Origin of the sequence: Aquabacterium sp., assembly GCF_049317225.1 — a bacterium.
Classification (GTDB): domain Bacteria; phylum Pseudomonadota; class Gammaproteobacteria; order Burkholderiales; family Burkholderiaceae_C; genus Aquabacterium.
Map to the genome: position 1 here is coordinate 1 of NZ_JBMOIR010000011.1, position 57,671 is coordinate 57,671.

General features: G+C 62.5%; 51 protein-coding genes (1 of these 51 running past the window's edge). 23 read left to right on the plus strand and 28 right to left on the minus strand.

Annotation, left to right across the window (positions count from 1 at the left end):
• Positions 1-1,683, minus strand: a 1,683-nt coding sequence (gene dsbD, locus ACOYNB_RS08925) for a protein-disulfide reductase DsbD (protein ID WP_422838743.1), incomplete at its 3' end; no start/stop codon positions are given.
• On the opposite strand from dsbD, the gene cysK reads away from it, so the two are divergent.
• From cysK to ACOYNB_RS08940, 3 genes are read left to right on the plus strand one after another with little or no spacing between them, the layout of a single operon-like run.
• Positions 1,639-2,556, plus strand: a complete 918-nt coding sequence (cysK, locus tag ACOYNB_RS08930; RefSeq protein WP_422838744.1) for a cysteine synthase A — start codon at positions 1,639-1,641, stop codon at positions 2,554-2,556. The two genes, dsbD and cysK, sit on opposite strands and share 45 nt — an antisense overlap.
• A gap of 21 nt (positions 2,557-2,577) precedes the next feature.
• Entirely contained in the window at positions 2,578-3,372 is a 795-nt protein-coding gene (locus ACOYNB_RS08935) for an ion channel (protein WP_422838745.1), read from the plus strand.
• Complete coding sequence (locus ACOYNB_RS08940) at positions 3,369-4,070, plus strand: TetR/AcrR family transcriptional regulator (RefSeq protein WP_422838746.1); 702 nt, start codon at positions 3,369-3,371, stop codon at positions 4,068-4,070. The genes ACOYNB_RS08935 and ACOYNB_RS08940 overlap by 4 nt, the downstream gene beginning before the upstream one ends.
• A 17-nt stretch (positions 4,071-4,087) precedes the next feature.
• Here the strand turns inward: ACOYNB_RS08940 and pyrC are convergent, their stop codons facing one another.
• On the minus strand, positions 4,088-5,128 hold the full coding sequence (pyrC, locus tag ACOYNB_RS08945; protein WP_422838747.1) for a dihydroorotase: 1,041 nt from the start codon (positions 5,126-5,128) through the stop codon (positions 4,088-4,090).
• Positions 5,129-5,236: 108 nt separating this feature from the next.
• Here pyrC and ACOYNB_RS08950 point away from each other — a divergent pair, with 108 nt between their 5' ends.
• Together ACOYNB_RS08950 and ACOYNB_RS08955 are read left to right on the plus strand one after the other, a co-directional pair.
• Positions 5,237-6,070 carry a prohibitin family protein gene (locus ACOYNB_RS08950; RefSeq protein WP_422838748.1) on the plus strand — a complete coding sequence of 278 codons (834 nt, stop codon included), beginning with the start codon at positions 5,237-5,239 and terminating at the stop codon, positions 6,068-6,070.
• A gap of 3 nt (positions 6,071-6,073) precedes the next feature.
• On the plus strand, positions 6,074-6,835 hold the full coding sequence (locus ACOYNB_RS08955; RefSeq protein ID WP_422838749.1) for a glycosyltransferase family 25 protein: 762 nt from the start codon (positions 6,074-6,076) through the stop codon (positions 6,833-6,835).
• Between the two features lie 17 nt (positions 6,836-6,852).
• Here the strand turns inward: ACOYNB_RS08955 and ACOYNB_RS08960 are convergent, their stop codons facing one another.
• Positions 6,853-8,679 (minus strand): ABCB family ABC transporter ATP-binding protein/permease, encoded by a 1,827-nt coding sequence (locus ACOYNB_RS08960; RefSeq protein ID WP_422838750.1) that lies wholly within the window; start codon positions 8,677-8,679, stop codon positions 6,853-6,855.
• A 62-nt stretch (positions 8,680-8,741) separates the two neighbouring features.
• Here ACOYNB_RS08960 and ACOYNB_RS08965 point away from each other — a divergent pair, with 62 nt between their 5' ends.
• The 4 genes from ACOYNB_RS08965 to ACOYNB_RS08980 are packed head-to-tail and all read left to right on the plus strand — an operon-like array spanning position 8,742 to position 11,771.
• The gene (locus ACOYNB_RS08965) at positions 8,742-9,197 is read left to right on the plus strand and encodes an acyl-CoA thioesterase (protein WP_422838751.1); all 456 of its coding nucleotides are present in this window, start codon (positions 8,742-8,744) and stop codon (positions 9,195-9,197) included.
• A 38-nt stretch (positions 9,198-9,235) separates the two neighbouring features.
• Entirely contained in the window at positions 9,236-9,688 is a 453-nt protein-coding gene (locus tag ACOYNB_RS08970) for a glycine zipper 2TM domain-containing protein (RefSeq protein ID WP_422838752.1), read from the plus strand.
• Positions 9,689-9,746: 58 nt separating this feature from the next.
• On the plus strand, positions 9,747-10,481 hold the full coding sequence (locus ACOYNB_RS08975) for a 2OG-Fe dioxygenase family protein (RefSeq protein ID WP_422838753.1): 735 nt from the start codon (positions 9,747-9,749) through the stop codon (positions 10,479-10,481).
• A gap of 24 nt (positions 10,482-10,505) precedes the next feature.
• Positions 10,506-11,771 (plus strand): EAL domain-containing protein, encoded by a 1,266-nt coding sequence (locus ACOYNB_RS08980; RefSeq protein WP_422838754.1) that lies wholly within the window; start codon positions 10,506-10,508, stop codon positions 11,769-11,771.
• Between the two features lie 27 nt (positions 11,772-11,798).
• Here the strand turns inward: ACOYNB_RS08980 and ACOYNB_RS08985 are convergent, their stop codons facing one another.
• From ACOYNB_RS08985 to ACOYNB_RS09010, 6 genes are all read right to left on the minus strand, one after another.
• A complete protein-coding gene (locus tag ACOYNB_RS08985; RefSeq protein WP_422838755.1) occupies positions 11,799-12,572 on the minus strand; it encodes an enoyl-CoA hydratase in 774 nt (257 codons plus the stop codon).
• Positions 12,565-13,446 (minus strand): alpha/beta fold hydrolase, encoded by an 882-nt coding sequence (locus tag ACOYNB_RS08990; protein ID WP_422838756.1) that lies wholly within the window; start codon positions 13,444-13,446, stop codon positions 12,565-12,567. Before ACOYNB_RS08990 ends, ACOYNB_RS08985 begins: the two co-directional genes overlap by 8 nt.
• Before the next feature lie 65 nt (positions 13,447-13,511).
• Positions 13,512-14,735: an acetyl-CoA C-acyltransferase gene (locus ACOYNB_RS08995; protein ID WP_422838757.1), complete on the minus strand. Its 1,224-nt coding sequence runs from the start codon at positions 14,733-14,735 to the stop codon at positions 13,512-13,514.
• An 18-nt stretch (positions 14,736-14,753) separates the two neighbouring features.
• Positions 14,754-17,153 carry a 3-hydroxyacyl-CoA dehydrogenase/enoyl-CoA hydratase family protein gene (locus tag ACOYNB_RS09000; RefSeq protein ID WP_422838758.1) on the minus strand — a complete coding sequence of 800 codons (2,400 nt, stop codon included), beginning with the start codon at positions 17,151-17,153 and terminating at the stop codon, positions 14,754-14,756.
• Between the two features lie 81 nt (positions 17,154-17,234).
• Complete coding sequence (locus ACOYNB_RS09005; protein WP_422838759.1) at positions 17,235-19,025, minus strand: acyl-CoA dehydrogenase C-terminal domain-containing protein; 1,791 nt, start codon at positions 19,023-19,025, stop codon at positions 17,235-17,237.
• A gap of 48 nt (positions 19,026-19,073) precedes the next feature.
• Positions 19,074-19,811, minus strand: a complete 738-nt coding sequence (locus ACOYNB_RS09010) for a TetR/AcrR family transcriptional regulator (RefSeq protein ID WP_422838760.1) — start codon at positions 19,809-19,811, stop codon at positions 19,074-19,076.
• 244 nt (positions 19,812-20,055) lie between these two features.
• Here ACOYNB_RS09010 and ACOYNB_RS09015 point away from each other — a divergent pair, with 244 nt between their 5' ends.
• Complete coding sequence (locus ACOYNB_RS09015) at positions 20,056-20,616, plus strand: HNH endonuclease (protein WP_422838761.1); 561 nt, start codon at positions 20,056-20,058, stop codon at positions 20,614-20,616.
• 6 nt (positions 20,617-20,622) lie between these two features.
• Here the strand turns inward: ACOYNB_RS09015 and ACOYNB_RS09020 are convergent, their stop codons facing one another.
• Positions 20,623-22,161 (minus strand): alkaline phosphatase D family protein, encoded by a 1,539-nt coding sequence (locus ACOYNB_RS09020; RefSeq protein ID WP_422838762.1) that lies wholly within the window; start codon positions 22,159-22,161, stop codon positions 20,623-20,625.
• A 167-nt stretch (positions 22,162-22,328) separates the two neighbouring features.
• On the opposite strand from ACOYNB_RS09020, the gene ACOYNB_RS09025 reads away from it, so the two are divergent.
• From ACOYNB_RS09025 to ACOYNB_RS09040, 4 genes are all read left to right on the plus strand, one after another.
• Positions 22,329-23,075 carry a PhaM family polyhydroxyalkanoate granule multifunctional regulatory protein gene (locus ACOYNB_RS09025; RefSeq protein ID WP_422838763.1) on the plus strand — a complete coding sequence of 249 codons (747 nt, stop codon included), beginning with the start codon at positions 22,329-22,331 and terminating at the stop codon, positions 23,073-23,075.
• A 17-nt stretch (positions 23,076-23,092) separates the two neighbouring features.
• A complete protein-coding gene (locus ACOYNB_RS09030; protein ID WP_422838764.1) occupies positions 23,093-24,379 on the plus strand; it encodes an FIST signal transduction protein in 1,287 nt (428 codons plus the stop codon).
• A 171-nt stretch (positions 24,380-24,550) separates the two neighbouring features.
• A complete protein-coding gene (locus tag ACOYNB_RS09035; protein ID WP_422838765.1) occupies positions 24,551-25,861 on the plus strand; it encodes a pectin acetylesterase-family hydrolase in 1,311 nt (436 codons plus the stop codon).
• Between the two features lie 247 nt (positions 25,862-26,108).
• Positions 26,109-27,929 (plus strand): acyl-CoA dehydrogenase C-terminal domain-containing protein, encoded by a 1,821-nt coding sequence (locus ACOYNB_RS09040; RefSeq protein ID WP_422838766.1) that lies wholly within the window; start codon positions 26,109-26,111, stop codon positions 27,927-27,929.
• A gap of 43 nt (positions 27,930-27,972) precedes the next feature.
• Here ACOYNB_RS09040 and ACOYNB_RS09045 read toward each other — a convergent pair whose 3' ends face one another.
• Positions 27,973-28,959, minus strand: coding sequence for an alpha/beta hydrolase (locus ACOYNB_RS09045; RefSeq protein ID WP_422838767.1), 987 nt, complete (start codon positions 28,957-28,959; stop codon positions 27,973-27,975).
• A gap of 52 nt (positions 28,960-29,011) precedes the next feature.
• On the minus strand, positions 29,012-29,854 hold the full coding sequence (locus ACOYNB_RS09050; RefSeq protein WP_422838768.1) for an SDR family NAD(P)-dependent oxidoreductase: 843 nt from the start codon (positions 29,852-29,854) through the stop codon (positions 29,012-29,014).
• Positions 29,855-30,121: 267 nt separating this feature from the next.
• Between ACOYNB_RS09050 and ACOYNB_RS09055 the strand changes: the two genes are divergently transcribed.
• Together ACOYNB_RS09055 and ACOYNB_RS09060 are read left to right on the plus strand one after the other, a co-directional pair.
• Positions 30,122-30,748: a TetR/AcrR family transcriptional regulator gene (locus ACOYNB_RS09055; RefSeq protein ID WP_422838769.1), complete on the plus strand. Its 627-nt coding sequence runs from the start codon at positions 30,122-30,124 to the stop codon at positions 30,746-30,748.
• A gap of 114 nt (positions 30,749-30,862) precedes the next feature.
• A complete protein-coding gene (locus ACOYNB_RS09060; protein WP_422838770.1) occupies positions 30,863-32,026 on the plus strand; it encodes a D-alanyl-D-alanine carboxypeptidase family protein in 1,164 nt (387 codons plus the stop codon).
• An 84-nt stretch (positions 32,027-32,110) separates the two neighbouring features.
• Here the strand turns inward: ACOYNB_RS09060 and lipA are convergent, their stop codons facing one another.
• The 4 genes from lipA to ACOYNB_RS09080 all read right to left on the minus strand — a co-directional run bounded on the left by lipA (position 32,111) and on the right by ACOYNB_RS09080 (position 36,311).
• Positions 32,111-33,115, minus strand: coding sequence for a lipoyl synthase (gene lipA / locus ACOYNB_RS09065; RefSeq protein ID WP_422838771.1), 1,005 nt, complete (start codon positions 33,113-33,115; stop codon positions 32,111-32,113).
• 104 nt (positions 33,116-33,219) lie between these two features.
• Entirely contained in the window at positions 33,220-33,912 is a 693-nt protein-coding gene (lipB, locus tag ACOYNB_RS09070) for a lipoyl(octanoyl) transferase LipB (protein ID WP_422838814.1), read from the minus strand.
• A gap of 22 nt (positions 33,913-33,934) precedes the next feature.
• The gene (gene dprA, locus ACOYNB_RS09075; RefSeq protein WP_422838772.1) at positions 33,935-35,080 is read right to left on the minus strand and encodes a DNA-processing protein DprA; all 1,146 of its coding nucleotides are present in this window, start codon (positions 35,078-35,080) and stop codon (positions 33,935-33,937) included.
• A gap of 112 nt (positions 35,081-35,192) precedes the next feature.
• A complete protein-coding gene (locus ACOYNB_RS09080) occupies positions 35,193-36,311 on the minus strand; it encodes a LysM peptidoglycan-binding domain-containing protein (RefSeq protein ID WP_422838815.1) in 1,119 nt (372 codons plus the stop codon).
• A 305-nt stretch (positions 36,312-36,616) separates the two neighbouring features.
• On the opposite strand from ACOYNB_RS09080, the gene def reads away from it, so the two are divergent.
• The 4 genes from def to ACOYNB_RS09100 all read left to right on the plus strand — a co-directional run bounded on the left by def (position 36,617) and on the right by ACOYNB_RS09100 (position 42,388).
• Entirely contained in the window at positions 36,617-37,120 is a 504-nt protein-coding gene (gene def, locus ACOYNB_RS09085) for a peptide deformylase (RefSeq protein WP_422838773.1), read from the plus strand.
• A gap of 15 nt (positions 37,121-37,135) precedes the next feature.
• Positions 37,136-38,089, plus strand: coding sequence for a methionyl-tRNA formyltransferase (gene fmt, locus ACOYNB_RS09090; protein ID WP_422838816.1), 954 nt, complete (start codon positions 37,136-37,138; stop codon positions 38,087-38,089).
• Positions 38,090-38,170: 81 nt separating this feature from the next.
• Positions 38,171-39,019, plus strand: a complete 849-nt coding sequence (gene htpX / locus ACOYNB_RS09095; RefSeq protein WP_422838774.1) for a zinc metalloprotease HtpX — start codon at positions 38,171-38,173, stop codon at positions 39,017-39,019.
• Positions 39,020-39,166: 147 nt separating this feature from the next.
• A complete protein-coding gene (locus tag ACOYNB_RS09100; protein ID WP_422838775.1) occupies positions 39,167-42,388 on the plus strand; it encodes a bifunctional diguanylate cyclase/phosphodiesterase in 3,222 nt (1,073 codons plus the stop codon).
• Here ACOYNB_RS09100 and ACOYNB_RS09105 read toward each other — a convergent pair.
• From ACOYNB_RS09105 to ACOYNB_RS09150, 10 genes are all read right to left on the minus strand, one after another.
• Positions 42,385-44,691, minus strand: coding sequence for a DUF1631 family protein (locus ACOYNB_RS09105; protein ID WP_422838776.1), 2,307 nt, complete (start codon positions 44,689-44,691; stop codon positions 42,385-42,387). The genes ACOYNB_RS09100 and ACOYNB_RS09105 overlap by 4 nt on opposite strands.
• Positions 44,692-44,720: 29 nt before the next feature.
• Positions 44,721-45,743 carry a protein translocase subunit SecF gene (gene secF, locus ACOYNB_RS09110; protein WP_422838777.1) on the minus strand — a complete coding sequence of 341 codons (1,023 nt, stop codon included), beginning with the start codon at positions 45,741-45,743 and terminating at the stop codon, positions 44,721-44,723.
• 21 nt (positions 45,744-45,764) lie between these two features.
• The gene (gene secD, locus ACOYNB_RS09115; protein WP_422838778.1) at positions 45,765-47,627 is read right to left on the minus strand and encodes a protein translocase subunit SecD; all 1,863 of its coding nucleotides are present in this window, start codon (positions 47,625-47,627) and stop codon (positions 45,765-45,767) included.
• Between the two features lie 27 nt (positions 47,628-47,654).
• Entirely contained in the window at positions 47,655-47,978 is a 324-nt protein-coding gene (gene yajC, locus ACOYNB_RS09120; protein ID WP_374258940.1) for a preprotein translocase subunit YajC, read from the minus strand.
• Positions 47,979-48,073: 95 nt separating this feature from the next.
• Entirely contained in the window at positions 48,074-48,367 is a 294-nt protein-coding gene (locus tag ACOYNB_RS09125) for an HP0495 family protein (protein WP_374258939.1), read from the minus strand.
• Between the two features lie 14 nt (positions 48,368-48,381).
• Positions 48,382-49,620: a D-alanyl-D-alanine carboxypeptidase family protein gene (locus tag ACOYNB_RS09130; RefSeq protein ID WP_422838779.1), complete on the minus strand. Its 1,239-nt coding sequence runs from the start codon at positions 49,618-49,620 to the stop codon at positions 48,382-48,384.
• Positions 49,621-49,688: 68 nt separating this feature from the next.
• Positions 49,689-50,345 carry an alpha/beta hydrolase gene (locus ACOYNB_RS09135; protein ID WP_422838780.1) on the minus strand — a complete coding sequence of 219 codons (657 nt, stop codon included), beginning with the start codon at positions 50,343-50,345 and terminating at the stop codon, positions 49,689-49,691.
• Between the two features lie 8 nt (positions 50,346-50,353).
• Positions 50,354-50,680 (minus strand): (2Fe-2S) ferredoxin domain-containing protein, encoded by a 327-nt coding sequence (locus ACOYNB_RS09140; RefSeq protein ID WP_422838781.1) that lies wholly within the window; start codon positions 50,678-50,680, stop codon positions 50,354-50,356.
• Positions 50,681-50,689: 9 nt separating this feature from the next.
• The gene (locus tag ACOYNB_RS09145; protein WP_422838782.1) at positions 50,690-51,844 is read right to left on the minus strand and encodes a VanZ family protein; all 1,155 of its coding nucleotides are present in this window, start codon (positions 51,842-51,844) and stop codon (positions 50,690-50,692) included.
• A 9-nt stretch (positions 51,845-51,853) separates the two neighbouring features.
• Positions 51,854-52,300 (minus strand): CopD family protein, encoded by a 447-nt coding sequence (locus ACOYNB_RS09150; protein ID WP_374259076.1) that lies wholly within the window; start codon positions 52,298-52,300, stop codon positions 51,854-51,856.
• Between the two features lie 301 nt (positions 52,301-52,601).
• Here ACOYNB_RS09150 and hemB point away from each other — a divergent pair, with 301 nt between their 5' ends.
• Both hemB and ACOYNB_RS09160 read left to right on the plus strand, forming a co-directional pair.
• The gene (gene hemB, locus ACOYNB_RS09155; RefSeq protein ID WP_422838783.1) at positions 52,602-53,606 is read left to right on the plus strand and encodes a porphobilinogen synthase; all 1,005 of its coding nucleotides are present in this window, start codon (positions 52,602-52,604) and stop codon (positions 53,604-53,606) included.
• A 32-nt stretch (positions 53,607-53,638) separates the two neighbouring features.
• Positions 53,639-54,889 (plus strand): magnesium transporter CorA family protein, encoded by a 1,251-nt coding sequence (locus ACOYNB_RS09160; RefSeq protein WP_422838784.1) that lies wholly within the window; start codon positions 53,639-53,641, stop codon positions 54,887-54,889.
• Here the strand turns inward: ACOYNB_RS09160 and ACOYNB_RS09165 are convergent.
• Together ACOYNB_RS09165 and tsaB are read right to left on the minus strand one after the other, a co-directional pair.
• Positions 54,886-55,737: a uracil-DNA glycosylase gene (locus ACOYNB_RS09165; protein WP_422838785.1), complete on the minus strand. Its 852-nt coding sequence runs from the start codon at positions 55,735-55,737 to the stop codon at positions 54,886-54,888. The genes ACOYNB_RS09160 and ACOYNB_RS09165 overlap by 4 nt on opposite strands.
• The gene (tsaB, locus tag ACOYNB_RS09170; RefSeq protein WP_422838786.1) at positions 55,724-56,950 is read right to left on the minus strand and encodes a tRNA (adenosine(37)-N6)-threonylcarbamoyltransferase complex dimerization subunit type 1 TsaB; all 1,227 of its coding nucleotides are present in this window, start codon (positions 56,948-56,950) and stop codon (positions 55,724-55,726) included. The genes ACOYNB_RS09165 and tsaB overlap by 14 nt, the downstream gene beginning before the upstream one ends.
• Positions 56,951-56,992: 42 nt before the next feature.
• On the opposite strand from tsaB, the gene dacB reads away from it, so the two are divergent.
• Positions 56,993-57,671 carry the 5' portion of a D-alanyl-D-alanine carboxypeptidase/D-alanyl-D-alanine endopeptidase gene (gene dacB / locus ACOYNB_RS09175; RefSeq protein WP_422838787.1) on the plus strand. The gene runs 854 nt beyond the window's last position, so 679 of the gene's 1,533 nt are visible here — the first part of the coding sequence; the start codon lies at positions 56,993-56,995; its stop codon lies beyond the right edge, outside the window.

Consider the following 57,671-nt stretch of genomic DNA (forward strand, 5'->3'; position numbering starts at 1 on the left):
CGGCGGCCCAAACAACTGGAAGCGTTGCAACAAGGCCCGATCGTCCGCGCTGTTGAGCGTGACATCGGCCTGGAGCAGCACCACGGGCCGGAGTCGGTCTTGCACCAGCGGATCGGTGAAGGTGTCGTGCTCCATTTCCAGGCACGAGGTACACCAGTCCGCATAGAAGTCCAGCATGACCGTCTGGCCGGCGGCCTTGGCTTGCGCCAGCGCCGCATCCAGTTCGGCCACGGAACGCACCCGCTGGAACGGCAGCACGCTTTGATGCGTGGCAGACAAGACGCTGCGGCCCAGCCACTGCGTCTGGACATAGGGCCAGGCAGGGCGACTGACCCACGCGGCCATGACGAGCATCAGGACACCAAACAGTGCCTTCACGGCTTTCATCCATGGCCCTGTGCGGGGCAACAGGCTGCCCGCAGACAAACCGACCAGCAACAAGGGCACGCTCATGCCCCAAGCCATGGCATACAGCGCCGCCGCGCCCAGGCCCACATCGCGGGTTTGACTGATGTAGAGCAAAGCGCCAGCCAGCGGGGCCGACACGCAAGGACTCACGATCAGGGCCGACACCACACCCATGGCAAAGACGCTGACAAACCGACCGCCCGGCAAGTGACTGGATCCGGCCCCCAACCAGCTTTGCACCGCCGCTGGCAGTTGCAACTCATAGAGCCCGAACATGGACAGCGCCAGCACGATCATCAACGCGGCAAATGCCAACACCACCCAAGGGTGCTGCAAATACGCCGACAGCCCCTGGCCCAGCAGCCCCGCTGCCACGCCCAGCGCGGTGTAGACCAGCGCCATGCCCTGTGAATAGCTCAGCGCCAGCGCAAAACCACGGGCACGCCCCACCTGATCACGCTGCCCCACGATGATGGACGACAGGATGGGCACCATCGGCAACACGCACGGCGTCAAGGACAACAGCAGCCCTGCCAGCAGAAACACGGGCACGACCACCCACAGCTTGCCGGATGCCAAGGCCTGCCGAATGCGATCACCGCCCTGCGCCTCGGCGCCGACATCCGTCGGTGCCGTCACCACCGATGAGGTCTCAAAAGGTTGAACCCCGGCGACGCTGCCGTCGGCATCCAGCGTAACTTTGAACTGACGCTGCTGCGGCGGGTAGCAAATCCCGGCATCGGCACAGCCTTGGTAGCCCACCGTCAGCCGACCTTCGCCCTTGGCCCCATCGGGCAAGGTAGCTCCGCCCCCGACATCGGCGTGGTAGACCTCCAGCACACGATCAAAGTTGGGGTCGTGCTTGGATTGCCCCGGCGGCAGGTCCCAAGCCAGGGTCATGGGCTCCGCGCCCGCCGCCTGCCACTGCAGCTTCATCTGTTCGCGGTACAGGTAAACGCCCGGCGCCAAACGGAAATCCACATGCACTGCTCTCGGACCAGCAACATCCACATTCAGACGAAAAGCTTGGTCTACCGGCAAAAAAGTCTGCGCCAGCGCAGATTGGCCCAGCAAAAGAACAGGCAATATCGATATGAGGATAAAGAAGAAGGCCCGGCGCCAGCGCGCGGGGGTTGCACTGGAATAATTCATGGACCCTATTCTGACGCGCTCAACGAACCCAGCTGTTCGCGTGAGGTCTTTCTTCTGCCATCCAACGGAGCTCAGCTCATGAAAGCCCAAAACATTCTCGAAACCATTGGCCGCACCCCTCATGTGCGCATGAACCGACTGTTCGGCGCAGGTGCCGAGGTCTGGATCAAAGCCGAACGCGCCAACCCCGGTGGCTCGGTCAAAGACCGCATTGCGCTGGCCATGGTCGAAGAAGCCGAGCGCAACGGCGCACTGAAGCCCGGCGGCACCATCATCGAACCCACCTCGGGCAACACTGGCATCGGTCTGGCCATGGTAGCCGCCGTGAAGGGCTACAAGCTGATTTTGGTCATGCCTGACAGCATGTCCATCGAACGCCGTCGCCTGATGCTGGCCTACGGCGCCCAATTCGACCTGACCCCACGCGAAAAGGGCATGAAGGGCTCGATCGCCCGCGCCCAGGAGTTGGCAGCGACCATTCCTGACGCATGGATCCCGCAGCAGTTCGAGAACCCGGCCAACGTGGCCGTGCACGAACGCACCACCGCGCAAGAAATCCTCGCCGATTTCCCCGAAGGCCTGGATGTGCTGATCACTGGTGTGGGCACCGGTGGACACCTCACGGGTTGCGCCAAGGTGCTCAAGGAAAAGTGGCCCAACCTCAAGGTCTTTGCCGTCGAACCCAAGGCTTCGCCCGTGATTTCGGGCGGCCAACCCTCGCCACACCCGATTCAAGGCATCGGCGCAGGCTTCATTCCCGCCAACCTTGACACGAAACTGCTGGATGGCGTGATTCAGGTTGATGCCGAAGACGCCCGAGAATATGGGCGCCGTGCTGCGCGCGAGGAAGGCTTCCTGGTTGGCATTTCCTCGGGTGCGACCTTGGCTGCGATTGCACAGAAACTGCCTGAACTGCCCGCCGGTTCGCGCGTCCTGGGCTTCTGTTACGACACCGGCGAGCGTTATCTGTCTGTCGACGGCTATCTGCCCGCCTGATTTACCGCTGAATCTGGAGTCATGTCAGTCTATTACCGGCGCTTTTATCGTTCCCCCTGGGCGATGCTGGCGGCGCTTGTCGCCAGTGTGCCGGCTTTCTATGACTCCATGATGCCCACGCAGGCCACCTGGGCAACGTGGATGTATGTGGTCAGCGGCGTCATCGTGCTGTGGACGGCCTGGCAAGAGCGCCTGCACGCCAAGCGCGCCCAGTCCGATGACGCAGACACCTACACCTGGGGTGCCCGCCCGGTGGAAGAGCGGCTGGACTGGTTTCTGGGCGCCTCGCTGCTGCTGAGTGCGGTCTTACCGCAGAGCAATGAGTCCCGACTGGCGCTGGCTTGGCGCCTGGCCATCGCCGTGCTCATGCTGTATCGACTGGTGATGATCAGTCTGCCTCTGTTCACCCGAACCGGTCTGGCCCGCTTGCTGGCCATGGGCGGCGCAGTGCTCGCTCTGTGCGGCATTGGTTTTTACTGGCTGGACCCCGAAGTCCAAACCTTGAATGAAGGTCTGTGGCTGGCGTTTTCCACTGCGGCCACCGTAGGATATGGGGATGTGGTCCCCAGCACCACGGCCTCTCGCATTTTTGCTGTGTTCGTGGTGCTGCTGGGTTACGGCCTGCTGTCACTGGTGACAGCGAGCATTGCCGCCATGTTTGTGGGCAACCAGGAGCGCAAAGTCGAACGCGAGATCTTGCGTGACATGCACAAACAGCTTCACACTGTGCGTGAGGAAATTGCCGAGTTGCGAGCCGAACTGAAGAAGTCTGCCTCGCAGCATCAGGATTCGGATCCTCCGCCACCCCACACATGAAGTCAGACAAGCCTGCTTCCCCCCGCCGATCGACCGTCACCCGCCCCTACGGCGGCGTGACGGCAGCAGACCGACGCAAGGAGCGGCGCGACAGACTCATGGCTGCAGGCCTGACGGTCTTTGGTGCCAACGGCTTTCATCGCAGCACAGTGCGAGACGTCTGCGCCGAGGCCGGGCTGACAGAGCGCTACTTTTACGAGTCGTTCAAAACCCTGCTGGATTTGTTCAATGCGGTCTACATGGATCTGTGGACACGACTGAACCAACAAATCCAGGTGGCCAGGGATCAGGTCCCCCCCCATCTTCCTCGCCTGGCACAAACGGAAGCGGCGGTCACGGTCTGGCTGAACTTCCTGAACGAGGACCGGCGCCGGGCTCGCATCCTCTTGTGGGATGCCTTCATCCTGCACGACATGGAACGCCCGACCGAGACTCCGACCGACACCGACCGGGACTTCTCCAAGCGCCTGTATCTGTTGATCACGACGCTGTTTCCGGAGTTCCCAGCACTTGGCGTCTCCCCCGAAAGCCTGGCGGCCGGGGTGATGGGCGCCCTGATCTACATGTCCAAGCAATGGGTGCAAAGCGGCTACGCCATGCCGCATGAAGAGGCCCACAGGCAGATCATGCTGGTGCTGAAGGCCACGCAGGCGCTGTACCAGCAGTTGCAAGCCGAGGCACAGCTCGGCCGCCCCTGATTCTGCGGCCAGGCGCCTTAACGCAGACGCCAGTGCAGCGTCTCGCCACCACGCAGTGGCTTGATCTCGGCCTCACCGAACGGCAGGCTTTCCGGCACAACCCAGTCATCACGCACCAGGGTGATGGTGTCGGTGTTGCGTGGTAGGTTGTAGAAGTCCGGACCATAGAAGCTGGAGAAGGCCTCCAGCTTGTCGAGGGCGCCCACGGCCTCAAATGCTTCCGCGTACAACTCCATCGCGCATGGCGCGGTGTAGCACCCGGCACAACCCGATGCATGCTCCTTCAGGTGCGAGGCATGGGGCGCGCTGTCGGTGCCCAGGAAAAACTTGGGACTGCCGCTGGTGGCCGCCTGCACCAGCGCAACGCGATGCTCTTCGCGCTTGAGAATGGGCAGGCAGTAATAGTGCGGGCGGATGCCACCGGTGAAGATGGCGTTGCGGTTGTACAGCAAGTGCTGCGGCGTGATCGTGGCACCGACGAAACGATCGGCTTCGGTAACGTACTGAGCGGCTTCCTTGGTCGTGATGTGCTCGAACACGATCTTCAGTTCAGGAAAGTCCTTGCGCAGCGGAATCAGCTTGTCATCGATGAAGGCTTTTTCGCGGTCGAACACGTCGATGTCGCTGTCGGTCACTTCGCCGTGCACACAGAACACCAGGCCTTCGCGCTGCATGGCTTCCAGCACTTTGTAGGTTTTGCGCAGATCGGTCACACCCGCATCACTGTTGGTCGTGGCACCGGCTGGGTACAGCTTGAACGCGACCACGCCGGCCTCTTTGGCGCGCGCCACTTCGTCTGCTGGGGTGTTGTCGGTGAGGTACAGCACCATCAGGGGCTCGAAGTTCACACCGGCCGGCACCACGGCGCGGATGCGGTCACGGTAGGCAGCGGCCTGCTCGGCCGTGGTCACGGGCGGACGCAGATTGGGCATGACGATGGCGCGACCGAATTGACGCGCTGTTGCCGGCACCACGGCGGCCATGGCCGCCCCATCGCGCACATGCAAATGCCAGTCATCAGGGCGGGTGAGGGTCAAAGTGGTGGGAGGTGTCGTCATGGCAACGGCCGCAAAAGTCATCGGTAAGGGCTCGATTTTCGCATCTCTGATTCACAATGTGATGCAGGACCAAGCCCCCAACCTCCCTTCATTGCACGAGGCCTTGTCATGGCAGACCTGAATCCCAGTTCCGCGGGCCGCACCTTGGTGCGCACCCTGTTCATTGGTGGCGCTGTTTTGTTGGGCCTGTGGTCCTTGAGCCCGGTCGTCGTCATCTCGGCGGGAGAGCGCGGCGTCAAAACCACCTTCGGCAAGCCCGACGAGCAGGTGTACGACCCGGGCATCCACTTCCGCGTGCCACTGGCCCAATCGATGCACGTGATGGATGTGCGCCTGCAAAAGGGCGAAGGAGAAGGTGACGCCGCGTCCAAAGACCTGCAGTCCGTTCACACCCGCATCGCCATCAACTACCACCTGGACGCCAAGGAAGTGGTCAATGTGTTTCGCAACATCGGACCCAGCACCGAGATCGCGGCCGACCGCATCATCATTCCTGCGGCCCAAGAAGCCGTGAAGGCCGTCACCGCCCGCTTCACGGCCGAAGAGCTGGTGTCGCGCCGCACCGAAGTGCGTGATGCCATTGGCAGTCTGCTGCGCGAAAAAATGCAACGCCACGGACTCGTCCTGGACGAGTTTGCCATCGTGAATTTTGCCTTTTCACGCTCGTTCAGCGAGGCGATTGAAGCCAAGGTCAAGGCCGAGCAGGAAAAGCTCAAGGCCGAACGTGATCTGCAACGCATCGAAGTCGAGGCAAAGCAGAAAGTGGCCAGCGCCAAGGCCGAAGCCGACGCCCTGGCCCTGCAGCGCCAACAAATCACGTCCGACCTGTTGGCCCTGCGCCGCATTGAAAACGAGCGCGAGGCCATCCGCAAATGGGATGGCAAACTGCCCAGCGTAACGAGTGGTGCGGTGCCATTCATCAACGTCAACGACAAGAATTGAGGCATGTCTGCGCCAACGATTTTTCTGATCAACCTGGACCGATCGACAGACCGACTGGCACAAGCAGCCGCAGTCCTGGATGGTCTGGGCTTGAAATGGGAGCGCGTGCCGGGCATTGAAGGCGCCAAGCTGGATCCGGCATGGCTGAAACAGACCAATCCGTCCCCTGCGCCCGACAACGAGTGGTTCCGCGCGCTGACCCCCGGCGAGATTGGCTGCTTTCTCAGCCACCTCAAGTGCTGGCAACTGATTCACGAGCGACAACTGGATTGCGCCCTGATTCTGGAAGACGACTTCGCGCCGAAAGACATCGTATCGACAGAAACGCTGTCACTGCTGGCCCGAACTGCCGGTCAATGGGATCTGCTCAAGCTGAGCCGCCTGGGCAAAAACGCGCCTTTGGTGTCTCGCCTGTCTGATCAGGTCGAGCTGTGTCGATGGGGCCAGGGGCCTGTCGACGGCACCGCCTACATGGTGTCCCGCCAAGGTGCGGCCAAGCTGGTTCCGCACCGCGAACACATCTATCGCCCAGTGGACTTCGACTTCAAGCACCACTGGGAACGCGACCTGACCTTGATGGCGGCGCGCCCGGACTTTTTCCGCCAACGCAGCCACGAAGAAGCAGCCTCGGTCATTGGCGGACGCACCGACTACCGGCGCTACCCGTTTGCGCAGAAGGTGGCCGTGTACCTGCGCAAATGGCGCTACCACCTGCACTTCTGGCTGGCCGACGCCCTCGGCATCGGCCGCAAGCGCGTGCGGTGACGCCCCCCGGGGCGGGGTTACACGCCGTCCTGATGCCCCGACTGCTGCAAGCGCCACATGTCGGCATAGCGCCCGTTGGCGGCCAGCAGTTGCGGGTGGGTGCCGCGCTCGATGATGCGACCGGCGTCCATCACCAGAATCTCGTGCGCATGCACGATGGTGGAGAGCCGATGTGCGATCACCAGCACCGTCTTGCCTTGGGCTACCGCCGCGAGTTCGGCCTGGATGGCCCGCTCATTGGCCGAATCCAGCGCCGATGTCGCCTCATCGAACACCAGCACCGGCGGGTTCTTGAGCAGCGTACGCGCAATGGCCACGCGCTGCTTTTCGCCACCCGACAATTTCAGCCCCCGCTCGCCCACCATCGTGTCGTACCCCTTGGGCGTGCCAGCGATGAAGTCGTGGATGCGAGCGGCCTGCGCCGCGGCCACCACCTCGTCCTGCGTGGCCTGAGGGCGCCCGTAGGCGATGTTGTAAGCCACCGTGTCGTTGAACAGGACCGTGTCTTGCGGCACGATGCCAATACTGCGCCGCAAACTGTCCTGAGTCAGCCCGCGGAGATCATGTCCGTTGACCGTGATGCGTCCGCCCTGAACGTCGTAGAAGCGGTACAGCAAGCGCGCCAGCGTGGACTTGCCTGATCCGGACGGCCCCACCACCGCCACGGTCTGGCCAGCAGGGATCTCGAAACTCACGTCGTGCAAGATCGGACGAGCCGGATCGTACGCAAACTGCACCTGGTCAAACCGCACACTGGGTGGCCCCTTGATCAGCAAGGGCTTGGCATCCGGCGCATCCGCCACCTCGCGCTCACGCTCGATCAAGGTGAACATCTTGTCCAGATCCGTCAGGGACTGCTTGATCTCACGGTAAATCACGCCCAGAAAGTTCAAGGGGATGTACAGCTGGATCATGAAGGCGTTGACCATGACCAGATCACCCACGGTCATGCGGCCCTCCACCACCCCTTGTGTGGCCCGCCACAGCATCGCAATCAACCCCACAGCAATGATCATTTGCTGACCGGTGTTCAGCATGGACAGTGATCGCTGGCTACGCAGGGCGGCCACCCGCAGTCGCTCCAGCGCCTCGTCGTAACGCTGCGTCTCAAACGCTTCGTTGTTGAAATACTTGACGGTCTCGTAATTGAGCAAAGCATCGATGGCACGGGTGTGCGCCTTCGAATCCATCTCGTTCATTTCACGCCGAAATCGCGTGCGCCACTGCGTCACCGTCACGGTGAACGCGATGTAGACCACCAGCGCCGCCAGCGTGATCCAGGCAAAGAGCACGTCAAACTTGGTGGCCAGCAGCGTGAGCACCAGGGCCACTTCAATCAGCGTCGGGATGATGCTGTAGAGCGAGTACGAGATGAGCGAATGCACGGCGCGGGTGCCCCGCTCGATGTCCCGCGTCATGCCCCCCGTCTGGCGCTCCAGGTGAAAGCGCAGGCTCAGCGCATGCAAGTGCGAAAACACCTGAAGCGAGATGCTGCGCGCGGCCCCTTCGGTCGCCTTGGCAAAAACGAGCTCGCGCAACTCGGTGAACAACGACGTGGACAGTCGCAGCAGACCATAGGCCACCAGCAGCCCCACCGGCACCACCAGCAAGGCCGCCGCGCGATCGGGATGCGGCGCCAGCCGGTCAACCAGCTCTTTGAGCAAAACCGGCACGCCCACATTGGCCAGCTTGGCCCCCACCATGAAGGCCAGCGCCAGAATCACCCGACCTTTGTAGGCCCACAGGTAGGGCCACAGCCGCGCCAGGGTGTCACGGTCGGAACGGCGAACGTCCGAGGAGGAACTTGGGTTTTCCGCAGTGGGGGCGTGGGCAAATCGGCGCATTCTGAAACAATCGACAGGTCGCTCTCCAAATCCGGAGGGCCTGATTGTCAATCTGTTTGCCCATGACCGTCACACCCAAAACCAATATCCTGCTGTGCCCGCCTGACCTCCATCCCGAAATGGAGTTGCTCATGCGCGTGATCCCCATGCCCCAGGATGCCAACGGCAATGGCGACATTTTTGGCGGCTGGATCATGTCGCAGGTTGACCTCGCCGGCTCCATCCTGCCCGGCATCATCTCGCGGGGACGGATCGCCACGGTGTCGGTCAACCAGTTCACTTTCAAACACGCCGTGTCAGTGGGTGACGTGGTGTCGTTGTACGGGCGCGTCGAGAAAATCGGTCGTACGTCGGTGACCGTGCACATGGAAGTTTGGGCTGAACGCAACCCCCGCCAGCCCCAGTTGTTCAAGGTGACGGAGGCCAACATCACGTATGTGGCCATTGACGATGAAGGCAAGCCCCGTTTGGTCAAGCCCGAGACACAGACGGATACAAACACCACATCGAGTTCGTGACAGACTGAGCGTTTGTTGTACTTCATTCACCCAGTCCCATGAACGCTCTCGCCCGCTCCACGCTGTCTCGCGGCTTCACGTGCCTGGCCTTGGCCATCGCGTCGTTGTCCCTCAGTCACCCTGCAGCAGCGAGCAGCACCAAGCCCAGCAATGCCGCCACGGCCGTGAAGCTGGGGACAGTGCAAAGCGTGCAGGCTGTCCAGGTCAAAGGTGAGGGCAGCGGGGCTGGTGTGGTCGCGGGTGCCGTGCTGGGCGGACTGGTCGGCAACCAGATGGGCAAAGGCACCGGCAACGCCCTGCTGACCGTCGGTGGGGCCGTCGCGGGCGGCTATGCCGGCAACGAAGTTGAAAAGAACGTCAAGAAGCACACCGTTTACAAAACCCGCGTCAAACTGGACGACGGTACGGCGCAAGAGTTTTCAGTGGGGCAACAGTACGCGATTGGCGCCCGTGTCCAGGTCACTGGCAAAAAGCTGACACTCGCGCCGTGATCGCGGCGTGAACTCCCCGTACAGCACCCGGGCGTTCAACTCTGTGCGACCATCGGGCATGGACCACTTGACGCCGATCGAACCTGAAGCCGCTCCGAGCCTGCTGAAGCAACAAGGCTGGGCTCTGATGGATGCCCCGCACCTGCTGAACTGGTTGAACGCATCGCCCGAACAGGCTGATGCCTTGCACGCCAGCTGGTCTGACCTGCCGCCCGATCAGCATTTGCGGGATGGTGGTCATTACCGCTTTCGTCGCCACGGCAGTTTTGTGCTGGACAACGCCAACGGTCAGCTGACCCAGGTGCCCCACCGCGCGCACTGGCAGCCCGTGACCTACAACGCTTTGCATGGCGGCTTCGAGCGCTGGTTCGAGCCCATTGCCAGCCACGTCACGGACAGCCCGCTGTGGCGCGCCCTGTTGAGCCAGATCGGCCACCTGCTGGCGCAAGCCAAACCCACAGCCCAGTGGTTCATCGAAGCACACCAGTTCCGGGTCGATACCACGGGAGGCATCGGGCGCCCCACGCCCGAGGGCGCGCACCGGGACGGCGTCGACTACGTGGCCGTCCTGATGCTGGAGCGACATGGCATCAAGGGCGGTGAGACACGGGTCTTCGAGGCCAACGGCCCCCAAGGCGTCCGCTTCACCTTGACCCAGCCCTGGAGCACCATGCTGCTGGACGACGAGCGCGTGATTCACGAATCCACCCCCATTCAACCGTTGGAAACCCACGGCTGGCGCGATACATTGGTGCTCACGTTCCGCCAAAACGGTTTCCAGCAACAGAGCTAAGCCTGCGCACGCGACTTCTGCCCCATGTTCACCACGCTTGAATACCTGCTGAGCCAGCTCGACACCACGGGTCCGACCACGACGGGCCAGTTTGGTGGCTATCGCCTCAACAGTCACTTTCAGCCGATCTACAGCCTGTCGCACATGCGACTCATCGGGCATGAAGCACTGATGCGCGCGCAAAACACGGAGAGTCAGGCCGTCTCGCCGTTGGCCGTGTTCGAATCGTGTCCCGACGAGGATGCCCAGACCCGCTGCGACCAGATCAGCAGCATGGTCCACCTGAGCAACTATCAGCGCCAGGATCGTTCGGGCGAATGGCTGTTCGTCAACCTCAGTCCGGCCAGTTTCATGCGGCTGGCGACCGAGCAGCGCACCTCCTCCATCGACCGCATCGTCAACCAGTTTGGCGTCCCCACCGAGTCCCTGGTGCTGGAAGTGCTGGAAGCACAGACGACCGACACTGCTGCCTTTGAGCAAGCAGTTCGCCACTGCCGACAGGCTGGGGCCTTGATCGCGATCGACGACTTCGGCGCCGGGCACTCGAACTTTGATCGCGTCTGGCGACTGCAACCCGACATCGTGAAGCTGGATCGCAGCTTGGTCGCGCGCGGCGCGCGTGAACCACGCATTCAGCGCGTGATTGCGCAAATGGCCTCGCTGCTGCACGAGTGCGGCTCAATGGTGCTGATGGAAGGCATTGAGACCGAGGACGAAGCCTTGTTGGCCCTCGATTGCGATGCCGATTTGGTGCAAGGGTATTACTACGGACGCCCTCAGCCTGCGCTGATGCCCAAACGGCACGCCCCAGATAGCCTGCTGAAAGGATTGCAGGACCTGTCCGCACACCGGGAGCGGCAACGACAGGCCAACCACGAGCGCACCGCGCCGTATACCAAAGCCATCTGGCACGCAGGCGTCATGCTGGGTGCGAGCCGATCGCTGGAACAAGCGTGCCGGAGTTTTCTGTCCCTGCCCAACGCCGAGGCCTGCTACGTTCTGGATGCCAAGGGCTATCAAATCGGAACCAGCTTGTGGTCGACATCAGCACAAGCACCCGACACGCAAAACGCCACCAATCCCCTGCTGGATGGGCAAGGCGCATGCTGGGCCCGTCGGCACTATTTCCGCCGCGCCATGGAGCATGTGAGCCAGCCGCAAATCACGCGGCCCTATCGCTCCATGTTGGGCAGCCACCAGTGCGTGACGGCCTCCATGGCTTACCGCTGCCAAGATGAACAAGGCAACACGGTCTGGCGCGTGATCTGTGGCGACATCCGCTGGGATTGACGACACCGACCACGCTCGGCCTCAGCCTCAGAACTTCGAGAAGTCGGGCTTGCGCTTTTCCATCACGGCCGTGATGGCTTCCTTGGCAGCGGGGCCGGACAGCAGTTGCACGAACTCGCGAATTTCAGCCAGCATCAGGTCCTGCATGCCGGGCTGCGACTTGCGCATCAGCGCCTTGGTCACACGCAGCGACGACGCTGGCTTGGCGGCCAGCTTGGCAGCCTGCGCCTGGGCATACGCATTGGCATCACCAGGCGGCAGAATGCGGCTGACGATGCCCATGTCCAGCGCCTCTTCGGCATAGAAGGCCTCGCCCAACAGCAGCTTCTCGGCGGCGCGCTGATACCCCACGGCCTGAGGCAGCATCACGCTGGAGCCGCCCTCCGCACACACGCCCAGATTCACGAATGGCAAGCTGAACGCAGCGTTGTCACCCGCATAGACGAGGTCACAATGCAGCAGCATCGTGGCACCGATGCCCACAGCGGGACCGCAGACGGCGGCCACGATGGGCTTGGGGAAGGCATGCAGCGCTTGCAGGAACTGCACCACCGGCGCCGTTTCCAGCGCATTCGGATTGGGAGGGTTCTTCAGGAAGTCGGCCAGGTCATTGCCGGCCGAGAAGATTTCCACCGCGCCTTGCAGCACGGCCACGCGGACGCTGTCATCCTCGGCCGATTCGCGCAGGGCGGTGGCCAGGGTTTGGTACATCGTGGTGGTGATGGCGTTTTTCTTGTCCACACGGTTGAACGTGAGGGTCAGAACACCGTTTTCACGGTGCACGAGAATGTCGTCAGACATGCATGTCTCCTTGTTGAGGATTCGCGCTCAGCCCCAGCCATGGGAGACTGTGAGCCCAGCCGCGCGGACCAATCCGCGTGTGGAAGAAATCAAAATGTCCCACCGATGCGGCCCCGATGTCCTGCGGATGCAGGATGTCGTAGCGCACATCCGATGAGGTGTAGGGCTGGTGAACCGCGCGGATGCCCGCTTCACTGGCCAGTTTGTCATCCGTGAACAAAACAGCCCGGATGGGCCGCGTCACGCAGGCGTAGGCGGCCTTGACCGCCCCACCCTCGCTGCACACGAATTCGGGGGACGCACACCAGCGCTTCCATTGCGCAATGATGCCCTTGGGCAAGTCACCGACGGCATTGAGTCTCTTGCCGGCGAAATACCCGTGACGCGCCACACTCAAGGGCACCATCACATGCCAGAACAAGCCCATGCCATAGCGCAAGGGCTTCGCCAGATGCCGATGGTAGCCACTGCCGCTGCCCAGCGTCACCACATGATCCACTTGCGGCAACTGGGGCATCAAACCGTACAGGATGCCACCCATGCTGTGGCCAAACCAGCTCATGGGCAATTCGGGATGGCGTTGTTGCGCCAACTTCATCAGAGCAGGCGCATCCTGCAGGGCCCAATCGATGAGGCGGGCACGATAGCGTCGCAGATCCTTGGGAGCCGACGCACCGATGCCGCGCCAGTCCAGGGTATAGACCACCACGCCATGCCCCGCCAGCCAGCGTGCGTAGCGTTCGTAAAACGATTGCGGCACACCCAAAGCCGACCCGATGAACACCACCCGCTGCGCAGCACCACCCGGCGCAGGCCGATAGCACCGTGCAGCGAGCGTGTGCCCGTCGTCCGTGTGAAGCGTCAAATGTTCCATACAACTTTCAAGAAAAAGCCCGCACACTGGCGGGCTTTCTCAGGCGTCAAACGCGTGTGAGCCGATTACAGGCTGTCGACGCGCTCGAAGATGCCAGCAGCACCTTGGCCGGTACCGATACACATCGTGACCATGCCGTACTTGCCGCCGGTGCGACGCAGACCGTGAACCACGGTGGCTGCGCGGATGGCACCGGTTGCGCCCAGGGGGTGACCCAGAGCGATCGCGCCGCCCATCGGGTTGACCTTGGCGCGGTCCAGCACGTGACCCTTGCTGTCCAGATCCTTCAGCACGGCCAGCGATTGAGCAGCGAACGCTTCGTTCAGCTCAACCCAGTCCATGTCGGAGGCCTTCAGGCCAGCGTATTCCAGGGCCTTTGGAATGGCTTCGATCGGGCCGATACCCATGATTTCGGGAGGCACGCCCTTGACGGCGAACGCCACGAACTTGGCCAGAGGTGTCAGACCATACTTCTCGCAAGCTTCCTTCGAAGCCAGGATCAGGCAGCCAGCGCCGTCCGATGTCTGCGACGAGTTACCGGCCGTGACCGAACCCTTGGCAGCGAACACGGGGCGCAGCTTGGCCAGACCTTCCACGGAGGTGTCAGGACGAGCGCCTTCGTCACGGGTGATGACCTTCTTGGTGATGGTCACTTCGCCGGTTTCGAGGTTAGGCGTACGCACTTCGACTTCGATCGGTGTGGTTTCAGCGTCGAAGAAGCCAGCTTGCTGAGCAGCGATGGCGCGACGGTGCGACTCGGTCGCGAAAGCGTCTTGCTCTTCGCGGGTGATGCCCCACTGAGCCGCCACCTTTTCAGCGGTCATGCCCATGCCGTAAGCGATACCGACGTTTTCGTCGAGGTTCACCACAGCAGGGTTGAACGAAGGCTTGGAACCGCCCATGGGAACCATGGACATCGATTCCACGCCACCGGCGATCATGACTTCGGCTTCGCCCACGCGGATGCGGTCAGCAGCCATCGACACGGCGGTGATACCGGCCGCGCAGAAGCGGTTCACGGTAGCACCGGCCACAGTCTTGGGCAGACCAGACAGCAGCGTGGCGATCTTGGCCACGTTCATGCCTTGTTCGCCTTCAGGCATCGCGCAGCCAACGATGGCGTCTTCGATGGCAGCAGGATCCAGCGTAGGAACTTGCTTGAGGGCATTCTTGATGGTGGCCACCAGCAGATCGTCCGGACGGGTGTTCTTGAACACGCCGCGGCCAGACTTGCCGATCGGGGTACGGGTAGCAGCGACGACGTAAACGTCACGAAGTTGTTTAGACATGTGTTTGTCTCCGATCGATCAGTTGCGGACAGGCTTGCCGGTCGACAGCATGCCCATGATGCGCTCTTGCGTCTTGGGGTTGTCCAGCAGGGCGCAGAAGTGCTTGCGCTCCAGGGCGTGCAGGTATTCCTCGCTCACCAGGGTGCCAGCGTCAACGTCACCACCGGTCAGCACGTCTGCAATGCAGGAGCTGATGTAGTAGTCGTGAGCCGAGATGAAGCCGCCGTCACGCATGTTGATCAGCGACGATTGCAGCGTGGCCTTCACGTTGCGACCAGCCACAGGAATCAGCTTCTTGGCAGGAGCACGGTAGCCCGACTCGTACATGGCCTTCACTTGAGCGATGGCCACGTGCAGCAATTCGTCCTTGTGAGGAACGATGATGTCGCCGTCGATCAGGTAGCCGAACTTGCGCGATTCGATCGCAGAAGTACCGACCTTGGCCATGGCTGCAGCCTGGAAGCCTTCCTTCAGGAAGCCCATCAGTTCACCGCCAACTTGGCCGGACACGCCCTTGGAGGGTTCCAGCAGCTCAGCAGCACGGCGAGCCAGGTAAGCCAGACCACCGCCGCCGGGGATCAGACCCACGCCGACTTCGACCAGACCCACATAGGTTTCCATGGCAGCCACGCGCTTGGCAGCGTGCACAGCCAGTTCGCAACCACCGCCCAGGGCCAGACCGTGCATGGCAGCCACGGTCGGGACGTTGGAGTAGCGCAGCGACAGCATGAAGTCTTGCAGAGCCTTCTCGAACGGAGCCACGGCCTTGCCGCCGCCGTTCATGAAAGCAGGCATCATCGATTGCAGGTCGGCACCAGCGGAGAAGGGGCCGTCTTGCGTCCAGATGACCATGCCCTTGTAGCCAGCTTCAGCGATTTGCAAGCCCTTGACCAGACCGTTGGTCACAGCTTCGCTGATGGTGTGCATCTTGGACTTGATCGAAGCGATGACCACTTCGTCGTCCAGGGTCCACAGGCGGATGGCGCCGTCTTCGAACAGGGTCTTGCCAGCGGTGGCAGCGTTCGGAGCGTTGGAGCCCAGCACGTCTTCACGGAAGAACTGACGCTTGTAGACGGGCAGGTTGCGCTGAGGCACGTACTTGCCAGCCTTGGGCGACCAGGAACCTTCGGCGGTGTGGACACCGTCGCGGCCGTCGAACACCCAAGCGGGCAGCGCAGCCTTCGACAGAGCCTTGCCTTCGTCGATGTCGGCCTTGATCCACTCAGCCACTTGCTTCCAGCCGGCTTCTTGCCACAGCTCGAAAGGACCTTGCTTGGCGCCGAAGCCCCAACGCATGGCGAAGTCGATGTCGCGAGCGCATTCAGCGATGGACTCCAGCGTCACAGCAGCGTAGTGGAAGCTGTTGCGCAGGATGGCCCACACGAATTGAGCTTGAGGGTTGGCGGACTCACGCAGAGCCTTCAGGCGCTCAGCAGCAGGCTTCTTCAGGATGTCAACGACTTCCTTGTCGGCCTTGCCGCCAGCAGCAACGTACTCACCCGTGGCAGCGCTGAACTGCAGGATGGTCTTGCCTTCCTTCTTGAAGAAACCTTGCTTGGTCTTCTGACCCAGGAAACCCTTCTCGATCAGCGAGGACAGGGCAGCAGGGGTTTCGAACGCGCCGTTGAAAGGATCGTCCTTGGCACCGTTTTGCAGGGTCTTGATGACGTGCGCCATCGTGTCCAGACCGACCACGTCAGCGGTACGGAAAGTCGCGGACGAAGCGCGACCCAGCTTCTTGCCGGTCAGGTCGTCAACGATGTCGTAGCCCAGGCCAGACTTCTCGACTTCGCGGAAGGTCAGCAGCATGCCGGCCACGCCAACGCGGTTGGCGACGAAGTTGGGGGTGTCGTAAGCGCGGATGACGCTCTTGCCCACAGCGGAGGTGGAGAAGGTTTCCAGCTTGTCGACCACGTCAGGCGCGGTGAACTCGGTGGGAATCAACTCCAGCAGCGCCATGTAGCGCGGAGGGTTGAAGAAGTGGATGCCCAGGAAGCGCGAACGCAGTTGCTCGGGCAGCACGTTGGCCATGGCCGTGATGGACAGACCGGAGGTGTTGGTGGCCAGGATGGCGTTGTCGTTGACGAACGGAGCGATCTTCTTGTACAGATCTTCCTTCCAGTCCAGACGCTCAGCGATGGCTTCGATGATCAGGTCGCAACCACGCAGCACTTCCAGGTGCTCTTCGTAGTTGGCTTGCTGGATCAGCGCTGCGTCTTCGGTCACGCCCAGAGGAGCTGGCTTCAGCTTCTTCAGGTTTTCGACGGCCTTGGTGACGATACCGTTCTTCGGGCCTTCCTTGGCGGGCAGGTCGAACAGAACGACCGGCACCTTGCAGTTGACCAGGTGGGCGGCGATCTGGGCACCCATCACGCCGGCGCCGAGCACGGCCACCTTGCGCACGTTGAATTGACTCATGTTCTCTCCTAGGGGAACTTCAGATTGAGGTGAAATGGCGGCAAGGGAGGAGAGACCTCCTCCCTCGGAAGAACCTGTCGATTAGAACAGGGCTTCGTCCATTTCCATCAGGGGCTTCAGACCAGCCTTGGCCGTGACCATCAGGGTCTCGACTTCAGGCAGCAGCTTGGCGAAGTAGAAGCGAGCGGTGGCCAGCTTGGCGATGTAGAACTTGTCGCCAGAAGATTGCTTTTCCAACGCGATCTTGGCCATGCGGGCGAAGAAGTAAGCGTAGACCATGTGGCCCACGACACGCAGGTAGTCGAAAGCGGCGGCGCCGACTTCGTCAGGGTTCTGCATGCCCTTCATGCCGATTTCCATGGTGAAGGCCTGGACCTTCTGACCCAGTTCAGCCAAAGGCTTGGTGAACTCTTGCATGTCGGCGTTGTCGGCGTTTTCCTTGACGAAACGACCCACCAGCTTGCCGAACTTGGTCAGCTTGGCGCCAGCGTCGCCCAGAACCTTACGACCCAACAGGTCCAGCGATTGCACGGTGTTCGTGCCTTCGTAGATCATGTTGATACGTGCGTCACGCACGAACTGCTCCATGCCCCACTCGTGGATGAAGCCGTGGCCGCCGTAGACCTGTTGGCATTCCACCGTGGCCTTGAAGGCGTTTTCGGTGATGAAGGCCTTGACGATTGGGGTCAGCAGAGCGACGGTGTCGCCAGATTCCTTGCGGACGGCTTCGTCAGGGTGGTTGTGCTCCTTGTCCAGTTCGATGGCGGTGAAGTACACCAGCGCACGAGCGGCTTCAGCGTAAGCACGAGCGGTCAGCAGCATGCGACGCACATCGGGGTGAACGATGATGGGGTCAGCAGCCAGGTCAGGACGCTTGGCGCCAGACAGGGCACGCATCTGGATGCGGTCCTTGGCGTAGGTCACAGCGTTTTCGTAAGCCACTTGGGTCAGACCCAGCGATTGGTTACCCACGCCCAGACGTGCGCCGTTCATCATCACGAACATGGCTGGCAGACCGCGGTGAGGTTGGCCCACCAGGGTACCGATGGCTTCGTCCAGCACCATTTGTGCCGTGGCGTTACCGTGGATGCCCATCTTGTGCTCCAGGCCACCGCAGTAGATGCCGTTGCGCGAACCGATGGAACCATCAGCGTTCACGTTGAACTTCGGCACGGCGAACAGGGAGATGCCCTTGGAACCAGCTGGTGCGTCAGGCAGGCGAGCCAGGACCAAGTGAACGATGTTCTCGGCCATGTCGTGTTCACCAGCAGAGATGAAGATCTTCTGGCCGGTGATCTTGTAGGTGCCGTCGCCCACAGGCTCAGCCTTGGTGCGCAGCAGGCCCAGGTCGGTACCGCAGTGTGGCTCGGTCAGGCACATCGTGCCGGTCCATTCGCCAGAGGTCAGCTTGGGCAGGTAGGTGGCCTTTTGCTCAGGCGTACCGTGCACTTCCAGGCAAGCGTGAGCGCCGTGGCTCAGGCCGGGGTACATGGTCCAGGCCTGGTTGGCCGAGTTGTTCATTTCATAGATGGCCTGGTTGATCAGCTGAGGCAGACCTTGACCACCGAACTCTGGGTCAGCCGACAGAGCAGACCAGCCGTTTTCGACGTACTGCTTGTAGGCTTCCTTGAAGCCTTCAGGCGTCGTGACTTCGTGGGTTTCCTTGTTCAGGACGCAACCTTGCACGTCGCCCACCAGGTTCAGAGGAGCGATGACCTGCGAAGCGAACTTGCCGCCTTCTTCCAGCACGGCATTGACGGTATCGACATCCAGATCAGCGTACTTGGGGATCTGCTTCAGTTCGTCGACAGCGCCCAGCAGTTCGTGCATCACGAATTGCATGTCGCGCAGCGGAGGATTGTAAGAAGGCATCGTGAAGCTCCTCGGAGAGAAAGGCTCGTTAAAAAAATGAAGTGGGTATCAAATGGGTGCCGAAGGAGCGGACGCCCCCCCGACGGTCGCAGCACCCGAAGGCACTGCAGCTCCTGCAGGCATTGCGGCGGCCCCCAGTGCATAGAACTGGATGACTCGCTCAAACGCCACGCGGGCCCGCTCCACCGCACCCGGCGAGCGCAAGAAGCGCGCGTCATGATGCAAAGACAGAATCAGGCCGTGGATCTCGAACAGCATCTGCATGGGATCGGTATCAGGGCGCAGGTCCCCAACGTCAATCGCAATGCGGATGGCTTTCTCCAATGCGCCATGCCACAGCAGGACCATGCCTGCCAGGGCGTCACGCACCGGACCGGGGCGATCGTCGAATTCGACGGCGCCACTAATATAGATGCAACCGGAGTCGATTTCCGTCGCGACCTTGCTCACCCAGTTTTTGACCAGGGCACGCAGACGCGGCAAACCACGCGGCTGCGCGATGGCGGGACGGAAAACTTCTTCATCGAAACGCTCGTGATATTCGCGGATGACCGAGATCTGCAGTTCTTCGCGTGAGCCGAAGTGGGCGAACACGCCCGACTTGCTCATGCCGGTGACCTCGGCCAGTGCCCCGATCGACAGCCCCTCGATGCCCATCTGCGAAGCCAGGCTCAAAGCGGCTTCCAGAATCGCGGCACGAGTCTGCTGACCTTTGTGCGCCCCGCGCCCACGCTCACGCACCACCTCATGGGTGGTTGGGGCGTCATGGGCAGACAGTTGGGCCACGGCAGTCCTCAAAATAAAACGAACGGTCGTGCTATTTTGCAGAAAATGATGGCGCCTGTGTGACTTGTGGATAAATTTTTTTCGACAAGTCTTGGGATGCCACCCCCTGAATCAGGTGAAGATGCGCAGAAGCCAAGGGTTTCCCCTTAACGCAACACGCTTTCCCCGGAAACAGGTCGGCTACGGTTGAGATCGTCACACAAGCTGCACTATCCTGTGTCCATCATCATCTCTCGAGGATGGTATGAACGTGCTGCAACTGGACGTTTCGGGGCGCCCGCAGTCTTGGCTATCTGCCAAAGATGCGGCGCTGCTGTATGCCACCGACCAAATCGCGTGGACGGTGGGGGACCCTTTCATTGTGCTCAGAGGGGGGACGCAGCGACTGACCGGACTGCCGTCCCGGCTGGACCTTCATCCCATCATTGCCGTGAGAGGGGCCATGCCAAGCCGGGCATGGCGTCAGCAGCCGTCGCTGTCCAACCCCAAGCTGTTTGCGCGTGACCGACAGGTGTGCGCCTACTGCGGGCAGGTCACGCCATGGGATGACTTGACACGTGAGCACATTCACCCCAAGTCCCGCGGCGGGCAAGACACCTGGATGAACTGCATCACGGCCTGCCGTTCATGCAATGGCCGTAAAGGAAGCCGGACACTGCAGGAGCTCGGCTGGTCCATGCATTACTTGCCATACGTCCCCAGCTTGTACGAGGACATGATCTTGCGAGGTCGGCGCATCGTGGCCGACCAAATGGACTTTTTGCTGGCCAACGTCCCGCCACACAGCCGGCTCAGGCTGAACTAACGGGCATCACAGTTTGCGGGGGCCGGGCGTGCCGCGATCAATGGCGTAGCGTGCCTGCGTCCGAAGACGGCTGTCCGCACGCACAGGATGAGCGGTTGCACGAAACTCGCAGGTGATCTGCTGGGGCGTGACATCCAGCAGCACATAGCCCCGTTCGTCGCTCCGCACGTGCAGCAAGTCGGGATTCGAACGCTTCATCCAGCTGGTGAGAAGCTCGCTCAAGCCCTGGCTGCTGATGGAGGTGGTCACAATTTCGCTGGCGATCACAGGCGAGGCCGGATCACTCGGATCCAGGCGCAAGGCCGCAGCCACATGGCGATGGACGTCCCCTCCCAGACACACCACATTGGGGACGCGGGGCTGCGCAATGGTCTCCAACAAACGCTGGCGCGCGGCAGGGTACGCATCCCAGCCATCGGCGTAGATCAGGGGACCCAACGGGGTACGGACAGCCCCCGGCGCCACCTGCGTGGTCTGCACAATGAACTTCCAGTCGCGTTCACTGGACGCCAACTCGGCCTCCAGTTCATAGGCCTGGCTTTGCCCCAGCATCGTGCGCGCGGGCGCTTTGGCCGCATCACAGCGCCACAACAGCTTGCCATCCAGTGGGGCGTGAACGCCGGCACACACGGCACCGTCGCGGTACTGGCGCGTGTCGACAGTCCAGAACTCTGCCAGCTTGCCCCACTGATAGTGGCCATGCAGCGGCATGCTCGGCCCAACTGGCGCACGGTGTGGCGACAGGGGCATGTGCTCGAAATACGCGCGGTATGCCGCTGTGCGCACGCGCAAAAACAGCTCGGGGTCGCCCAACTCTGCGCTGCTCAAGCCCGCGTAGTCAGCTGCAACTTCATGGTCATCCCACGTCAGCAACCAAGGGTGGGCAGCATGGCTGGCGCGCAGGTCCGCATCGAGCTTGTAGGCTGCATGGTGCATCCGGTAATGCGCCAAGTTGCGTTCGGCCACCGGCGGCATCACGTGAGGATGGCGACGCACGCGCTGGTAGGCCCGTGCTTGCGTTCCGTAGATATAGTCTCCCACAAAGAGCACAAGGTCCACATCGGCGGCAGCAATCTCGCGATGAGCCGTGAAGTAGCCCATCTCGTAGTGCTGACAGGATGCCAGCGCCATGCGCAGGTGGCCCGTGGCGGCGTCGGGAGCCGGGGCGGTGCGGGTGCGGCCGACCGGGCTGCGTTGACCACCCGCTTCAAAACGGTAGAAATAGGTTCGCTCAGGCTGCAAGCCATTGACGTCAACATGGACGCTGTGCCCGGCATCCGGGTGCGCAGTGGCCACGCCGTTGCGCACAATGCGCGCAAAGCGCTCATCCAATGCGATTTCCCAGCGCACGGGCACCGGCCGAGGCGGCATGCCGCCATCGGCGGTCAGCGGTTGTGGGGCCAGACGCGTCCAAATCACCACAGCATCCGGGCGAGGCTCACCGCTGGCCACCCCCAGGGTGAAGGCGTCTGCAGTCGGCAGCCAGACCTCCGGCACCACGCTTTGCGCGTGCGCACTGGTCGCCATCACCTGCTGCCAAGCCATCGCGGCAGCAAGATGGGCAAGATGAGAAAACAGATTTCGGCGTTGCATGAAGCCGCCGATTATGCGGTGCAACCCGAAGATGTCTTCGCAGCGCGTTGAAGGAAGCGCACAATCAAGCCATTGGACTGCCCCGTTTTGCCCTCCGCACATTTTGGAAGGAACTTCGCATGCCCACCCGCCCCGGCACCCCTGACCCGTCTGGCTCCACCTCTGATCATTCCGCTTTTGGCGGCTTGGGAGGCGGTCTGAATTTTTTTCAAGACTGGCTGAAAGCCGCTGGCAGCGCACTGCCTCATTTGGCGGGCAAACAGCCTGCGCCCGGCATGCCCGTCTGGAGCATGCCCACGCTGGACCCTGAAGAACTGGACAAGCGCATTCAGGACCTCAAGACCGTGCAGTTCTGGCTGGAGCAGAACGCACGCATGATCGCCATGACGATTCAGGGCCTGGAGGTGCAGCGCATGACGCTGTCGACGCTCAAAGGCATGAATGTGTCGGTCGACGCCCTGCGGGAAAAGTTGATGGCCCGTGTGCCGGATGCCCCTGCCACGCCCCCGGAGGCATCCACGCCAGACATGGGACCACCGAACACTTCTGCTGACGCCGGAGACCCCGCAGGGGCCGACATGGTGAACCCCATGCAATGGTGGAACACGCTTACACAGCAGTTCTCTCATTTGGCCACCCAGGCGACTCAGACCGCGCAATCCGTTGGCGAGAGTGTGGGCGCCTCGATGACCGACATGATGGCCAAGGCGCAAGCGGCCACCGCTGCGGCCGCGCAGTCAGCCAGTGAGCCTGCCGCCACATCGGCATCGGCCAAAAAGTCCCCCGCAAGCAAGACCGGTCGCAAAACTGCCAGCAAGCCTGCAGGCAAAACCGCTCGTCCGCGCACACGAGCCAGCAAGAGCTGACAGGCTGGAGTCGCATCGTGCCCCCATCGCCACCCTTGCGCTTTGTGCGTGCCCACGGGACCCATCCTCGTGCGGAGTTGGCATTGGAGTTGGTGTGGGCACAACTGGCATCCCAAGGGGTCGCAGAGATGCAGCCAACCTTGGGCTGGGTGTATCTGACCGATGACCTGGCAGCCGAGGCCGGTGTGATTCTGGCGGGCTTGCATCACCGCTTACCCAGCGTGGCCTGGGTGGGTGCGGTGGGGGTTGGTGTCCTCGCCAACGAGGTGGAATATGCCGATGAGCCCGCGCTGGTGGTCATGGTGTGCAACCTTCCGGCAGAAAACTTCCGCCTCTTCCACGGACGCCAGCCCTTGCCAGCCTTGTCATCGTGGCGACACTCTGGTCCGCTGCGTGAACTGGTCGGCGACAAGATTGGCGCTTGGCACACCCACACGGCACAAGTTCACGCAGATGGGCAGACACCCGACCTGCCGGACTTGCTGGCAGAACTGGCCGAGCGAACGGAAACCGGCTTTTTGTTTGGTGGCCTGAGCGCAGGAAGTGCCTCCAACCATGTGCACCTGGCGCTGGACCCGCATGGCGCCGATCCCATGGGGCAATCTGCCCAGACACCGGATCAAGGCCTGTGGCAGGGTGGCTTGTCAGGCGTGGCGTTTAACCAGCGCGTACGCATCGTGTCGCGCGTGACCCAGGGTTGTGAACCCGTCGGCCCACGCAGAGAAGTCACGGCCTGTGAGCGCAACATCGTCTACGAACTGGACGGTCAACCGGCACTGCAGTGTCTGCTTCAAGACTTGGGCGTCAACACCACGGTGACCGCATCCGACTGGCCTCGTGACGCCCTGCCCCGCATGCGTGCCACGCTGGTGGGCATCAGCGAAGCCGATGAGGCGCTCATGGCTCACGGTGCGCATTTCGGGGCCGACACCCGTGTTCGGCACCTGATCGGGTTGGCCCCGGCTCGGCAGGGGCTGGCCGTCAGCGACATGATCACCCCGGGCATGCAACTGGCGTTCTGTCAGCGACATGCACAAGCGGCGCGCCAAGACCTGATCCGCATTTGCGCGGAAATCCGCGAAGAATTTGATCCGACGGACCACCCTGGACGCCCACCTGCCGGCGCCATCTACATCAGCTGCGCAGGTCGCGGCGGCCATCACTTTGGTGCACCCCACGCAGAGATGGCCATCATTGCGCACGCCTTGGGCGACATCCCCTTGGTTGGCTTCTTCGCTGGCGGCGAAATCGCGCGACACCACCTATACGGCTACACGGGGATCCTGTCCGTATTTGGAACCTAGTCGCACTTATCACATCGCATTCTGTTTCGCTAGGTGAGTTCCCGACAGCCTCGGGTTACCCTGAGCAGGCGTTATCCGAATCGCGTCAAATGCCACGAATTCATAGACTGAGTGCTGCATACAACCACGGCGGCTGACGACAGTTCGCCTCACTCAGAGAGATTCCTGACCATGCGACTGATTCGTCTGCCTCAACTGGCCTTGCTGGCTGCCTTGGCCCCCGCAGCGGCTTCTGCCGCGTACCTTCAGTGGGAGGCCGTGACCCTACCCGCCAGCACGGGCGCGTCGTGCGGCAACGGCACGCCGTATCGATTCTTCGTCAACAAGACGCCCTTCACCACCAAGACCGTGGTGATCTTTGAAGGCGGTGGCGCATGCTGGGATCAAAATGCCTGTGCAGGCAAAGGTTCCGGCCCTCTGGGGCTGTCCATCCTGTCAGCATCCAATCCGAACGGTATCCCCACGGACTACATGACCAACCTCCTCGGGGTGCTCAACGGCGGCTTGTCCGGCGTGGCACTGGGTGGCTTGATCACGCCATTCTCGATGCGTCTGCATCCGCTGCAGTCGGTCCAGACTCAAAGCTGGAACATCGTGTACGCCCCGTACTGCACGGGTGACGTGCACACGGGCAACAAGGTCACGGCCTACTCGGACGCCGACCCCGCCAATCCACGCATTCAATATCACCGCGGTAGCGTCAACGGCTACGCCATGGCGCGATGGCTGGGCGCCAACTTCAAACAACCCGCGCAGTTGTTTGTGACCGGTTTCTCGGCGGGCGGCGCCGGCAGCACGGCCAACTACGCCTGGCTGCGCAACGCCATGAACCCGAAGAAGTCGGCTTTGCTGGCGGATTCGGGCCCGCTGTTCCAGGTCAACCGCACTGACAGCCCCGACGTCTCGCCGTCCGTCCACCTGCACAACAAGATCCGCGACGTGTGGGGCCTGGATGGCGCAGATGGCCTGGTCACCAAACTGCTGACCAAGTACCCCTACGCGGGCACCGCCGACAACCTGGGCTCCTTGAGCACGGGCCTGGCCAAAATCTTCCCGAACGATCGCCTGAACTTCAGCACGCTGCAGCAAGACGGCATTTACTCGGCCTTCTCGTACACCTCGTTCTACCCTGAGATTGCCGCCGCTGCATCCGGCACGCCACGCGACACGCTGCTGAACAAGAAATGGATCGTGGAAGTCAACAAGTGGGTAGACGGCATGAAGCCGTACCCCAACGTGGGCTACTACGTGCCCTTCTACCGCGACCTGCTGAAGTCGCACACGCTGACCACCGTCACCTTTGCTGGCACCGCCATCAAGGAAGCCAACATCAGCAGCCTGAACACCGTGGTCGACAACCTGATTGACGGCACAGGCACCCCGATCCGCGCCTTCGAAACCCAGCGAAACACGCAAAACACCAGCGTACCCGGCTGGTTGGACACCCTGCTGCAGCCTGTTTACAAACTGCTGGGCCTGTAATTCGACCCTTGTTCCCGAAGTTGAAGAGGTGCGGCCGCCGCACCTCTTGCCTTTTTCCCCCGCCCGATCAGCGGGGTTTTTTATGTGAACACCCCCTCGTTTAAGGCCCTGGGCAAAACGAACCACACACAACGGCGCATGGCTGCGGTATAAATTCGCCTGATTCAAACATTCGTTTGAAATGAACGATCGTTTGATCCGTGATTCGACAAAGCCCGCCACGGGCAGACAACATTCGAGGTGACTCATGCCGCAATACAAGGCGCCACTGCGCGACATGCGCTTCTTGCTCAATGAAGTGTTCGACTACGCCGGGCACTACGCCACGCTGCCCAATGCAGAAGATGCCACCCCAGACATGGTGGACGCCATTCTGGAAGGCTGCGCCACGTTCTGCGAGGAAGTGCTGGCGCCCTTGAACCTGTCGGGCGACCAAGAGGGCTGCACCATTCACGATGGCGAAGTCACCACGCCAAAGGGTTTCAAGGAGGCCTATGCCGAATACGTGGCGGGCGGTTGGCAAGGCATCTCCCACCCCAAGGCATACGGCGGCCAGGAGTTGCCCATGTCCCTGAACCTGCTCAAGTCGGAAATGATGGGCACGGCCAACTGGTCGTTCACCATGTACCCCGGCCTGAGCCTGGGTTGCATGAACACCATCTTCCAGTTTGGCAGCGACGTGCAGAAGCAGACCTACATGCCCCCGCTGGTCAGCGGCGAGTGGACTGGCACCATGTGTTTGACCGAGCCCCAGTGTGGCACCGACCTGGGTCAGGTCAAGACCAAGGCTGAGCCCCAGGCGGACGGCACCTACAAGATCACCGGCACCAAGATCTTCATCTCGGCAGGCGAACACGACTTGGCCGACAACATCATCCACATCGTGCTGGCGCGCCTGCCCGATGCCCCCAAGGGCACGCGCGGTATCTCGCTGTTCATCGTGCCCAAGTTCCTGATCAACGCCGATGGCACGCTGGGTGCACGCAACCCGGTGAAGGCCGGGGCACTGGAACACAAGATGGGCATCCGCGCATCGGCCACCTGCGTCATGAACTTCGACGAGGCAGTTGGCTACATGATTGCCGAGCCCAACAAGGGCCTGGAAGCCATGTTCACGTTCATGAACACCGCCCGCATCGGCACGGCTGTTCAAGGCCTGGCCCACGCAGAACTGTCGTACCAAGGCTCACTGCCCTACGCCAAGGAGCGCCGCTCCATGCGTGCGCTGTCGGGCAAGAAAGACGCCGACCATGTCGCCGATGCCCTGATCTGGCATGCAGACGTGCGCCGCATGCTGCTGACCCAGCGCGCCATCGCCGAAGGGGCCCGCAGCATGATTTACCACGCCGCCACATTGGCCGACCTGATGGTAACGGCCGTGGGCACGGGCGACCAGGCGCAGTACGAAGCGTACGACGACAAGTTGGGCTTCTACACCCCCATTCTCAAAGGCTTCATCACCGAGATGGGCCTGGAGTGCGCCAACCTCGGCATGCAGGTGTTTGGCGGCCACGGCTACATCAAAGAGCACGGCATGGAGCAGATCGCACGCGATGCGCGCATCGCCACGCTGTACGAAGGCACCACCGGCATCCAGGCGCTGGACCTGCTGGGCCGAAAGGTGCTGCTGACCACCCGTGGCAAGTGCATCAAGGACTTCACCAACGAGATGCTGGCACAAGCCAAGCCCCATCTGCTGGATGGCGGCCCCATTGGCAAGATGGCCCGTGCCGCGGCCAAGCGCGCGCTGCAATGGAAGGCGCTGACCTTGCGCATTATGCTGCGCGCCGCCAAGGACCGCGACACCGTGAGCGCCGCCTGCTACGACTACCTGATGTATTCAGGCTTCGTGATGATGGGGCACTTCTGGCTCAAGCAAGCGCTGGTCGCACAAGCCAAGTTGAAGCAAGGCGGCAAGGACACCGCCGAGTTCTACCAGGCCAAGCTGCAAACCGCCGAGTTCTATTTCGAGCGACTGCTGCCACGCGCCGATGGTCACAAGCAAAGCATGCTGTCCCCCACCCGTGCACTCATGCAGATGGATCAGGAACACTTCAGCTTCGCCTGAGGTGCCCCAAAGTAAAAAGCCCTGCTCAGCAGGGCTTTTTTGTTCACGCCGTCCACTGGCGCTGCATGAACTCGGCGATGCGCATCAGGGCACGGTCGGCACTGGGCAACAGTCCGGCGTGCACATGGAACACGTGCCAGCGCTTCATGTGCACCTCCATCTCAATCTGGCGGCCGGCAGCGGTGGCCGCGCGCACCAACCAGTCGGCGCTGTCATACAGCACCTCGTCTTCCCCAACCTGCAGCAAGGTGGGCGGCAAGCAGGAGATATCCTGCTTCATCGGGTCGGCCCAAGGATGACTCATGGGGACCTGAAGCGCCATCATCACCGACTCGGCCAACGACAGCCGAATGACCGGATCCGCGGCGGACTTGGGATGGTCGGTCGCGTGCAACATGGCATCAAACTGCAAGGCAGGCGAAATCATCACCAGACCCGCAGGCTGCGGCCATCCCTTTTGTGCCGCGATCGCCGACAGCATATACGTCAAGGAACCGCCCGCCGAATCGCCCGCCACCACGATTTGCTCGCCACGCCACCCTTCCGCCAGCAAAGCCTGGTAGCACGTCAAAGCATCGTCGATCTGCGCCGGAAAGCGTGCCTCAGGCCCAAGCCGGTAGTCCGGCACGATCACGGTGGCGCCCGTTAACGCACACAGTCGCCGCGTGATGGACCGATGCGTTCGGGGACTGCCCGCAATGAACCCCCCACCGTGCAGGTACAAAATCACATGACCGGTGGCCTGCGCATCACGAGGGCGAATCCGCTCAACGGGCAACGATCCGATGAACTCATGTGTCACGACGGCACGGCGATCCTGCGGCATCAGTCGCGCTCCGGCGCCAATGGCAAAGCGCTGAACCGCAAAGGGCCACGGTGGACCAAAGAAAGGCTTGACGCCAAAACGCATGGCGGCCCGCAGCAGCGGCGCCATGATGCGTTCGCGCAGATTGGCCGGAGGTTGGTACCGCTGAATCAAAGGCTGAGCCTGTGCTTCCTGAGTGTGATCAAAACGCGGAAGAGCTGACATCACAACACTCCTGGTCAATCGGGTCTGGTAGGGATGGCGTGCCGTCGAGGCATCAACCCATCATGGTCTTGCGAGAAAAATACGTGGTCAGCGGCTGATACCAGGACCCGAAGATGCGCACGATCTTGTCCAGGAACTTGGCATCTGGCCCCACCAGCACACGCCGCTTGTTCCCCTCGACCGCACGCAGGATCTGCAGGGCCGCACTTTCGGCGGTCGTGGTGTTGAGCATCTTGTCGAAGCGGCGCTTGGCGGCTTCGGCGCTGCTGCCCGTCTTGGCCGTGATGCTGTTGTCCATGCGAGCATCGCGCGCGATGTTGGTCCGAATGCCTCCCGGGTGCACGCAGGTGGCGCTCACACCGCAGTTCTCCAGATCCAGCTCCTGACGCAAGGCCTCGGTGAACCCCCGCACAGCAAACTTGCTGCTGTTGTAGGTGCCCTGCGTGGGCAGCGCCAGCAAACCAAACAAGCTCGACGTATTGATGATGTGGCCTTCGCCCGCCTTCTTCAAATGCGGCAAGAACGCCTGGGTACCCCACACCACGCCCCAGAAGTTGATGCCCATGATCCATTCGAAATCTTCGGGCTTGACTGTTTCCAGGAAGGCACCCAGCGCCACCCCGGCATTGTTGAACACCAGATTGACCTTGCCGTGGTCGCGCACCACTTGATCGGCCCAAGCCACCATCTCGTCACGCTTGGCCACATTGACCTTGGCGGTGGTGACCTTCACGCCCAGCTTGGTTGCCAGTTGCGCCGTCTCAGCCAACCCCGCCTCATTGACATCACTCAATGCCAGATGACAACCGCGGCGAGCCAATTCCAGCGCCAGCGTGCGGCCCATGCCCGATGCCGCGCCTGTGATGGCCGCCACCTTGTTTTTGAATTGCTTCATGAATCAATCTCGGTCCGTGTAGAGGAAAATCAGGCCTGCGCCCCCCCCCAGAAGGCGGGGGGCACAACTGGCCAGAACCCGCGTTTGCCTCATTGGCTCCAGCGCAAAGCTCAGGCAAGATGCCCCACCTTGTCGGGCCTCATTGACATGAGGCGATTTGACAATGGTTAATTTCAAAAATAGTATTTGACAATGGTTGTTTCCAGAAACAGGGAAAACCCTCCACCCCCCTCCGCTTCAGGGCCGATTGGCCGACGCTATGGGGGCGTGGATCCGCAGGAACGCCAACGCCAGCGTCAAGCTCGCCTGATCGAGGCGGGTTTGGCCGTCTTTGGGGACCAGGGCTACCACCACTCCACCGTCCGAGATGTGTGCGGACGCGCCCAACTGACGTCCCGCTATTTCTACGAATCGTTTGACAGCATGGAAGCCCTGTTCCGTGCGGTCTACATCTCGGTCAACCGCGAATTGATGCAGGCCACGGTCCTGACCCTCGCGCAATGCGAGCCTCAACCCGAGAAGCTCGCAGAAGCCGCGCTGCGCACCTTCCTGACCTTCGTACGTGACGACCCCCGGCGCGCACGCGTGGCCCTGATCGATGCGCTCAACGCCGGCGAAGGCATGGCCTCGGTCACCGACCAGACCACGCAAGACTTTGCGCACCTGATTGCAGGCTTCATGCAGCAGATGTTTCCGCGGCTGGCCCAGCACAAGCTGGACCACCTCATGATGGCCAGCGGCCTCGTGGGCGCCTGCACCCGCGTCACCACCCAATGGGTGGTCGACAAATGCCGCACGCCGCTGGACGACGTGCTGCGCAATGTGCTCATGCTGTTCCACGCCACGATTGCCCACGCACGTACGCTGGATCAGGCCGCGGCGAAACAAGACTGATCCACTCAAAGGCTCGCCCAGGTCACACAAGTGCGGCCGGCCTTTGCGACAATGTCGCCTCGCCTCAAACAGAGTGCTTGAGGCCCCGTTACGCCCACGACACGGATACCCACTATGAACGCCCGCCTGCGCTGGTTGACCCAGCCTTTGACCGCCCTCGCATTTGCCGTGGGCCTTGCCTCTGCGGCCCACGCTGCTGTCACGGTGGCACCACCGCCCCCGCTGACCAACAAGGCCTACATCGTCATGGACTTTGATTCCGGCCGCGTGCTGGCCGAGTCCAATGCCGACCAGCCCCTGCCGCCGGCGTCCATGACCAAGATGATGACCAGCTACATCGTCGAGCAGGCCCTGAAGTCCGGCCGACTCAAGCCCACTGACCAAGTGCATGTGAGCGAGTACGCGTGGTGCCGCGGCACCAGCGCCGAATCCTGCATGTACCTGCCGCTCAACAGTTCGGCCTCGGTGATCGACATGCTGCGCGGCATCATCATCCAGTCGGGCAACGATGCCTCCAAGGCCGTGGCCGAACACCTGGCCGGCAACGAGCCAGCCTTTGCCGCGCTGATGAACAACGAGGCACAACGCCTGGGCATGAAGAACAGCCACTTCATGAACGCCACCGGCCTGCCCGACCCTGCGCACAAGGCCTCGGCCCGTGACCTGGCCACGCTGGCGCGCGCCATCATCCGCGACAGCTCCGAGTACTACAGCATCTACGCCGAAAAGGACTTCACCTTCAACGGCATCAAGCAAGGCAACCGCAACGCCCTGCTGTACACCGACCCAACCGTGGATGGCCTCAAGACCGGCCACACCGAAGAAGCCGGCTACTGCCTGACCGCTTCATCCAAGCGCAATGGCCAGCGACTGATCTCGGTAGTGATGGGCACGTCGAGCATGCAGGACCGTGCTGACCAGACCCGCGCCCTGTTCAACTGGGGGTTTGCCAACTACGAGAACGTCAAGCCCGTGGCGGCGGGCACCGTGATGGCCGAGGCGCCCGTGCGCTTCGGCAAGGTGGACACGGTCAAGGCCGTGCCCGCGCAAGACGTTACCGCCACGATCCCGCGTGGCCATGCCGCCGAGATCAAGTCCACGGTCACACTCAACCCCGACCTGACCGCTCCCTTCGCCAAGGGCGCCGTGGTGGGCAAGGTCGTGATCACCTTGGATGGCCAAGTGCAAGGCGAGCAAGCGCTGGTGGCCCAGGACGCCGTGGAAGAAGCCGGCTTCTTCCGCAAGCTGTGGCAACGCATCCTGTCGTGGTTCAAGTAAACCAACGCGCGACCAACACCGCACAACAAAAAGGGAGCCTCAGCGGGCTCCCTTTTTTCTTGCGCCGTCAGCGCGACCGCCAGCTCAGACCTTCACGCCTGCCTGCATGGCCTGCTTGTCGGCATGGTACGAACTTCGCACCATGGCACCCACCGAGGCATGGGTAAACCCCATGTCCAGCGCGGCCTGCTCATAGGCCTTGAAGGTGTCCGGATGCACATAGCGGCGCACCGGCAGGTGATGACCCGAAGGCGCCAGGTACTGCCCGATCGTGATCATGTCGATGTGGTGAGCACGCATGTCACGCATCACCTCGTACACCTCGTCGTCGGTCTCACCCAAGCCCACCATGATCCCGCTCTTGGTGGGAATCTCGGGGAACAGGGCCTTGAACTTCTTGAGCAAGTTCAGGCTGAACTGGTAGTCGGAACCCGGGCGCGCTTCCTTGTACAGGCGGGGCGAGGTCTCCAGGTTGTGGTTCATCACATCGGGCGGTGCCGCCTTCAGGATCTCCAGCGCACGGTCATCGCGGCCACGAAAATCGGGCACCAGGATTTCAATGCGGGTCTGAGGCGACAGTTCGCGGATCTGCTGGATGCACTCGACAAAATGCCCTGCCCCGCCATCACGCAGGTCATCGCGGTCCACCGAGGTGATCACCACGTACTTGAGCTTGAGTGCGGCAATGGTCTTGGCCAGGTTGGCGGGCTCGTTCACATCCAGCGGATCAGGGCGACCATGCCCCACATCACAGAAGGGACAGCGCCGGGTGCACTTGTCCCCCATGATCATGAAGGTCGCCGTGCCATGACCAAAGCACTCACCGATGTTGGGGCATGACGCCTCTTCACACACGGTGTTGAGCTTGTGTTCGCGCAGGATGTTCTTGATCTCGTAGAAGCGGGTGCTGGGCGAACCGGCTTTCACGCGGATCCAATCTGGCTTCTTCAGAATTTCGCCGACGGGCACCACCTTGATGGGAATGCGCGAGGTTTTGGCCTGCGCCTTCTGCTTGGCCGTCGGATCGTAAGCGGCGGGCGCCGCGGGCTGCTCGTCAGCCGGTGGGGTGGGCGTGCGTTCTGAAGTCATGTCGCAAAGTAGATGAAGGCATGGCCCGCCGGGTCAGCTGGCCTGACAAAACGGCCGCAGCGGGTAGCGCAGCCGGTCTGTCACTGTAGCCGATTCGGGCTCGCTCAGGAGGCCAACCGGCTGCTCAGGTGTCCGGCCAGCACGGCCGCCACCTCTTCCGGGCTCACCTGCACGCCGATCGAGGCCAGATCCACCGTGGCCAAGCCCGCATAGCCGCAGGGGTTGATGCGACCAAACGGCGCCAAGTCCATGTCCACGTTCAGGGACATGCCATGGTAGGTGCAGTGCTGGGTCACCTTGATGCCCAGTGCCGCCACCTTGCCCAAGCCCTTGAACGGATCGCGTGGATCGGGCGGCTCGGTCAACGCGGCGTGCGCAAACGGATCGTTCACGCGCACATAAATGCCCGGCGCACCCGCCACCCGGTGCCCGGTCACACCGAAGTGCATCAACGTGCGGATGATGGCCTCTTCCAGCCGGTACACGTACTCCTTGACGAAGTAGCCCCGGCGACGCAGATCCAGCAAAGGATAGGCCACCACCTGCCCGGGGCCGTGATACGTCACCTGCCCGCCCCGATTGGTCTGCACCACCGGGATGTGATCCGGCCCAGGAGGATTGAGCAGCACGTGCTCAGCCTTGCCCGCGAGGCCCTGCGTGTACACCGGCGGATGCTGGCAAATCCAGATCTCGTCCGGCGTGTCGGGCGTGCGTTGCTCGGTGAAAGCTGCCATGGCAGCCATCGTGGGTTCGTAGGGCGCCAGGCCCAGGTACTTGATGGTGGTCACAGTCGTGATTATCACCAGACCTCAGGCCTGATCACGCCGCACCCACCCGCTGGAACAGCTGCCCGGGCAAGCGCGCCACCTGCCCCAGCAACTCCAGCTCCAGCAACCGGGCGCCCAGCTCGGCAGGCCCCCAGCCGGTGCGAGCCGACAAGGCCTCCTGACTGACCGGGTCGTAGCCCATGGCGCCCAAGATCGGGTCCACGGTCCCCTCATCGTCCTCCGGCTGCATCAGCGTGGCCGGTTCGGCCCTGCCCTCCGGCACCTCCACTCGCAACTCTTCCAACACATCCTGCGCCGTTTCCACCAACTTGGCGCCTTGCCGGATCAGCGCATGACACCCGCGCGACTGCGGCGAATGGATGGAGCCTGGAATGGCCAGCACCTCGCGCCCCATGTCCAGCGCCAGCCGTGCGGTGATCAGCGAGCCGGACTGCACAGCTGCCTCGACCACCAGGGTGCCTTGGGCCAGCGCCGCCACGATGCGATTACGCTTGGGGAAATGCGCCGGCAGCGGCCCTGTGCCCAGCAAAAACTCACTGAGCAACAAGCCATGCTGGGTGATGCGCTGCGCCAGCGCGGCATGCGCCTTCGGGTAGATCACATCGATGCCCGTGCCCAGCACCGCCACCGTTCGGCCCTCGGGCGCATCCATGGCCCCCTCATGTGCTGCGGCATCGATGCCACGCGCCAAGCCCGACACAATGGTGACCCCGGCTTGTGCCAGCGCCCGAGCAAAGGCACGCGCATTGTCGGTCCCTTGTGGCGTAGGGTGGCGGCTGCCCACCAGCGCCACAGCCGGCCCTTGCACCGCAGCCAGCTGCCCTTGCGCAAACAGCATCAGGGGAGGATTGGTCGCCGCCAGCATGCGGGCGGGATAGCGAGGATCCGCCAGTGTCAGCAGATGCCGATCCCCCGGGCCCTCGGATAGCCACTTCTGCGTTGCCACCCCTTGCGGATGCAGATCAGGCGGGACCTCGGACAACGCGGCCACCTCACGGGCCGACACCAGCGACGCCAACGCCGCAGGCGATGCCGAAAAGATGGCTTGCGGGGAGCCCAGATTGGCCAGCAAGCGCCGAGCCGTCACCGGCCCCACATGCGGCGTGAGGAGCAACCGCAGCCAAGCCCACAACTCATCCCGATCCATGCCGACCTTTCCCTTGTCCAGACGCAACAACGCCGGGCCACCTCACACACTGGGTGTGACATGCGCCCGGCGCCCTAGTGTCCGTCAAGGTCGAGGGTCTGCGGCCGCCCCTCATGGGGGATCGGCCACCCTCATCCTGCGGTCAAGGTTGCGTGAAGCGATCCCCTGCCTTCACCGGATCCTGCGCGGACAGAATCAGGGCATACGACATGCGGTTGAACACACGGAAGACAAACAGCAAACCATGCCGCTCATCGGGCAGCTTGATCACGGCACGGTCACCCGACACAGCGTCGCGCATCACCTTGCCGTCGCGCCACAGCGCCATCACATGACCGCGCTCCATGCCATCCTGGCTACCGCGGTTGAGCACCACGATCTGGTTCTGGCCCGCTGTCAGGGCTTCGCCGTAGATCGATACGATCTGGCCGCCCATGTCCTTGTTGGGGGCATGGGGCACCAGGTTGTCGAACTCTCGGGCCGGCACTGGAGCCAGGCGGTCACCCACGCCGGCTTCCTGACGGATGCTGGACACGGTGAAGGTGGAGGGAATGATGGCGGGGTTCCCGTCCGCGCCCGTGCCTTCCAGGCCCTCACGCACCAAGGACAGGGTGCCCACATACTGAGCTTCGAAGCCCAGAACCTCTTGGGTGCTGGGGTCACGCAGCGGCTTGGGGGTCCGGAACAGACGCCACTCACGACGGCCGCCCAACTCGCCACGCACATAAGCGGTTTCGCCACGCGACAGCAACACGCGACCTTCCTGCGTGGCCACGACACGGGGGGCTTGCAGCAACTCTTCGCTGTTGTCGAAGATCACTGCCTCGTTGAAGTAAGGCTCCAGCAGGTGCAAGGGCACCGTGGCAATGGCATCGTAGAGGCTACCCTCACGGACGCGTGGCGACAGCTTGGTGGTGCCATTGACACCGCCGCCCACCGGCTCACCCACGCGCAGACGGGCACGGCCATTGCTCTTGTCCAGGTACAGGTATTGACCGGGGAAGATCAAGTGGGGGTTGCGGATCTGTTGCAGGTTCATGCCCCACAACTCAGGCCAGCGCCAGGGAGACTTCAGGAACAGGCTGGAAATGGCCCACAGCGTGTCACCCCGCTTGACGGTGTAAGAATCAGGGGCATTTGGCGCCAACTCCGACAGTGGCACACCGGCTTGCGCCACTTGCTGGGCCGTGGCCTTCTGCTGCGCCGTGATGGGGTAATTCGGGAACTCCGCGCGAGCGGTCCCCGGCAGACCCAGAGCCATCGTCGCCGCGGCCAGCGCAGACAGACACAGCGCGCGTCCGGTGCGCACGAAAGTGGGGATGCTGGGTCCCTTCGACAGCGATCGCTGAGTCATCAAAACAGTCTCCACTACCTGCCCAAAAAAGCGCATCCACAACACGGATGCACCAGATTCGGCAAAATCTGGTCAATGATCGTCTGATTCTGCCCGCAAAAGCCGCACGATCGCAACGAGAATTGCGCCGTGTTACGTGCTGAATCCTGCAGCGAATACCCGCTGTCGTTGCGATACTTCCACAACCTCCTCGCTGATTGCCCGACCCTGCCATGGCCCTGCTGCCCATCCTTCGTTACCCCGACCCCCGACTGCATACCGTGGCCAAGCCCGTCGCGCAGGTAGACGACCGCATCAAACAGCTGGTCGATGACATGCTGGAAACCATGTACGACGCCAAAGGTGTCGGCCTGGCCGCCACACAAATCAATGTGCACGAGCGCGTGGTCGTGATCGACACGAGCGAGGAGCGCAACGATCCGTTGGTGCTGATCAACCCCGAAATCATCTGGGCCAGCGACGAAATGATCGTGTGGGAAGAAGGCTGCCTGTCGGTGCCCACCATTTACGACAAGGTCGACCGCCACGCCCGCGTCAAGGTGCGCGCACTCAATCGCGAAGGCGAGACCTACGAATTCGATGGCGAAGAGTTGCTGGCCGTGTGCGTGCAGCATGAGCTGGACCACCTGAAAGGCAAGGTGTTCGTGGAATACCTGTCGCCGCTCAAGCGCAACCGCATCAAGACCAAACTGGCCAAGCGTCAGCGCGACGAGTAAAGCATGGCAAGCGCACTGAAAGCGGCGTTTGCCGGCACACCGGAATTTGCCGCCGTGGCGCTGGACGCCATGTTGCGCGCCGGATTCGAGGTGCCGCTGGTCCTGACCCAGCCCGACCGCCCGGCCGGGCGCGGCATGAAGCTGCAAGCGTCAGCCGTGAAGCAACTGGCCGTGCAACACGGCATCCCGGTCTGCCAGCCGCACAGTCTGCGACTCGACGGCAAATACCCAGACGAAGCCGCCGCCGCACATGACGCATTGCTGGCCTCAGCCCCTGACATCATGGTCGTGGCGGCATATGGCCTGATCCTGCCCCAATGGGTACTGGATCTGCCACGCTTGGGCTGCCTCAACATCCACGGCTCCATCTTGCCGCGCTGGCGTGGTGCTGCGCCCATCCACCGTGCCATTGAGGCGGGCGATGCAGAGACGGGCATCACCATCATGCAAATGGATGCTGGCCTCGACACCGGCGACATGCTGTTGATCGAGCGCACCCCGATCTTGCCCACCGACACCACCGCCGTGCTGCACGACCGACTGGCCGAACTGGGTGGACGCATGATCGTGTCGGCCCTGAACCTGGCGGCCACCGGTGGCCTGGCGCCCACGCCGCAACCGGCTGACGGCGTGACCTACGCACACAAGATCGAGAAGGCCGAAGCGGCCATCGACTGGGCGCAGTCGGCCGATGAAATTGCCCGGCGCATCCGCGCGTTCGACCCATTCCCGGGCTGCACCTTCCAGTTGCCAACCGACAAGAGCCCGGAAGTGGTGAAGGTGTGGGCCGCCTCGGTCTGCGACGGACACGGCACGCCCGGCCAGGTGCTTCACGCGCAAGGCGAGCAAATGGTGGTGGCCTGCGGACAGCAGGCCCTGCGCCTGCAAACGCTGCAGCGCCCCGGCGGCAAGCGCGTGCAGGTGCGCGACTTTCTGCAAAACCTGAGTCTGCCCAGCTTGCTGGGTTGAACTTCCAGCGACACACCGCATCTAAGAAACGCCATCATGTGATGGCGTTTCGCTTTGACTGGGGCAGGAGGCCCGCACGACATGTTCAACCTGATGAAAACTGCCATTCTGATGGCGGCAATCACCGCCCTGTTCATGGCCATTGGTGCCATGATCGGGGGACGCGCCGGCATGATGCTGGCCTTGGTCGTGGCGCTCGGCATGAACTTCTTCAGCTACTGGTTCTCCGACCAGATGGTGCTGAAGATGTACAACGCCCGCGAGGTGGACGAAACCTCCGCGCCGCGTTTCTACGCCATGGTCAAAGAACTGGCCCAGCGCGCCAACCTGCCCATGCCCAAGGTCTACCTGATCGACGAAGACGCCCCCAACGCCTTCGCCACGGGCCGCAACCCTGAGCACGCGGCGGTGGCCGCCACCACGGGCATCATCAACGTGCTGACCGAGCGTGAACTGCGCGGCGTCATGGCCCACGAACTGGCCCACGTGAAGCACCGCGACATCCTCATCAGCACCATCAGCGCCACGATGGCCGGTGCCATCTCGATGCTGGCCAACTTTGCCGTGCTGTTTGGCGGCCGCGATGAAGAAGGGCGCCCCACCAACCCGATCGCAGGCATCGCCGTGGCCATCCTGGCCCCGCTGGCGGCCAGCCTGATCCAGATGGCCATCAGCCGCGCACGCGAGTTCGAAGCCGACCGGGGCGGCGCCGAAATCTGCGGGGACCCGGCCGCCCTGGCCAGCGCACTCGACAAGATCCATCGGTACGCGCAGGGCATTCCGCTGCACGCCGCCGAGGCCCACCCGGAAACCGCGCAGATGATGATCATGAACCCGCTTTCTGCCGAGGGGATCAAAGGCCTGTTCTCGACCCACCCGTCCACGCAGGAGCGCATTGCTCGCCTGATGGCCATGGCACGCGGAGTGTGACCGTTTTCACAATTTGACGGCTTTCCATGTCGCCCATGCCCCCCTGCAGCGGGGGGCTGGCATCAAGCCCCGCATTCCACAGTCCGATAAAGCTGGATGCGCCGGCCCCTTTGAGGGTTGGTCACCTCTGGCACTTCAAGGACGTGGATGCTGATCGACATCGATAAGACGAGAGAGGAGTCGCGCTGGCTGGCCCGTATGGCCAAACTGGTGCTGCTCGTCGGTCTTATCCTTAGCCTGGCAGCATGGCTGCAAGCCGCCAAGCGAGAGCAAGCGCAAGCCGATGAGGCCTTCACGGCAGACGCGACATCCTTGCAGCAAAGACTGGCGCAACAACTCGATCACTACATCGATGCCCTCGGGGCTTTCCAGGCATTGTTCCAGGCAAATGACGCCGTAGGGCGGCGCACTTTTCATCAGCGCTTTGTGGACATGGCGCCTGAGCGAGAGTACCCGGCGCTCACGGCCATCCAGTTTGCGCGACAGGTCACGCTTGAAGAACGCAGCGAATTTGAGCGTCGCGTCTCAGGCGACCGCAGCATCACCCGTCAAGGCTACCCCGGCTTCCAGATCAAGCCCGCAGGCGATCGCCCGCTGTACGTCCCCATCGTGTTCAACGAACCGATGGCCAACAACCAGGCGGCATTTGGTTTCGACATCCTGACTCGCCCGCTGCTGAAGGAGGCCATGGAGCGCGCCCGAGACAATGGGCGCAGCAGCCTGTCACAGCCCGTGGTCCTGATACAAGGTGGCGTGGGATTCATTGTCCGCCTGCCGGTTTACAAGCTCAATCGCCCAGTCAAATCACTTGAGGAACGTCACAAAGCCTTCATCGGCACCGTGAGCGGGGTGTTTCGTGCCCCCGACCTCATGCGCCAAGTACTGCCATCAGATCGCTGGGCTCAGTTGCACTGGACGGTCCGCGATCGTGGCCCCGGCCTGGATCCGTCCCCGCCACCGCTGTTTGACAGCGCCGAGTGGGTTGCACCGCAATTCGACACGGCCGAACCCCTGAATCGGCACAATTCGATCAGCCTGACGCTGCCTGCAGGTGATCGAACTTGGACACTGACACTGACACAAGGCCATCGTCAGCCTTTGCTGGCTGCTTTCCCGATGGCGCTGCTGTTGGCCAGCCTCACCACAACCTTGGGGCTGTGGTGGGCTCTGCGCGGAGCCGCTTTGCGGCACGGCAAAGCCGCCGCCATGGCGCGAGAACTCAGCAACCAGGCGCTGGGCAACGAACAGCGCCTGCGCGCCGTGCTTGACAACACCATTGACGGGATCCTTGCGCTCACGGAAGACGGTCACATCATCGGCGCCAACTTGGCGATTTGTCGCATGTTTGACCGCGCCCATGCCAGCGTGATCGGGGCGACACTCGACGAGCTGATCCCTCATGCCTCGGTGGACAGCGAGGCATCGCTGGAGGCGTTCCTGCAACTGCAACATGCGGGCATGAACGCACTGGGCCGCCGGACCGAAGGGCTTCGCGGCGGCGGACAGACCTTCCCATTGGACCTGACGGTCAGCAGCATGCTGTGGGAAGGACAAAAGCAATACATTCTGGTGGTGCGAGACCTGTCCCCGCAGGAAGCGGCAGACCGCGCCATTTTCGAGGCACAACGACAACTCAACGAAGTCGACGAGATGCGCCGCGTCATCGTCCACAGCGCCCCTTACGCCATTTTTGTGCTGAACCCCTCCGGCGTGATCCAGACGGTCAATCCGGCTGGTGAACGCTTGATTGGCTACCGTGCCAACGAACTGGTGGGACGCTGCACCACCCAGCGTTTCTTCGATCCGGAACAAGTCAAAGAAAGCGCCCACCTGATCGCCATGCGACAAGGAGAGCCTGAGTCCAATGCCGAACTCGATGTCCTGACCCATCTCGCCAAAGAGTCGCCAGGCGTGCCGTCGGAGTGGCGCATGATCCGTTCAGACGGCAGCACGCTGGTCGCCGAGATTCTTGTCACCGAATTGAGCGACGAATACGGCACGCTGACCGGCTACCTCGTCATGGCACATGACGTGACGCTGCGGCGGGAAGCCGAGGTCAAACTTGAGCACATGGCGCTGCACGATTCGCTCACCGCCCTGCCCAACCGCAACATGCTGCAAGAGCAGCTCAAAACCAGTCTGGCCATGGCGGAGCGTGAGCAGTTCACCATGGGTTTGATGTTCCTGGATCTGGACCGATTCAAGAAAATCAACGACACCCTGGGTCATCACATTGGCGATACGGTGCTGGTCGAGGTCGCCAGACGTTTGCGCAACGGCATGCGCACCTCGGACATCGTTGCGCGGCTGGGCGGCGACGAGTTCGTGATCCTGCTCCCCCGACTCACCGATGAATCCGACGGCGCCGTCGTGGCCCGCAAGGTGCTGGACCTCTTCGATGAGCCGATCCGGGTGGGCCCGCATGAGTTGCGCATCACCCCCAGCATCGGCATGGTGCTCTACCCTCAGCATGGCGGCGACGCCATCACCCTGATGCGGCATGCCGACCTGGCGATGTATCAGGCCAAGAACAATGGTCGCCACCAGATCCAGATGTTCAGTCCGCAGATGGCCTCAGCGACGGTGGACACGCTGCTGCTTGAAAACGACCTGTATCGCGCACTTGAACGCGAAGAGCTTTTGCTTCACTTCCAGCCACAGTTCGACTGTGCAACCGGCCACATCACGGGTGTCGAGGCCTTGCTGCGCTGGGAGCACAAGGGTCGGCTGATTCCGCCGTCAGACTTCATCCCCCTGGCCGAAGAGACCGGACTGATCGTCCAAATGGGCAAATGGGTGCTGCGGCGCGCCTGCACCATGGGGCAACAATGGCGAGCCCAGACCGGCTGGCCCCTGCGCGTGGCCGTCAATCTGTCGGCCGTCCAACTCGAAAGCGAAGACATCGTCGCCACCGTGGATCAGGCGCTTCGGGACACGGGTCTGCCGCCGACCGCGCTGGAGCTGGAAATCACCGAAAGCGTGCTGGTGCGAGAATCACTGCGAGCAGCAGACGTCCTGACACAACTGCGCCTGCTGGGCGTCAGCATCGCCATTGACGATTTTGGTGTGGGGTACTCCAGCTTCGCCTACCTGCGCGAACTTCCGGTCGATCGCTTCAAGCTGGATCGCAGCTTCCTCGCGCAGGTCCCGCACTCGCCAGGGGACAGCCGCCTGGTTGGTGCCTTGATTGCCATGGGACACCGGCTGGAAGTGGCCATCGTGGCAGAAGGTGTCGAAAACGAAGACCAAGCCGCATTCCTGCGGGATCACGGCTGCGACGAGGCACAAGGTTTCCACCTGAGCCGCCCTTTGACCGAGGCGGCCTTTGAGGCGCTGCTGTGCAAGCAGAGCGCCACGCCGCCCGCTTAATTCAGCAGACGATCGGGATCGGCGTCCAGCTTGGCCAAAGCCACGCGTGTCGCGCGAGTGGTCAGAGACTCGTCTTCCATGGGCGTGAGCAAGCCTGCCTGCAAGAAGGCCGCCAGACGATGCAACTGGAACAGCACGCCTCGCCCGGACGAGGTCACAAACAGCGCGAGCTGCTTTTGCAAACCATGCCAGGCCAATTGCACATGCTCTTGCTTGCCACGGTAGTCCAACTCGAACCAGGCACCAATCTGCAACTCCTTCGCCCAGCCCACCATGGCCGGCGTGGGCATGCTGCCCCCATCCGCCACGACCTCCAGGTCATCACTCTCATGGCCAGACAGATCGCGCAAGGTCTCCGCATCCAACTCGACCGATGCCAAGTCAGGCAACACATCCCCCAACGCCTCCAGACGCTCGGTGACCGCCTGCAAGTGGGTCGATGAAATCGTGGCCGACCGCGCGGCAAACGCAGCAGCCAACGCCGCGTTCAGCGCCTGAATTTGCTCGTCTTGCTTGTCTGAGGGCAAGCCCGCCCGGGCCATCCCTTCACGGACCGTCTTCAGCAAGGGCGGCAAACGGCGCAGCACATCTGCACGCTCTTCGCGCGAGGTCTTGGCACTGGCCGACCAGATCAGGTCCGCAGCGGCGCGCTTAAGCGCCTTGGTCTGCTCGCTGTTTGTGCCGTGCAAAACTGCACTGTGCGCCATCACATCGGCCCACACCTTGAACATGAACTCACGCACGCCTTCATGAACCGGCACACCATCCAGCATCTTGCGTAACTCGATCGTGTACTGGATGGCACACGTCTCGCGCTGCTCAACCTGCTGTGCCAGCGAAACGCCACGACGGGACGCCTCATTTTCTTCACGGAAATACGTTTCCAGGAAGCGGACAAACTCATTGAGCACCGTCTGGAACACGCGGCGGCCGGTGTCCGGATAGGCCTCGATCACCTGCACGATGCGTCGAATCTCTTTGTAAAGTGCATCTTCGGTGTTGCCGTCGCTTTCGACGAAGCCCATCACGCATGAACCCATGCGATCAATCAGCACCCGAGCAGGGTGGCTGGTCGTGGCAAAGAAATCTGGCTCGCTGATGGCCACACGCAATACGGGCATCTGCAAGCGCGCAAACCAGACACGGATGCTCGCAGGCAGGCGCTCCTCCGTCAGGATCGCCTGAAACAGCAAAGCAACGATTTCGATGGTCGCGCGCTCGACCGGTGTACTGGCCGACTGTTTCAGCGCACGCTTGCTTTGCTGCAGTTCTTGCAGCACTTGGGAGGGCGTGTGCGCCTCGGCTTCCCCGCCGCCCCCGATCTGACGGCGCACCACGTCGCCCACAGCCTGAATGGCCTGCCCCAAGCCCGCCGACACCCCTGGCGCTGCTTCACGGACCGTGTGGCCGTCAGCATGCGTTTGCTCGAACTCCGGCACCTGACGTCCGACAACCTGCGTCAGCTTGCTCAACAAGGCTTGCGACTGCACAGGCGTCTTGTACATGCCGGGCGTCTGCGTCAGCAAACGCGTTTCCTCGTAAGGCTGACCGAGAGGCTGCAGGCCACTGTTGCCGCCGCCGGCGCTGCCCCCCACGCCACCCATGACCGTGGCACGCCCTACACCCGTGTCCTTGGCGCGGCGGATGAACGGGCGCAGGTCGATTTCCGGCCGTAGCCCGTGATCCAGCAAAACCCCGTTGGCAAAGTGATAGGCCTCCAAGGCCCACTGCGCGACTTCCTGGTGAACTACGCCTTGCAACGTGCCCCAGTGCTCCAGCCCCAGACCGCAATCCAGCCAAGCAGAGACCACCACACGCCCCACCCAATAAGGGGTCAGGACATCCATCTGCACGTTCGAGGGCTCGACGGCACCTTGCACAGCTTGCAAGCGGGCATTCAAATCGGTGTACTCAGAACCCGTCACATCCGAAATAGCCTGTGCCAGACGAGACACCGCCAAATCACGCTCAATGTCACTGTCTTCCAGCAAACTGAGCGGCACGTCCGCGCGGGTGATGGCACTGGAGGCAGGCTTGAGCCCCACCGCACGCCCCACGCGCAAATCGCGCAAGGCCTCGTTCAAGGCCTTATCCATGTCCGCACGCCAAATGGCGGCCAGCTTGCCCAGGTCCAGCACCAGATCTCGGCGCTTCATAGCCAAAGAGGGGTCACCCAACTGGGTGGCTTGAACCCGAGCCCCCTCCAGACAGGCTTGCACCATGGCATCGAAGCCCCGCATCAGGGCTTCGACAAAGCTGAGCCGGGCAGTCAGCGCCAGCGCACGGTGGGGGCCTATGGACATAGGGGAAAAAGAGTAAGACTCTTTTGACTCTACACCACCGCACCGGAGTGCGGATCGTTCGGATCGATATCTTTTTTGGCGGTCTTGACCAGATCTTCTCGCTTGACGCCCAGCCACATCGCAATCGCAGCGGCCACAAACACCGACGAGTAGATACCGAACACGATGCCGATGGTCAACGCCAGCGCAAAGTAGTGCAACGTGGGGCCGCCCAGGAACAGCATCGCCAGCACCATGGCCTCGGTCGAGCCGTGGGTGATGATGGTGCGGCTCATCGTGGACGTGATGGCATGGTCGATGATCTCGACCGTGCTCATCTTGCGGAACTTGCGGAAGGCCTCGCGAATCCGGTCAAAGATCACCACGGACTCGTTGACCGAGTAGCCCAGCACGGCCAGCACCGCCGCCAGCACAGACAGCGAAAACTCCCACTGGAAGAAGGCAAAAAAACCCAGGATGATGATGACGTCGTGCAGGTTGGCGATGATGCCCGCCACCGCGAACTTCCATTCGAAGCGGATGGCCAAGTAGATCATGATGCCCAGCACGGTGACGCCCAGCGCCAGCGCGCCGTCACGAGCGAGCTCTTCGCCCACCTGCGGGCCCACGAATTCGCTGCGCTGCAGGGCCACAGGCTGCCCGCCATCGGCCACTTGGCAGACCTGCGCCGGGCCCTTGTCTGTCGTTTCGACCGTCTTGAGGGTGCCTTGCTCAGCCGTGCACAGGGCCCCGAAGACCTTGCCCACGACTTCGCCCTGCTTCATCTGGCCGCGCAGCGGCAGACGGATCAGCACATCGCGCGAGGTGCCAAAGTTCTGCACCTGCACTTCACCGTAGCCCAGCGACTCGATGGCGGCCCGCGCCTTGTTCAGGTCCGCGCTTTGCGCGTACTGCACTTCAATCAGCGACCCACCGGTGAATTCGATCGACAGATGCAGTCCCCGCGTGAACAGGAAGAACACGGCGGCAGCAAAGGTCAAGAACGACACAGCGTTGAAAACCAACGCGTGGCGCATGAAGGGAATGTCACGCTTGATGCGGAAGAATTCCATGATGCTAGTTCCCTCTTCTTGTTATTCCTGGGGCTTCCAGACCTGACCAATTGACACGCTCTTGAGCTTCTTCTGGCGGCCATACCAGAGGTTGACCAGACCGCGCGAGAAGAACACCGCCGAGAACATCGACGTCAGGATGCCCAGGCAGTGCACGACGGCAAACCCACGCACCGGGCCCGAACCAAAGGCCAGCAGCGACAGGCCGGCAATCAGGGTGGTGACGTTGGAGTCGAGAATCGTGGCCCAGGCGTGTTCGTAACCGGCACGGATGGCGGTTTGCGGTGCCGAACCATTGCGCAACTCTTCGCGCACGCGCTCGTTGATCAGCACGTTCGAGTCAATGGCCATGCCCAGCGTCAACGCAATCGCCGCAATACCCGGCAAGGTCAGCGTGGCTTGCAACATCGACAGCACAGCGACCAGCAGCAGCAGGTTCACCGACAGCGCAATGGTCGAGAACACGCCGAACAGCAGGTAATAAATGCACATGAAGACGGCAATCGCGGCAAAACCATAGACCAGCGAATTGAAGCCCTGTGCAATGTTTTCCGCCCCCAGGCTGGGGCCCACGGTGCGCTCTTCGATGATGGTCATCGGTGCGGCCAGCGAACCGGCGCGCAGCAGCAGCGCGGTGTCGGCGGCTTCTTCGGTCGTCATGCGGCCCGAAATCTGCACGCGGCCACCACCGATTTCGCCACGGATGACGGGGGCCGTCACAACCTCACCCTTGCCCTTTTCGAACAGGATGATGGCCATGCGCTTGCCAACGCTTTCGCGGGTCACATCTTTGAAGATGCGGGCGCCACGGGCGTCCAGGGTCAGGTGGACCGCGGCTTCGTGGTTTTCATCGAAGCCGGGCTGGGCGTCGGTCAGGTTGTCACCGGTCAGCACCACTTCGCGCTTGACGATGATGGGCACGCCACCGCGCTCCATGTAGCGCTCGTAGCCGAAGGGCACGGGACCGCCGGACAGCGCGGCTTGCGCTTCGGTGCTGTCGTTGACCATGCGCACTTCCAGTGTGGCCGTGCGACCAATGATGTCCTTGGCCTTGGCGGTGTCCTGCACGCCCGGCAACTGCACCACCACGCGGTCCAGACCTTGCTGCTGGATCACGGGCTCGGCCACACCCAGCTCATTGATCCGGTTGTGCAGGGTGGTGATGTTTTGCTTGAGGGCCTGTTCCTGAATGCTGCGCTCGGAGGTCGGCTTGAGCGAGCCCACCAGCGTCACGTCACCCGAACCACCGGCATCGGTCGAATCCGCCCAGATCAGGTCCGGCAAGTTGTCTTGCAACACAGGGCGAGCGGTCTTGCGCACCGCGTCATCGCGGAAGCGCACGATCACGGTGTTGGCCTCACGGCGGATGCCGCTGTGGCGGATGTCCTTGTCACGCAGCAGCGTGCGGATGTCGCCCGACAGGCTGTCGATCTTTTGCGTCAGCGCCGCCTTCATGTCCACCTGCATCAGGAAGTGGACGCCCCCACGCAGGTCCAGGCCCAGATACATGGGCTGGGCGTGGAGCGAACGCAACCATTGCGGCGAGCGCGACACCAGATTCAGCGCCACGATATAGCGCGGATCCGATTCATCGGGGTTGAAGGTGCGCTGGATGACGTCGCGCGCCTTCAATTGCGTGTCGGTGTCCTTGAACCGCGCCCGCACGGAGGCGCCATCCAGCTCGACAAAGTCGGCCTGGATGCCCGCATCCTTGAGGGCCGCCTCGACCCGAGCCACAGCAGCGCTGTCGAGCTTGAGCGTGGCTTTGCCACTGGAGAGTTGCACGGCTGGCGCCTCGCCAAATACGTTGGGCAGGCTATAGACCACGCCGATGGCCAGCGCCACGGCAATGATCAGGTACTTCCACCAGGGATAGCGGTTCATGAGGTCCTCGACGACGCAGGCGTTCTATTACTTGTAGGTGCCTTTGGGCAGGACCTGCACGATGGCCACGCGCTGCAGTTGCAGTTCGACGCCATTGGCCACTTCCACGCTGACAAAGGTGTCGCCCAGCTTGGTGATGCGACCCATGACACCACCTTGCGTGATGACTTCGTCACCCTTGGCCAGCGCGTCGAGCATGGCCTTGGTTTCCTTCTGGCGCTTCATCTGTGGACGAATCATGACGAAGTACAGCACCACGAACATGAGCACCAGCGGCAGCATGCTCATCAGACCACCAGAGGCGCCGGCAGCGGGGGCTGCGGCTTGGGCATAAGCTTCAGAAATAAACACTTCAGGTTCCTTCAAACAAAGGGCCGAGGCACCAGAGGCGCTTCGGCCAGATCACAGACATTGTATGCGTGCGTTTGCCACACCTGACGCATGCGTCAGATCACGTATTTCACGAGAGGGTGGCCGCTCAATCCGCGGTAGATATTGTCGAGTTGCTCGCGGCTGGTGGCCGTGACGGTCACCGTCAGGCCCAAGTAGTTGCCGCTGCTGCTCGGGCGACGCTGGATGGTCGAGGCGTCAAACGCCGGATCGTGGGCAATTACCACGGACACCACGGCCTCGATGAAGGTCTCGTGATGGGCGCCCATCACTTTGATGGGAAAGGCGCAGGGGTACTCGATGAGCGACTGCTCGGGAGGAATGATGGGGTTCACGGGTTGATGCGTCATGTCGAAATCCTGAATCATTGGATGCCAAGACGGATGGCATCCCATACGCGCCCCAGCCAGCCAGCGCTGGGCACCGCTTCCAGCGCCTGCAACGGGCGACTTTGCCATGGCTGACCGCCCAGCGTGATCTGCAACGTCGCCACGTTTTGCCCCTTCAGCAGTGGCGCCATGAGAGGGTCAGGGCGGGTCAACTGGGTCTTGAGCAGCTTGCCTTGCCCACGAGGCACCACCACGATCAGTGGCTCGGGGCGCCCGATCGGCACGGTCGATGAACCGCCTTTCCAGACCTTGGCAGTGGTGACAGGTTGGCCCGCATCAAACAGCTTGACCACGTCAAAGGCACTGTAGCCCCAATTGAGTAACTTCTGACTTTCACCGGCACGCGCTTCACTGGAGTTGGCGCCCAGGACCACGCTGATCAAGCGTCGCTCGACCCCGGCGATGGTGCGACGCGACGTGGCAACTTGCGCATACCCGCCCGACTCTGTGTAGCCTGCCTGCAAACCGTCGACACTGGGATCACGCAGCAACAAGAGGTTGCGGCTGGCTTGCGGAACCCCCTCCACGGTGATGCTTTTGGGCGCGTAATACGGCAGAGCCGAAGGGAAATCCAGCACCAGACGCGCCGCGATGTACGACAGATCCCGCGCGGTACTGAGATGCTGCCGCTCTGCGGTGCCATCGGCATTTTGGAAGTGGGTCGCTGTCAGCCCCCAAGATTGGGCCTGACGATTCATCATGTCGACAAACGCGTCCACCGAACCAGCCACGCCTTCCGCCAGCGCGATCGTCGCGTCGTTGGCGTTCAACACGGTCATGGCGCGAATCAGGTCATCCACCCGCAGCGTGGCATTCGGTGCCGCGGCGATCCGCACCGCACCATTCAGCCCCGCACGCCAAGCTTTGTCCGAGACGGTCAGTGCCTGATCTGATTTGAGCTTTCCCGACTCCAGCGCCTGGAACACCAGATAGGCCGACATCAGCTTGGTCAGCGAGGCAGGGGGCAAAGGCTGATCGGCCTGTCGTTCACCCAAGGTTTGACGACTGCCCACATCCTGCAGAATGAAGGCACGCGCGGCCACCTCCGGCACCGCTGGCATGGCCGCAGCGCGAGGTGAAAACATGGCCGAAGCCAGCGAGACAGGCGCAGCGGCCCACCCGACAACGGGCACCCCGGTCATCCCCAGAGAAAGGCCAGCCGTCCAAGCCAGTTGCAATACCGCTCGGCGAGCAGGTCGAAAGAGCTTTGTCATGGGCGCAATATGGGGCATCCAACCCCATTTACAAGTCCCGGGGACTGAATTCCGTCACCCCGGAAAGGTCACTCCGCCACACCGCGCAGATGGCGCAACACGATTTCTCGCAAACGTGGTAGCTGACCGTGGAAGAAATGCCCCGTCCCGGGTACCACCGTCACAGGCAGGCCTTGCGGCCGCGCCCAATCCAGAATGTGCGTGAGCGGCACCACATCGTCTTGCTCACCCTCGACGATCAAGGTGTGCTGCGGCACGACGGGCACGTCAAACCGGCTCACGGCCGGGCTGATCAGCACCAACTCGGATGGCGCCACCACTCCGGGGCGCAAGGCCGCGACCTCCGTCAGGCGCGCGCAGGCTTGCGCAGCCATGGCTCCGCCAAACGAAAAGCCAGCCAATGCAAGAGGGTGCCCCACCATGTCAGGATCACTCAGGTGATGCCCCACCACCGCCAGCAGATCCATGGTTTCTCCACGCCCCTCATCCCACTCGCCCTCCGAGCGTCCTACGCCGCGGAAGTTGAAGCGGACGGCGCGCCAGCCAGCCAGAACGAACGCCCGACAGATGGTGTGCACGACTTTGTTGTCCATCGTGCCGCCCATCTGCGGATTCGGGTGCGCCACCACAGCCAACCCCAACGGCTTGGCTGCAGGCTCTTCGACCACCACTTCGATGTGGCCGGCCGGGCCATCAATGAGGGTTGATGCAGGGCGTCCGATCATGATGCTCCTCAGCGGCCAACGTCGTCCGGCAAAACCAGGCGCGCCACAACTTCACCTTTGATCAGATGACGATCCACGATTTCGTCAATGTCAGCCTGGTCCACAAATGTGTACCAAGTGCCCTCAGGGTACACAACCGCTACCGGCCCACCGGCACACCGATCGAGACACCCTGCCTTGTTGACGCGCACCTGTCCCCTGCCAGACAACCCGGCATCCTTGATCCGGTTCTTGCAATGGTCGAAGGCCGCCTTCGCGTCATGATCGCCGCAACTGGCTTCGCCGTTGATGCGTTGATTCAGACAGAAGAAAATGTGGCGCTGGTAATAACTCATGGCGCCATTTTAGGTTCCCCCCTGATCCGAGACTTGAGTGAGATCACGTGCGGTCAATCGCCCCAGCAGCCAAAGCAGCGCAACATAGGGCCAGAGCACCCCAAACCAGCGGGATAACCCGTGGAATCGGATGAATCTGCCGTGCTCCCACGCCTGCAGGGTCTGCGCGTAGTAGGGATCAGGGGGCGCCAGATGAATCAGCCCGATCAGCGCCAGCAACACCATCACCCCCAACGCCGCGCAAGCCGTGCGAGAGCGATCCACCAGCAACATGCCGCACATGGCCCCCAGCAACATGCCAAAGCTGCTGGGCAAGGTCACCCAACTGAGTGCGTGCTCAGGGCCGAAGTTCAGTGCCGTCGACAGTGCGGTCACACCCATCCCGAGCAAGACCAGGGCACTGAGCAGCGCCACCCGCAAGGTCCGAGGGCGCGCCAGCGCACAAGCCAGACACAAGGGGGCCAGCATGCCGGCAGCAACGGTCAGCGCCTCGACCATCGGCAGCCAACTGGACGACACGACGGCCGAATGAATGGAGGCCCACAAGCGCAAAGGATCCTCAGGCAACAGCCAGGCCTGCAACGGCGTGCCGGACGTCAACTCGACAAGTCCCACCCGCAAGTGGGACAGCAACTGCCCCTCACCCAGCGGCAAGGGCGGCGGAAACAGCAGCCCTAGCGGCCACATCCACAGCAATGCCAGCCCATGCCCTGCCTGCGTGATGAACCACTTCTGGCGCAAGCGATGCCACCAGTCAACCACACCCAAGGCCTGAATGGTGACCGCCGCCAGCGTCCCCCACGCCATCCCCAATGTGTTGAGGACCCAGTCGGAAATTGACGGCACTCGCCCGGGTACGGTGTACTGAATGAGTTCGAGGGTGTATGACATGCCCGCACCGATCAGCACGGTGCGCAACACCGCCGACGTCACGGAGTACCCGCTGCGCAGCCATGCCAGGCACAGAATCATCCCGAAGGGCAAGTACCCCAGGATGTTGGCGACCAGATCACTGACGATTTCTTGGTGCAGTTTGGGCAGCACCCAACTGAACACTTGTCGGTCAGGCCAATGCCAGCCGCTCCACGGATGCAGCGTGGCATACACAATGAGCGCCACAGCGACCCACGTCAGGGGCCAGGCGGAACTGCGGTGCTCAGCCATGCGGCAGACTTATCCCAACGTCGGCTTGAGGACCACCAGACACACGATGACGGCAAACAGCAAGACCGTCACTTCGTTGAACCAGCGGAACCACTTGTGGCTACGGCGATTTTGCAGTCCCTCGAACTGGGTCAGGATACGCCGACACACATGGTGGTAGCCGATCACCCCCACCACCAGGGTCAGCTTGATGTGCAACCAGATCTGCCCCGGGCCCTTCCCGATGCCGAAATACAGCCACAACAACAAGCCAAACACCAGTGCCGGCACCATGAGGATGGTGCTGAAACGGTAGAGCTTGCGTGCCATGAGCAGCAAACGCTCACGCTCGGCGTGGCTGTCTGCTGGCACCATGGCCAAGTTCACAAACAACCGCGGCAGGTAGAACAGGCCTGCAAACCAGCTGGCCACGAAGATGATGTGAAGGGCCTTGACCCAAAGATAGGCGTTGCTCATGCCCGGATTATGGCCAGCCCCTGCACGGAAATGCAGACCTTGCCCATGGGGTGGATCAAATCGCACAGACAAAAAAAGAGCCCCGGCATTGGCCGGGGCTATGAAGCCTTAACGCTGTCATCACGTAAGGCACCTGCTCAGGGAGGAAAAGCAGGGAATGAGGCCTTGCGGCGTATCATTCAAGGTGAATTATAGGCGGGATTCCACAGAGGTGCACGCCTCCGTATCCTGCAAAAAACCGTGATGAAGCGGTTTTCCGTTCACATTTGCATTACTTCACAAAATCGGACCTGGCGTCACCATGATGTTCTCGCAACACTTCCCCCAACACCGTCCCCGTCGCCTGCGCAAAGACGAGTTTTCCCGTCGCCTGGTCCGCGAACACGTCCTGACCGCAGCTGACCTGATTTACCCCGTCTTCATCCTGGATCAGGACGAAGGCACGCAAGCCGTGGGCTCGATGCCCGGTGTCGAACGCTTGGGCCGCAGTGCCTTGTACCGTACCGCCGAACGCTGCCTGGCGCTGGGCGTGCCCGTGCTGGCCCTGTTCCCGGTGATTGATGGCGCGCGCAAAACACCCGATGGTGCCGAAGCCGCCAACCCGGAGGGTCTGGTGCCCCAAACCGTTCGCGAGCTGAAAAAGCGCTTTCCGGAACTGGGCGTGATGACCGACGTGGCGCTCGACCCCTACACCACCCACGGCCAGGACGGCCTGCTCGACGACACCGGCTACATCCTCAACGACGAGACCGTGGCGGTGCTGACCCGTCAGGCCCTGACGCAGGCCGAAGCAGGTGTCGACATCGTGGCGCCATCGGACATGATGGACGGCCGCATCGGCGCCATCCGCCAGGCGCTGGAATCGCAGAACCTGATCTACACCCGGATCATGGCCTACAGCGCCAAGTACGCCAGCGCGTTCTACGGCCCCTTCCGCGATGCCGTGGGTTCGGCAGCCAATCTGGGCAAGAGCAACAAGAAGGTCTACCAGATGGACCCAGCCAACACCGATGAAGCGCTGCGTGAGGTGGCCATGGACATCGCCGAAGGTGCCGACATGGTGATGGTCAAGCCCGGCATGCCCTACCTGGACATCGTGCGTCGCGTGAAGGACGAGTTCAAGGTGCCCACCTTCGCCTACCAGGTCAGCGGCGAATACGCCATGATCAAGGCAGCCGCGCAAAACGGCTGGCTGGACCACGACGCGTGCATGATGGAAGCCTTGCTGGCGTTCAAGCGTGCAGGTGCTGACGGCATCCTCACCTACTTTGCGCTGGACGCGGCCGAGAAGCTGCGTCAAGGTTAAGCTGCGGATCCGTCGTCTGCACTGGGGTTGCTGTGCGCTTTTTCCTGATCAACGATCGTTTCACCGAGCTGGAAGAATGGCCGACCAGCCTCCCCCCTCAGGGCTTTCTGTGGGTGACCTGCAGTCGGCGGGTCTTTGAGGTGCAACTGACACAGGTGCAGCGCCATCTCGCCCGCTTGGCCGGCGGCAGCCTGGTGGATCTGCACATCTCCGACTTGCTGAACCCACAACTGCCCTCGCAATACGACTACACCTCGTGGTACGACCTGCTGGTGTTTCGCCGGCTGGCAGCGGGCCCGGGCACGGCCCACCTCTTTCTGGATGACGAGCACGGCACGGCGTCCAGTGCCCGCCAGGCGCTGGCCGCCATCGACACCAGTCCGGTCGGGTTTGCCTTGTTTGACCGGGTGCTGCTGACCGTGCACCCCGCAGACTGTTCGGTACGGGATTTCTTTGAGACCCGCCTGAGCCTCATGACCAGCGGCCCGGCCGAGCACGGCATGTCGGTCCCGCCCGAGATGGAGGCATCGCCCTCGCCCCCCCCCCAAGACGAGGAAGATGACCACCTGAGTGCCGATGCCGCCCTCATCCATGAACAAGGTCTTCATGGGCTTCACGACCCGCACGGCATAGGGCACCTGCATCGCACCGAAGGGCGAGGCCCATCACGCCTGCCGCCCAGCCCGGCGGACTTGATGCTGCGCATCGTCAACCACATGGTGGACAGCTACCTGGACCTGCGTCGACTGCTCACCCGCCAATTGGGCTACCTGCAACAGGACATGCTGCGCAACAACGAACAGTTCCGGCACTGGCAGGCACTGCTCGAATCACGCAACACCCTGCACCTGCTGGAAGACACCTGTGAAGACCAACACAGCGCCTTGCAAGAGTGGATGGACGCATTGGACGAATGGCCCGTGCCGACCGACCCGCAGGCAGCCCGCGAACGCGAGGTGTTGCGCGTGCGCTCACGTGACGTACAGGAACACATCGAGCGCGTGCTCAATCATGTCCGGCGGCTGGAGTCCTCCTCAGAAAGCGCGGTGCAGATGCACTTTTCGCTACAGGGCAGCCGAACCAACGACATCATGCGCACCCTGACGGTGTTGACCGCCGTGTTCCTGCCGCTCAACCTCATCACCGGCGTGTTCGGCATGAACTTCGACGCCATGCCACTCATCCACACGGCCCCGGGCTTCTGGGTGGCCATGATGCTGATGGGCGCCGTGGTCGTCGGGCTGGTGTGGTGGTTCCGCCGGCAGCGTTACCTGGGCGGTTAAGTCCGCTGCTGCAAAACCTCTCGCGCCAGGCACAGGTCATCCCAAGCCAGAGCTTTGTCCGCCGGGTTGCGAAGCAGATAGGCGGGGTGGTAGGTCACCACCACTGGAATGCCTTGAACGTGGTGGACACGGCCACGCAAGCGCCCAATCGGCTCGGTGGATTTGAGCAGCGACTGCACCGCAAAACGCCCCATCGCCACCATCACTTTGGGCTGCACCAGCGCCATCTGCCGCAACAGATACGGCTCGCACTGCGCCACTTCTTGCGGCAAAGGATTGCGGTTAGCGGGCGGACGGCACTTGAGTACATTGGCAATGAACACCTGCTTGTCCGCAGGCGCCTCAGCCCGCGTCAGCCCCACCGCATGCAACATGCGATCCAACAGCTGACCGGCACGTCCCACGAAGGGTTCGCCCATCTTGTCCTCTTGCTCGCCAGGCGCCTCGCCCACGATCATCCAATCGGCTTGTGGGTGGCCCACACCAAAAACCGTCTGACTGCGGCTCTGACACAGGCCACATGCCTGGCAGCCAGCCACGGCCTCGCGCAACGCGGGCCAGTCCATCTGCTCGATGCCTGCAGGCCGGGCACCCAATTCCGCCACAGCCGAAGAGGCCACAACGGGTTTGGCCTCGACCGGGCGCTTGGGCACGACCGGGGCGGCGACGCGTTCTTGAGCTACCGCCTTCAACACGGGCGCCGGCTGGGCAACGGGCACGTCGGCCGCGGCCGACGGTGCGGCAGCCACAGGTGCAGCGTCTTCGACCGCATCGGCCGATACCTCCGGCCAGAAGGGTGGCACGCCCATCTCGCGCAACATGGCGCGCTGCCGCTCACTCCACCGCACGGCCGTCACCCAGATCAATGTCTCGCCGCATGACCACGGCATCCTCACGTCCGTCGGGCGCGGGGTAGTAGCCTTTGCGCACACCGACCTCGATGAACCCTTCTTTACCGTACAAGGCGCGGGCCGGCGTGTTGCTGGGGCGAACCTCCAGCCACAACAGACTGGCGCGCTGCTGCTGACAACGCTCGTACAGCACGCCCAGGAATGCGCGGGCCACACCACGGCCATGCCAGCGCTTGTCCACGGCGATGTTGAGCAAATGGACCTCGTCGGCGCCATTCATGGCCACGCACACGGCCACAATTTGCTGCGAGGCCGCATCCAGCCGAACGCGACACCAATAGCCCGCACGCATGGATGACCGATAGTTGTCCTCGCTCCACGCGTGGGAGGGATGCAGGCACGCAGCCTGCTCCATGGACAAGACCGCCGGAATGTCTGCCTCGGTCATGGGGCGATCCACGAAGCGCGGGGCTTGCGCAGCCGCTTGCCGCTCTGCCGTGGTTTGTGCCACTTTGTCTCTCACATAGCGAGGCAAAGCGAGGGCCACATCCACCGTCTTCCCGTCCGCCCAGGCTGCCTGCGCCAAAGCCGCAAGCGCCGCCCCCGCTGGCATGGCAGGCTGCACCAAGGTCGCTGTGCCCTCGGCCGAGGCAAACGCAAACCGATCGGGGTAGACCTGCATGGCGTTGCCGCACAGGCGGACAGGGACGTCACGGGTACCGATGGCCCATCGTCTCGCGGGTTCATCCAGCGACCACAATTGCGGCGCTTGCCTGGGCACCCACTGCTGACCTTGCCAACAGAAGGATCCGACATAGAGCTCGTCCATCCGGGCATCCTGCAGCACCCAAACCTCGGCCCCGTCCGGGCACCATTGGGGCGCCTGCTGGCGTGCATGCTCTGCCACCGCCATCAAGGTGTCCAGGACGATCACGGGGCAGTCTGCCCCCAAGGCCAAACCTTGCGTGATGGAGCAGGCCGTACGCAGTCCGGTGAAGGCCCCCGGACCACTGCCGAATGCCACGGCACTGAGGTCGGCCCACGACAAACCCACCTCGCTCAACAAGCCCTTGAGCGCCGGTAGCAGTTGTGACGACGCCTGCGCGCCGCCCGGCAAATCCAACGTCCGCACGCGATCCCCCACGGCCAAAGCGGCGTGAATGCGATCGGTAGCAGTATCCAGAGCGAGCAATACAGGCAAAGAAGACATGGCGGGAGTGTAGCGACTGCGTCGCCTTCTATGATGGCGACCATGCACCGATTGCGATTGTCCTCCTGTCTGCCCCTGCTGCGCGCCCTCGGTGTGGCGGCCTTGCTGGCCAGCCCCGCTTCGCGCGCACAAGACGCCACGCTGCCCGCACCCATCACCGATGCACTGCAACGCGCCGGCATAGCCCCATCTGCCTTGTCTCTGCTGGTGTGGCCGGTCGACACCCAAATGCCGCGCCTGGCTCATCTCGCAACGACGCCACGCCCTTTTGCTTCGGTGATGAAGTTGTTCACCACCGGCGCAGGCCTGCTGACGCTGGGCCCTGCGTGGACGTGGGCCACCGACACGGCACTGGGCGGACCGCTGTCCCCCGACGGCGTGCTGAACGGCTCGCTGTACATCAAAGGTCAGGGTGACCCGGCGCTGCTCCAAGAGCACGTGTCCCTCATGGTGAACCGCTGGCGCGCAGCCGGCCTGCGCGAGATCCGTGGCGACATCGTGCTGGACCGTCAATGGCTGGCGGCACTTGCGCACGACCCGGCAGCGTTCGATGGCCGCCCCCTGCGCCCTTACAACGCAGGACCCGACGCATTGCTGGTGAACCACCAGTCGGTGGTCCTGCGCTTCGTGCCTGACGCCAGCCGCCCAGGTCAAATCCGTGTGGCCATGGATCCTCCGCTGGACGGTGTCGAACTCCGCACCCAACTCACGATCAAGTCAG

Bases quoted from the DNA above. Each gene is read 5' to 3' on its own strand.
- ACOYNB_RS08970 (WP_422838752.1), top strand. From the start codon at position 9,236: ATGAACGCTCTCGCCCGCTCCACGCTGTCTCGCGGCTTCACGTGCCTG.
- ACOYNB_RS09020 (WP_422838762.1), bottom strand. From the start codon at position 22,161: ATGGCTTGGCAGCAGGTGATGGCGACCAGTGCGCACGCGCAAAGCGTG.
- ACOYNB_RS09005 (WP_422838759.1), bottom strand. From the start codon at position 19,025: ATGCCTTCTTACAATCCTCCGCTGCGCGACATGCAATTCGTGATGCAC.
- ACOYNB_RS08965 (WP_422838751.1), top strand. From the start codon at position 8,742: ATGACCGTCACACCCAAAACCAATATCCTGCTGTGCCCGCCTGACCTC.
- ACOYNB_RS08935 (WP_422838745.1), top strand. From the start codon at position 2,578: ATGTCAGTCTATTACCGGCGCTTTTATCGTTCCCCCTGGGCGATGCTG.
- ACOYNB_RS09080 (WP_422838815.1), bottom strand. From the start codon at position 36,311: ATGGCTCTGGGTCTGCCGGGGACCGCTCGCGCGGAGTTCCCGAATTAC.
- ACOYNB_RS09100 (WP_422838775.1), top strand. From the start codon at position 39,167: ATGCTGATCGACATCGATAAGACGAGAGAGGAGTCGCGCTGGCTGGCC.
- ACOYNB_RS09140 (WP_422838781.1), bottom strand. From the start codon at position 50,680: ATGAGTTATTACCAGCGCCACATTTTCTTCTGTCTGAATCAACGCATC.
- ACOYNB_RS08990 (WP_422838756.1), bottom strand. From the start codon at position 13,446: ATGGAACATTTGACGCTTCACACGGACGACGGGCACACGCTCGCTGCA.
- ACOYNB_RS09135 (WP_422838780.1), bottom strand. From the start codon at position 50,345: ATGATCGGACGCCCTGCATCAACCCTCATTGATGGCCCGGCCGGCCAC.
- ACOYNB_RS09040 (WP_422838766.1), top strand. From the start codon at position 26,109: ATGCCGCAATACAAGGCGCCACTGCGCGACATGCGCTTCTTGCTCAAT.
- ACOYNB_RS09125 (WP_374258939.1), bottom strand. From the start codon at position 48,367: ATGACGCATCAACCCGTGAACCCCATCATTCCTCCCGAGCAGTCGCTC.
- ACOYNB_RS09045 (WP_422838767.1), bottom strand. From the start codon at position 28,959: ATGTCAGCTCTTCCGCGTTTTGATCACACTCAGGAAGCACAGGCTCAG.
- lipA (WP_422838771.1), bottom strand. From the start codon at position 33,115: ATGACTTCAGAACGCACGCCCACCCCACCGGCTGACGAGCAGCCCGCG.
- htpX (WP_422838774.1), top strand. From the start codon at position 38,171: ATGTTCAACCTGATGAAAACTGCCATTCTGATGGCGGCAATCACCGCC.
- cysK (WP_422838744.1), top strand. From the start codon at position 1,639: ATGAAAGCCCAAAACATTCTCGAAACCATTGGCCGCACCCCTCATGTG.
- ACOYNB_RS09130 (WP_422838779.1), bottom strand. From the start codon at position 49,620: ATGACAAAGCTCTTTCGACCTGCTCGCCGAGCGGTATTGCAACTGGCT.
- ACOYNB_RS08975 (WP_422838753.1), top strand. From the start codon at position 9,747: ATGGACCACTTGACGCCGATCGAACCTGAAGCCGCTCCGAGCCTGCTG.
- ACOYNB_RS08995 (WP_422838757.1), bottom strand. From the start codon at position 14,735: ATGTCTAAACAACTTCGTGACGTTTACGTCGTCGCTGCTACCCGTACC.
- secF (WP_422838777.1), bottom strand. From the start codon at position 45,743: ATGGAATTCTTCCGCATCAAGCGTGACATTCCCTTCATGCGCCACGCG.
- ACOYNB_RS09145 (WP_422838782.1), bottom strand. From the start codon at position 51,844: ATGGCTGAGCACCGCAGTTCCGCCTGGCCCCTGACGTGGGTCGCTGTG.
- ACOYNB_RS08950 (WP_422838748.1), top strand. From the start codon at position 5,237: ATGGCAGACCTGAATCCCAGTTCCGCGGGCCGCACCTTGGTGCGCACC.
- tsaB (WP_422838786.1), bottom strand. From the start codon at position 56,950: ATGTCTTCTTTGCCTGTATTGCTCGCTCTGGATACTGCTACCGATCGC.
- ACOYNB_RS09035 (WP_422838765.1), top strand. From the start codon at position 24,551: ATGCGACTGATTCGTCTGCCTCAACTGGCCTTGCTGGCTGCCTTGGCC.
- ACOYNB_RS08980 (WP_422838754.1), top strand. From the start codon at position 10,506: ATGTTCACCACGCTTGAATACCTGCTGAGCCAGCTCGACACCACGGGT.
- ACOYNB_RS09050 (WP_422838768.1), bottom strand. From the start codon at position 29,854: ATGAAGCAATTCAAAAACAAGGTGGCGGCCATCACAGGCGCGGCATCG.
- ACOYNB_RS09150 (WP_374259076.1), bottom strand. From the start codon at position 52,300: ATGAGCAACGCCTATCTTTGGGTCAAGGCCCTTCACATCATCTTCGTG.
- ACOYNB_RS08940 (WP_422838746.1), top strand. From the start codon at position 3,369: ATGAAGTCAGACAAGCCTGCTTCCCCCCGCCGATCGACCGTCACCCGC.
- ACOYNB_RS08960 (WP_422838750.1), bottom strand. From the start codon at position 8,679: ATGCGCCGATTTGCCCACGCCCCCACTGCGGAAAACCCAAGTTCCTCC.
- hemB (WP_422838783.1), top strand. From the start codon at position 52,602: ATGATGTTCTCGCAACACTTCCCCCAACACCGTCCCCGTCGCCTGCGC.
- secD (WP_422838778.1), bottom strand. From the start codon at position 47,627: ATGAACCGCTATCCCTGGTGGAAGTACCTGATCATTGCCGTGGCGCTG.
- ACOYNB_RS09060 (WP_422838770.1), top strand. From the start codon at position 30,863: ATGAACGCCCGCCTGCGCTGGTTGACCCAGCCTTTGACCGCCCTCGCA.
- ACOYNB_RS09015 (WP_422838761.1), top strand. From the start codon at position 20,056: ATGAACGTGCTGCAACTGGACGTTTCGGGGCGCCCGCAGTCTTGGCTA.
- ACOYNB_RS08985 (WP_422838755.1), bottom strand. From the start codon at position 12,572: ATGTCTGACGACATTCTCGTGCACCGTGAAAACGGTGTTCTGACCCTC.
- pyrC (WP_422838747.1), bottom strand. From the start codon at position 5,128: ATGACGACACCTCCCACCACTTTGACCCTCACCCGCCCTGATGACTGG.
- ACOYNB_RS09105 (WP_422838776.1), bottom strand. From the start codon at position 44,691: ATGTCCATAGGCCCCCACCGTGCGCTGGCGCTGACTGCCCGGCTCAGC.
- ACOYNB_RS09025 (WP_422838763.1), top strand. From the start codon at position 22,329: ATGCCCACCCGCCCCGGCACCCCTGACCCGTCTGGCTCCACCTCTGAT.
- def (WP_422838773.1), top strand. From the start codon at position 36,617: ATGGCCCTGCTGCCCATCCTTCGTTACCCCGACCCCCGACTGCATACC.
- ACOYNB_RS08955 (WP_422838749.1), top strand. From the start codon at position 6,074: ATGTCTGCGCCAACGATTTTTCTGATCAACCTGGACCGATCGACAGAC.
- ACOYNB_RS09000 (WP_422838758.1), bottom strand. From the start codon at position 17,153: ATGAGTCAATTCAACGTGCGCAAGGTGGCCGTGCTCGGCGCCGGCGTG.